The sequence below is a fragment of the Streptomyces sp. NPDC006487 genome, assembly GCF_042870555.1.
GTDB lineage: Bacteria > Actinomycetota > Actinomycetes > Streptomycetales > Streptomycetaceae > Streptomyces.
Genome location: NZ_JBIAHN010000006.1, coordinates 1 through 57,671, shown reverse-complemented (window position 1 = coordinate 57,671; position 57,671 = coordinate 1). Strand labels below are relative to the sequence as shown.

The following is a 57,671-nucleotide window of genomic DNA, read 5'->3' as shown; positions in this document are numbered from 1 at the left end:
AACACCTTGTCCGCGACGACGGTCTTCGTGCCGACGGTGTCGCCCGTGGTGTTGATCTGGTCGATGACGACCGTGTACCCGCCGCCGGAGGCGGGGGAGACCGAAGTCACCTTGTGCAGGGGCGAGATGGTGACCTTGCCGGTGGCCTTGGCCTGGGCGATGTAGGTCTGCTGGAGGGACTTCTTTCCGGCGTTGTTGCCGTAGAGGATCTCACCGGCGACGGCGGACTTGGGGACGGTCCCCGCCGCTTCCTGCTTCATGTAGTCCCAGTCGTATACGTCCGGGACGAAGACGAAGGGGAACCCGGCCCGCTGGGCGTGCTTGCGGCCCACGCGGGAGAACTGGTAGCAGTCGACGCTCTCGAACCAGGCCGGGTCGATCAGGCTGACCCCGAGGCCCGCGTTGGCGCGCGGGTAGTAGGTGTTGTACATCTCGTCCGCGTTCACGGTCGGCAGGACGGCGCCGAAGTTCGCGCGCTTCGGGGTGACCGCCATACCGCCGTTGACCAGCGAGCCGCCGCCGACGCCGCGGCCCTGGTAGACGATGATCCCGCCCATCTCCTCGGCGTCCAGGATGCCGGTGTAGCGCGGGACGGCCTTGTCGATGGGGAAGCCCAGGAAGTTGCTCAGCGGGGCCTTGGTCTTGGTGCGGAGCCAGTAGGCGCGGTAGTCCGGGGTGGTCGTGTTGCAGAAGATCTTGCCGTCCGAGCCGGGGGTGTCCCAGGCCATGCCCATTTCGATCATGTGGACGTCCACGCCGGCCTGGGCGAGCCGCAGGGCGGCGACGGAACCGCCGTACCCGGTACCGATCACGAGGGCCGGTACGTGCGCTCCGTTGTCGATGGGGCCGGCGGCGGCCGCGCCGGCCGGGGTGGCCTGGGCCTGGGACGGGGCGATCTGACCGGCGAGGGCCATTGCACCCAGGATGGAACCCGTTCTACCGAGAAATCCTCGACGGGAGACGCCGTTCTGGTTCGTTTTGTGCAGGCCTTTGTCGCTCATGTGAGCTTCCTCACTCTAGGCGGAATGAGAACGAGTTCTACTGCCGAGTGCTTGCGAAGTCACTAGATACGTCAACGCATCTTTCGGCGGCGATGGTCGTGGGGGGCTCCGATTCGCGGCCCGCGAAAGGGGGTTGAAGGTCCCATCGGACGCTGGGAACGACGACCCGCTGTGGATGGCCGCTGCTCCGGGAGTGACGGAAGTGCTCCGGGGAAGGCGGTCGCCGGGGAGGCGCGTCCGGGCGAATCCACCACGTCAGAAGTCGAACGCGTTACGGGAAGCCCCGCCGGCCCGCGGTGGCCGGACTCTCGGCTCACTCCGCCACTCCGCCGTGGCTGCATCCGGTCGGCCCCGAGGCCGAAAAGCGACAAACCGCAAGGTGGGCCCGGGGCCGGCGCCCGAATCTTTTTACCTTCGCCGTGCGCTGCTGTTCGGCGCCCGGGCCGGTGTTACAGGCCCGGCGCACCCCGGCCGGCGTCCTCGCGTACAGAAGGGGAACGCGCACGGTCGCCGGTCCAGACCAGGATCAGCGTCGAGGCGGCCGCCGCGAAGGCGCACCAGGTCGAAGCGAACTCCAGCCTCCACAGCGCGGCGCAGACCAGGGCGCCGGCCGCCAGGAGCAGGCCGAGCGGGCGGAGCCGGCGGTCCCCCGAGAGGAGCAGGGCGCCGAGCGTGGCGAACAGATAGCCCGCGAGGGCCAGGGGCATCCACGGAACGTTCACGCCGTATCCGAGGGTGTGGCCGCGGACCTCGGCGCTCACCGGGCGGGTGGTCAGGCAGTACGAGAGGTACGCGCCGGTGGCGAGTCCGGCGGCGGCCGGCAGGCGCAGCCGGGGCCTGAGCTCGGGCGGGGCGGCGAGCAGCACTCCGAGCGGCACCCACACGGGCAGCAGCGGGAGGGCGATCACCGCCCAGGCGGTGGTGGCCGGGCCGCAGCCGCCGCCGGAGTTCCAGACGGCGGCTTCGGTCAGCTGGTGGATGCCCAGGATCAGCGGGAGTGCGGCGACGGGAAGGTCGCGGGCGCGCCGGGTCCGGATCAGGCAGGTGATCCCCACGGCGGTGATGACCGTGCCCGCCGTCAGATCGGCCGTCGCGCTCCAGCACATGAGGCCCTCCTGCTCCCACGGTAGGCCGAGGCGTAAACGTCTGCCACACCACGGATTGCTGGAAAAACTCGACAAGATGCAGAAGAATCCTGCACAACTCTTGCCGTGTTTGCGCGCGGGGTCCTACTGTCCCGGCCATGCCCCCAAGAAGAGCCGCACGCCCCACCGCACGCCCCACCGCACGCCGCGCCGCGAGCACCGCCGCGAGCCGAGCCGCAGCCGGCGCCGCGAGCAGAAGAGCCGTACCCGCACGCGCCGCCGCCGTCCTGGCGGCCCTCACCGCGTCCGCGCTCGGCCTCGGCGCCCTGGGCGCGGGCCCGGCCGTGGCCCGCGCCGCCTCCGCGGACCCCGCGGCGCCCACGGCCGTCACCCGGGCCGCCCTCGACCCCGCACTGGCCGAGGGCCGTGGCGCCCGGGTGGACTTCGCCGAGCAGGAGGCGGAGAACGCCGTCACCACCGGCACGCTCATCGGCCCCGACCGCACCGCTTACTCGCTGCCCGCCGAAGCCTCCGGCCGCAAGGCGGTACGGCTGGTACCGGGCCAGTACGTGGAGTTCACCCTGCCCGCGGCGGCCGACGCGGTCACCGTCCGCTACAGCCTCCCCGACGCCCCGGCCGGCGGTGGCATCACCGCCCCGCTCGACGTCACCGTGAACGGCAAGAACCGCCGCTCCATGACGCTGACCTCCCAGTACTCCTGGCTGTACAACCAGTACCCCTTCAGCAACGATCCGCAGGCGGACCTCCTGCACCCCGACTGGTGGATCACCGAGTGCGGCTGCGTCCCGGCGGCCACCACCCCGGCCCCGGTCATCGCCAAGCCGTTCCGCCCCACCCACATGTACGACGAGCAACGCCTGCTCCTGGGCCGTACCCACCGGGCGGGCGACACGATCAGGCTCACGGTCCCGGCCGGAAGCCCGGCGGCCTGGACGGTCATCGACCTGCTCGACTCGCAGCGCGTCGGCGCCCCGCACGTGGAGGCGGCCGCCGCCAACGCCCTCCTCTTCGGCGCCGACCCGACGGGCCGCCGGGACTCGGCCGACGCCATCGACCGGGCCATCGCCTTCGCCAAGCGCCACCGGCTCCCGGTGTACCTGCCGCCCGGCACGTATCAGGTCAACCGCCACATCATCGTGGACGGGGTCACCATCACCGGCGCCGGCAGCTGGTACACCACCGTCAAGGGCAAGGGCGTCGGCTTCTACGGCAAGGAGGCCGCGGACGGCGGCAGTCGCGGCGTCCACCTCTCCCGCTTCGCCATCGAGGGCGATGTCCGCGAGCGCGTGGACACCGACCAGGTCAACGGGGTCGGCGGCGCGATGAGCGACTCCACCATCGACTCCCTCTACATCCACCACACCAAGGTCGGCCTCTGGTTCGACGGCCCGATGAGCAACGTGAAGGTCACCCGCAACGTCATCACCGACCAGATCGCCGACGGCCTGAACTTCCACACCGGAGTCACCGACTCCCTCGTCCAGGACAACTTCGTCCGCAACACGGGGGACGACGGCCTCGCGATGTGGGCCGAGAAGACCACGAACGCCCGCAACACCTTCGACCACAACACCGTGCAGAGCCCCACCCTGGCCAACGGCATCGCGATCTACGGCGGCGCCGACACCACCGTTTCCGCCAACCTCGTGGCCGACCCGGTCCGCGAGGGCAGCGCCCTGCACGTCGGCTCCCGCTTCGGAGCGGAACCCTTCACCGGCAGCCTGCACATCGACGGGAACACCACCGTCCGCGCCGGCACCCACGAACTGAACTGGAACATCGGGCTCGGCGCGATCTGGTTCTACGCCCTGGACCGCAGCATCGACCGGGCCGACATCCAGGTCACCGGCAACGCCTTCCTGGACAGCACCTACAACGCCGTCATGCTGGTCAGCGACTGGCCGGTGAAGGACAAGGTCCGCATCGAGAACGTCCACTTCAAGGACATCCGCGTCGACGGCACCGGCACCTCGGTGGTCAGCGCCCGGGTCGCCGGCTCGGCGAGCTTCGAGAACGTCGACGCACGCAATGTCGGGGCCGTCGGCGTCAACAACTGCGGCTCCTTCAACTTCCCCGCCACCGGCTCGGAGTTCACCCTCGCCGACCGCGGCGGCAACGACGGCGGCGGCACGACCGGCCCGTGGCTCGCGGGCTGGGAACTGCCCAACACCATCACCTGCGACGACCGCCCGCCGGTCGTCGCCCCGCCGGCGCCGAGCCCCTGGTAAGCGCCCGGTGATCACCGCTTCGCCGCTCCCGGGGGTTCGAGCGGCGGAGCGGTCACCGCGCAGTTGGTACGGCACTGCGGGTGACAGGCCCCGGGCGCGGGGGAGCGTACGGTGGCCCAGGCCAGGGCGGCTCCGGCCACCAGCACCCCCGCGCACCACAGCATCGCCCGCCCGAAGGACGCGTCGAAGGCCCCGGCCGATAGGTACGCGTCCGGCCCCATCCCGGCCAGCAGCGGCAGCGCGGCCACCGCGAGGAGTCCGGCGGCGCGCGCGGCCGCGTTGTTGATGCCGCTGGCCAGGCCGGCCCGGCCGGGGTCCACCGAGGACAGGACGGTCGCCGTCAGCGGAGCCACCAGGGCCGCCATGCCGCTGCCCATCACCAGCAGCGCCGGCAGCACGTCCCGTACGTACGAGGCGTCCGGGCCCACCCGCAGCATCAGCAGCATCCCCGCCGCGCACAGCAGCGGCCCGACGGTCAGCGGGATGCGCGGGCCGATCCGCTCCCCGAGCTGCGCCGACCGGGCCGACAGCAGCAGCATCAGCACCGTGGTGGGCAGCAGCGCGGCCCCGGCGCCGAGGGCGGAGTAGCCGGACACCACCTGGAGCTGGAGCACCACGAGGAAGAAGAAGCCGCCGAAGGCCGCGTACACGCACAGGGTGACCAGGTTGACGGCGGTGAACTGGCGGGAGGAGAAGATGTCGGGCGGCACCATCGGATCGGCCCGCCGCCGCTCCACCGCCACGAACGCTCCGGCCAGCAGTACGCCGCCGACGGCCGAAACCACCACGAGCGCGGTGCCGGAGCGGGCCTCGATGAGCGCGTAGGTCAGCAGGGCGAGCGAGGCCGCGCCGAGGACCGCCCCGGCCACGTCGAACCGCCCGTGCGCCGCCGGATCCCGTGATTCCGGTACGTGCCGCACTGCGATCGGGACGCACAGCGCGGCCACCGGCACGTTGAGCAGGAACACCCAGCGCCAGCCCGGCCCGTCCACCAGCCAGCCGCCCAGGAACGGCCCCACGGCGGCCCCCACCCCGCCGAACCCCGACCACAGCCCCACCGCGCGGGCCCGGTCGCCGGGATGGACGGAGCCCTGGATCAGCGCGAGGGAACCGGGTGTCAGCAGCGCCCCGCCGATGCCCTGCAAGGCGCGTGCGGCGATGAGGATCCCGGCGTTCGGCGCGATCCCGCACAACAGCGAGGCGGCCGCGAACCACACCACCCCGAGCACGAAGATCCGGCGTCGCCCGAACCGGTCCCCGAGCGCCCCGCCGACCAGGATCAGGCCCGCGAGGGTCAGCAGGTAGGCGTTGACCGTCCACTGGAGCACCGCCAGATCGGCGCCGAGATCCCGCCCGATGCTGGGCAGGGCCACGTTGACCACGGTCGAGTCGAGCAGCGCCATGGCGGAGCCGAGCACGGTGGTCAGCACGATCCACCGCCCCTGCGCGGTACCGAGCCGCACCCCGGGGGAGGGCGGCGGCGATGCGGGATCGGTCATCCCCCCAGGCTGGCCCGACCGGCCGGGAACAGCCACCCGGCGGCGGTCGGCTCATTAGGCACCCTTGTACGGAGCATGACACCTCCCGCACCATGGCCCGCGCACGTCACGCACACCCTTTCCGCACGACCTGCACACGGCGTACGAGGAGACCACACGTGGCACGAAGCGACACCCGACGAGCCTCCGGCTCACGGTTACGACCCCTGCGCGCAGGGTTCGCAGCCCTCACCGCGGCCCTGCTGCTGCCCCTGGGTGCGGGGGTGGCCGCCGCCGCGCCCGACCCCGGACCCGCCCCGGGCGCGGCCGAGCGCAAGATCGAACCCAGTCTCCGCGCCCAGCTCGACGGCTCCGCGAAGGCCGTCTTCTGGGTCTACCTCGACAGCGCCGCCGACCTCACCTCCGCAGGCGGGCAGCAGACCCGCACGGCGAAGGCGGAAACGGTTCTGCGTCTGAAGAAGGACCATGCCGCGCGCAGCCAGGCCGAGGTGATCAAGGCCCTGGACGGCGCGAAGGCGGAGTACACCTCGTACTGGATCGTCAACGCGGTCCGCGTCGTCGGCACCGAGAAGCTCGCCGGGGCCCTGGCCCAGCGCCCCGAGGTCTCCCGGATCGACGCCGACGACAAGGTCGACCTGCCGAAGCCCGCGGACGGCAAGCGGGAGAAGGCGGCGGCCGACGCCGTCGAGTGGAACATCGACCGGATCAAGGCACCGCAGGTCTGGGATCAGCTCGGCGTGCGCGGCGAGGGCATCGTCGTCGCCAACATCGACAGCGGCGTCGACCACACGCACCCGGCCGTGGCCAACCAGTACCGCGGCAGGAGCGCCGACGGCACCTACGACCACAACTACAACTGGTTCGACCCGGCCGGGGTCTGCCCCACCGCGGCCCCCTGCGACAACAACGACCACGGCACCCACACGATGGGCACCATGGTCGGCGACGACGGTGGCGCCAACAAGACCGGCGTCGCCCCGGGCGCGAAGTGGATCGCGGCCAAGGGCTGTGAGACCACCTCCTGCTCCGAGGCCTCCCTGCTCGCCGCCGGCCAGTGGATCGTCGCGCCGACCGACCTGAACGGCCAGAACCCGCGGCCCGACCTGGCCCCGCACATCGTCAACAACTCCTGGGGCGGCACGGGCGGCGACACCTGGTACCAGCAGATCGTCGACACCTGGCGCGCGGCCGGGATCTTCCCGGCCTTCTCCAACGGCAACTCCGGCCCCGGCTGCACCACCAGCGGCTCGCCCGGCGACTACCAGAGCTCCTACAGTTCCGGAGCCTTCGACATCAACGGCGCGATCGCCTCGTTCTCCTCGCGCGGCGCGGGCCCCGGCGGCATCGTCAAGCCGAACATCGCGGCCCCCGGCGTGAACGTGCGCTCCTCCGTCCCCGGCGGCGGATACGCGTCCTTCTCCGGCACCTCCATGGCCTCGCCGCACACGGCCGCGGCCGTGGCCCTGCTCTGGTCGGCGGCGCCCGCCCTCGAAGGCGACATCGCGCAGACCACAGCCCTGCTGGACGGCACCGCGCTGGACACCGACAGCAGCCAGTGCGGCGGCACCGCCGCCGACAACAACGTCTTCGGCGAAGGGAAGCTCGACGTCCTCGCCGCCGTCCTCGCCGCCCCGCGCGGCGCGATCGGCGCCCTCGGCGGCACCGTGCGCTCCGCCGGGCAGCCCGTCGCCGGCGTGAAGATCGTCGCCGACGGTCCGATCGACCGTACGACGACCACCGCGGCCGACGGCACCTACCGCTTCACCGCCCTGTCCGTGGGCGACTACGCGCTGACCGCCTCGAAGTTCGGCTACGGGCAGCAGGGCGCGACTGTGTCGGTGACCGAGAACGCCACCGCGACGGGCGACATCGACCTCGTCCAGGCGGACTCCGGGAAGCTCACGGGCACCGTCTCCTCGGCCGCGGGCCCCGTGGCCGGCGCCGCGGTGACCGTCGCGGACACCCCGGTGGCCGCGACCACCGACGCACAGGGCCGCTTCGAGGTCACCCTGCCGCACGGCACGTACGACGTGAACGCCACCCACTCCTCGCGCTGCCTCGCCGGCGGCACGGCCAAGGTCACCCTCGCCGGGGACACCACCGTCGCGGTGACCCTCCCCGAACGCACCGACACCTACGGTTACGCCTGCGCCACCTCGGGCACCGGCCCGTACCAGCCGGGGGACCGGCAGCTCGCACTGACCGGCGACAACACCACCGAGCGCGTCGACCTGCCCTTCCCGCTGCCGCTGTACGGCAAGACGTACGGGCAGGCCTGGATCGGCACGAACGGCACCGTCAGCTTCGGCGGCAACAACACCGGTGACATCAACGGGGACATCCCGAGCGCGGCCACGCCCAACGCGGCGCTGTACCCGTTCTGGGACGACCTGGTGGTCGGGGCCGCCGGCAGCGGGTCCGGGGTCTTCACGGCGGTCACCGGCACGGCGCCGCACCGGAGCTACGTGATCGAGTGGCGCGAGGTCTCGCACTGGTCGGCGCAGTCCGACAAGTTCTCCTTCTCGGCGGCGATCGGTGAGGACGGCAGCGTCCGGTACACCTACAAGGGGACCGGCGGCACCGGCATCAAGGGCGGTTCCACCGCCACCGTCGGCGTGGAGAACGCCACCGGCACCGACGCCTACCGGTACTCCTTCAACACGGCCGTCATCAGCGACGGCCTGTCCGTCTCCTTCCGCACCACCAAGAGCGGTGTGGTGGCGGGCCGGGTGCTCGACGCGAACGACGGCAACGGGGTCGCCGGAGCCACGGTGACCGTCGGCACGGGCGCCACCGCCGTCTCCGCCACCACCGCGTCCGACGGCGGGTACGTGGTCCAGAGTCCGTCCGGCGCCCGGGAACTCACCCTGACCGCCGCCCAGTACGAGGCGGTGACGGCCACCGTCGACGTCAAGCCGGCCGACGTCACGGCCGCCACCCGATCCCTGCGCACCGGCAAGGTGACCCCGGCGAAACCGGCCGTGGAGATCGTCCTGCCGCCCGGCCAGAAGCGGACACGGACCCTCGACCTCACCAACCCGGGTCTGGGCACGGCCTTCTCCGCGGCCGAAGACGCGGCCTGGCTCACGGTGACCCCGGGCTCGGGCGACCTCCCCACGGGCGGGAAGGCCCCGCTCACCCTGTCCGTGGACACCACGGGCCTGACACCGGGCACCGTCCTCACGGCCGACCTGAAGGTCACCTCGGCCAGCGGCCGGACCCCGGTGCTCACCGTCCCCGTCAAGCTCGTCGTCCCGCGCTACCAGGTCGCCCTGGACGCCGGCGCCACGGGCGCGAGCACGGACGCGCTGGGCGACGGCTGGTCCCCGGACCGCAAGTACACGGCGGGCTCCTACGGGTACCAGGGCAACGGTTCGACCCAGTCCACCAGCCGCACGATCGCGGGCACGGACGACCAGAAGCTCTTCCGCAACGCCCGCGAAGGCATGTACGAATACCGCTTCGACAACGTCCCGAACGGCACCTACACCGTGGAACTGGGCTTCGCGGAGCTCTCCTCCACCAAGCCGAACAAGCGCGTCTTCGACGTCCTGGCGGAGGGCACGCAGGTGCTCCCCTCCCTGGACATCTCCCTGGAGGCGGGCACGTACACGGCCCTGACCCGCAGTTACACGGTCACGGTCACGGACGGAGTCCTGAACGTCCGCTTCGTCACCCACGCGGGCTTCGGCAAACCCCTGCTGAACTCCCTGCGCGTGACGGACCGCCCCGACAAGAGCTGACCGGGGCGACAGCGCAACGGGCGGGGCACCTCCGGGGGCCCCGCCCTTCGCCGTTCCCGCGCCGGCGGTGATCCGGATCCCCGGCGGGCCGGGCCGTCAGCTCCGGCGGTACTGGTCCACCAGGATCGTGGCGGAACCGTCGGCCGGGGCCTCGACCAGTCTCACGATCGCGATCTCGCTCCGGTCCGGGCTGCGCACGCAGAACGGCCGGGCCTTCGCGAGTGCGGCGAAGGGCAGCGCGGCGGCCGGGCGGGTCTCGATGCCGTGGAGACAGGCGGCCACGGTCAGCTCCCCGGAGTCGGACACGAAGGAGTCCGACTCCTCGGAGGGGACCAGGGCCAGGCCGTCGCGGGCCAGGTACCACTCGGCCGTCTCCGCGGGCACCACCTTCCCCTCCTTCAGGTCGAACTCATAGGCGGAGTCGGGGGCGGTGAGCCTGGCCTTCGTGTAGCCGGGCAGGTAGGCGGCGGCCGGGTCGGGCGGGAGGGAACCGGGCGTGGCCCCGGCTGTGGCGGAGGCCGAGGCGGGGGCGGGGGCGGATGCGGATGCCGTGGGGCCGGTGACGGGGCTGCCGCCGGTGCCCGGGGCCCCGCCCGTGGGGACGTCCAGGTAGTACACGGCTCCGGCGGCGGCCAGCAGGGTGCCGGTCACGACGAGGGTCGGGAGCAGCGGAAGCCGCCGCCCGCGGCCCGGCCTGCCACGGCCCTGCCCGGGGAGGGACGCCGGTGCCGGTGCAAGTTCCGGTGCCGGGACGGGTACCGGTGCAGGTCCGCCGGGCCAGGCTCCGGAACCTCCGGAATCCGTGTCCGGTCCGGGGAAGGCCGGTCCGGGGACGGCCGGTCCGGGGACGGCCGGGGGGACGCCGGCCGGGCCGGGTGGTGCGGTGGCGGTCCTGGTGGCCTGGAACGGCGCGCGGTCGGGCAGGGCGGTGTCGCCGCCCCCGCCGCCGAGCTCCTCCCGGACGGGCCGGGGCAACCAGCCGTCGGTGAACTCCGGCCGCCCGCACACCAGGGGGTGCGCCCGCACGGAGGCGATCACTTCGGCCGGCTGCGGACGGTCCTCGGGCTGCTTCGCGAGGCACCACGAGACGAGGCCGTACAGCTCGTGCGGCACCCGGCTGAGGTCGGGATGCTCGTGGACGACCCGGTAGAGGGCGCTGGACTCCGGGCCGTTCCCGAAGGGCGCGATCCCGCACGCGACGTACGCGGCCAGCGTCCCGAGCGCGAAGACGTCCGTCGCCGGCGTCGCCGGATGGCCGAGCGCCTGCTCGGGCGCCATGAAGGCCGCCGTGCCGATCCGCAGGCCCGTACCGGTCAGCGCGGCCGCGTCGGCCGCGCGGGCGATGCCGAAGTCGATCACCCGGGGCCCGTCCTGCGCGAGCAGCACGTTGGCGGGCTTCAGGTCGCGGTGGACGACGCCCGCCCCGTGGATCGCCTGGAGCGCCTCGGCTATGCCCGCGAGGAGCAGCAGCACCGTACGGGCCGGCAGCGGCCCGTGGCGCCGTACGACCTCGTGCAGTGAGGGGCCGGACACGTACGCGGTGGCGAGCCACGGCGTGGGGTCCTCGACCCCGGAGTCGATCACCTGGGCGGTGAACAGGCCGTGGATCCGGCGGGCGCTGGACACCTCCTGGGCGAACCGGCGGCGGAACTCGGGATCGGAGGCGAGTTCCCTGCGGACGGCCTTGAGGGCGATGGGGCGGCCGCCGGGGGTGTGGGCCAGGTAGACCACGCCCATGCCGCCGGAGCCGAGCCGGGCGTGCAGGCGGTAGCCGCCGATCTCCTGGGGATCCTCTGCGGACAGTGCCGTACGGGCCGGCTGTGCGCCGGAGTGCTGCTCGGACATGCGGTGGCTCTTTCAACGATGCGGGGCGAGATGCCCTGCGGTGCGGCAGGGGCCTGCGCGCATCGTGCCATGAATTGACTGAATTTTCAGTCAGTGCCAGAGTGGGCGCCACGTGGCCGCACCACCCGCCCCGCGTCACGGCCCTTCGCGGACGGAGGGCGCACCCTTGAACCAGGGGCCCGGGAAGGCCGGCCCGTGCCGTGCCTGCCGCGCCCGTCCTGGCCGGACGAAGCCGTCCCGCCAGCTCACGATCGGAGCCCTCCCGTGTCCCACCTGCCCCCCACGCGCCGGACCGCCCTCCGCAGTTTCGCCGGGCTCGGCGCCCTCGCCTTCGGGGCCGCCGCCTGTGGCCCCTCGCAGAGCGCGCCGCGCTCCAACGCCCCCGAGGGCGCGACCCAGCCGTCCCCGGCCGGCGCCGAGCGCCGGCTCGGCGCCGAATGGGAGAGCCACACCCGCACCTTCATGGCCTGGCCCGCCCTGGACGCGGTCTGGATGGAGGACCTGCGCTACGTGCGCGAGGACATCGCGCGGATCGCCCGGGCCGTCGGCGGGTACGAGGAGGTCATCATGATGGCCCGGCCCGAGCAGGTGGCCGCCGCGCAGAAGGCCTGCGGCTCCGAGGTCGAGGTGATCCCGCTGGCCGTGGACGACCTGTGGGCCCGCGACACCGTCCCCGTCTTCGTCGAGGAGGGGGGCAAGGTCATCGGTGTCGACTTCAACTTCAACGGCTGGGGCAACAAGCAGGAGCACAAGAACGACGGCCAGGTCGGGCGCCTCCTGCTGCAGAAGTACGGGATCCCGCGGGTCAAGGCTCCGCTGGTGGCCGAGGGCGGCTCCTTCGAGGCCGACGGCGAGGGCACCCTGCTGATCACCGAGAGCTCGATCGTCAACGACAACCGCAACCGCGGCAAGAGCCGGGACACCATCGAGGCCGAGCTCAAGCAGACCCTGGGCGTCGAGACCGTGGTCTGGCTGGCCGGCGTGCGCGGCGAGGACATCACCGACGCCCACGTGGACAGCCTCGTACGGTTCGCCGCGCCCGGTGTCGTCCTGCTGGACCGCGCCCACCCGAACACCCCGAAGGACTCCTGGTCACGCTCCGCCGACCAGGCGAAGTCGGTCCTCTCGAAGGCGACCGACGCCCGCGGCCGGAAGTTCGAGGTCATCGACCTGCCGCAGCCGGACCTGGACAAGATCACGGGCGAGGGCGACGACTTCGTGTCGACCTACGCCAACTTCTACATCGCCAACGACTCCGTCTTCATGCCGAAGTTCGGGGACCGCCAGGCCGACGACCGGGCCCGCGGCATCCTGCAGGAGCACTTCCCCAAGCGGGACATCGTCCCCGTCGCGATCGACACGATCGCCTCGGGCGGCGGCGGCATCCACTGCTCGACCCACGACCAGCCCGGCAAGCCCGCCGCGTGAGCGCGGTGCGGCGCTTTCCGCTGCTCCCGGGTCTCCTCCTGCTGGCGATCGTGGCGGCGGTCGGCGTGGGGGCCTGGCTCCAGTTCGGCGAACGCCAGGACCAGGACACGGTCCACACCACGGGACGGGCCGATCCGGACCGGGTGGACGTCCAGGCGACGATCCAGCGCGTCGACGCCGCCGCGCGCGAACTGGTGCTGCGGGTCCTGGTCAGGCCCAGGGGAGCGCTGGCGGAGGCCGACGGGGTCGCACCCGTCGAGGACCTCACCCTCCAGACCTCGGCGGCCACCCGCGACGACCTGACCTTCAAGGCCCACCAGCGCATCGCGGGCCGGGACGTGGCGGTGGCCCTGGACGACGGCTCCATCACGGACTACCCGTTCGACACCTACGGGGCTGACATCGGGTTCGGGGCAGTGCTGGGCGACAAGACGGTTCCGGTCCGGGTCCTGTTCTCCAACAACGACGTGCTGTTCACGTCCACGGTGGAGGCTTCGGCGGCGAGCGGCGGCGAGGTCGTCCTCGACGTCGGACTGGCCCGTTCCAACAGCGTGCTCGTGTTCGCGGTGTTCATGATGATCGCGATGTGGGCGCTCGCCGTGTCGGTCCTGATCGGAGGGTGGTTCCTCGTCACCCGCCGCAAGGGGCTCACCTGGCCCGCCCTCGGCTGGATGGCCGCCACCCTGTTCGCCCTGGCGGCCTTCCGCAACACCGCCCCGGGCACACCGCCGATCGGCTGCCTCCTCGACTACCTCGCCTTCCTCTGGGCGGAGATCCTCATCGCGTTCTGCCTGATCACCGTCGTCGTCATGGGGATCAGGGCCGAGTCCCGCGCGGAGCCTCCGGTGGACGGGGCGGTCGGGGCGATCGGGACCTGAGACGCGGTACGGGCGCGGGCGGCCCCCGCGGGCCGGGGCCCCGCGCCGCCCCCGCACCCCCGCCGGCGGTACCGGGCGGGGCTGCGGGGGCATTCGGGTGGCCCGCCGCGGCCCGACCGCGTGACGCGCGGGGCGGGTATGCAGGGCGCCGTACCGTGGCTGACCATGACCCTCCAGAGCGACCGGGCCGGACAGGCCGACGAGACCGGGCACGCCGGGCGGCGCGGGTCGAACACGCGGCAGGTTCCGGCCGGGCACGTCGACCGGACCGCGGCGCTCGTACGGGACGCGGACCCCGGGGCCGGCTGGGCCGTCGGCGGTGCGGAGGGCCCGGACGCGGTGGTGGAGGCCGGGGACCCGGCCACCGCCCCCGATGCCGGCGGGCTGGTGGGCGTGCTGGCCGTCTGGCCCGTCATCGGGGTGCTCGTGGACGCGGGGGAGCTGGCCCTGCACACCCCGCTCACCGCCTACGGGGCGGGCGGCGGCCTGCCCGCCGGAACCACCGCGCACCAGCTGCTCACCCACGGCTCCGGGGTGTCGCCCGCCCTCTTCGGGCTCGCCGAGCGGCTGTGCGGCAGGCCCCTCGCCGGGTTCGCCGCCGACCGGATCTGGGGGCCGCTCGGCATGACCCGGACGGGCTTCACCGCCGACGGGACCCTGTGCGCGCCCGTCGCCGACCTCGGCCGGTTCCTGACCCACCTCCTCGCCCCGGCGGGCGGCCCCGTCAGCCCGGCCTGGACGGCGCAGTCGCTCCGCATCCGCACCGGCGAGCTGCTCCCCGCCCGCGGCCTCCTCTGGCACCCCGCCGCGCACGGATCCTGGTCCCACGGCGAAGGCCCGGTGCTGTGGATCTCCCCCCGTGGGCAGCGCTGGGCCGCCCTCCTCCCCACCACCCCGTCGGCCCCGCTCCGGACGGCCTTCCGCGAGGCGGCCTTCACCTGAACCCGGCTGCACCGCACCGTGGTCGTATCTTCGGAGTCCGATGAAGAAGACCCGGCAGAAGGACCGTGAGGTGCCCGGTCCGCAGAGTCCCTGGGACGAGATCACCCCCGGCCTGTGGATGGGCGGCCACTTCTGGACCGACCCGGCCGGAGAGCTGCGGCCGGTCGTCGTCGGAGTCGAGTTCGACCTCGTCATCAGCCTCTTCACCCGGCCGGGCCACGGCCCCGACCCGCGGGTGGAACACCTGGTCGGCGAGCTGCCCGATGCCCCGCTCACGGGCGCGCAGCTGCGCACCGTCCTCGGGCTCGCCGGAGCCGCCCGCACGGCTCTCGACTCCGGACGGCGGATCCTGGTGCGCTGCCATTCCGGGTACAACCGTTCCGGCCTGGTCGTCGCCCAGTGCCTCGTCGACGGAGGCCTCGAGCCGGCCGCCGCCATCGGCCTCGTCCGCCTCGGACGCTCACCCTGGGCCCTGCACAACGACACCTTCACGGCCTACCTCGCCGCCGGTCCGGAGGTCGCCGCACTGCTCGTCGACCTCGACCCGGGCCCCGACCGCGACCCCGATCCGGATCTCGAACCGGGAGCACCGCCCCACCGGTAGCCCGCCCATGGCCCCCGTACCCCCCTCGTGGTCCTCGGGGCGCGGACCCGGGGTGGTCGACGTACGGTGAGCGCGAGATCACCGACCGTCGAATCCAGGCTGCGCGGAGGTACACGGATGCGTACGGCCCAAGAGACCGCCCGCGGTGCGCGCACGCCACCGGCCCCGGCCGCGGCGGCCCCCGTATGACCGCCCGGGCGGGGCGCGGCGAGAGCGCACGGTTCGCCGCCGCGCACGCGCTGCCCGCCCTGGTACGGGACTTCGTGAGCGTCCGGCCCCGTGCGGTGCGCGGGCACGCGGGTCCCGGCCGGCCGCGCTGGTCCGCAGCCACCCTGCGGGCCCTGCGCGAGCGGCACGGCGGGGCGCCCGTGCTCGTCCGGGGGCTGACCGGCACCGTCCTGCTCATCCTCGATCCGCAGGACATCCGGCAGTTCTACGCCGAACCCGTCGGCTCCCTCGTCCAGCCCACCGGAGAGGCGGACGGCGGTTTCGCCCACGCCGGGTTCGGCGCCGGGCGGCGGGCGGTCGACGACTCCGTGCTCGCCGCCGGGCTGACCGTGCACCCCTCGTGCGGGGCGTTCCTCTCGGTCCTCACCGATGAGGCCCGGCGCCTGACGGCGGGGGGTTCCCTCGAACTCGCCCGCGTCCGGCACTCCGTGGCCCGCGCGGCCCGGCGCATCGTCCTCGGCGACGCGGCCGCCGAGGACGCGGAACTCGGCCGCAGGCTCGGGCGTTCCCACGACCGGGCGGGAGCGCGGATCGCCGCGTACGCCGACCTCGCCGAGCCGCACACCCTCATCGGGCGGGCCCGCCGCCATGCGGACCCCCTCGGCCGGCCGGACCGTCACGGGTCGGACGAGGCGTCGGCGGACCCGGTCGGGCAGGTCCGCCAGTGGCTGGCCGCCTTCGACCTCGTCCCCGGCGTGCTGCTGCGCACCCTGCTGCTCCTCGGCGCGCACCCGGCCGAACAGGACGCCGTCGCCGCCGAGGCCCGCGCCGCCGGATGGGTGCAGGGCGCCGCCCAGGGCGCGCTGCCCCGGCTGCGTGCCTGCGTCCGGGAATCGCTGCGGCTGTATCCGGCCGTCCCCGACCTCATACGGATCACCCGCGCCGAAACCGAATGGCGGGGCGTGCGGCATCCCGCCGGGACCTGTGTGGTGCTGCCCGTGCTGTTCCACCAGCGCGACCCCGATCACGTGCCCGCCGCGCACGTCTTCGTACCGGGCCGGTGGGCTTCCCGCGAAGCGGACCAAGACGTCCGGATGGCCCCGTTCAGTCATGCCGGCGGCCGCTGCCCCGGCGAACAGCTGGGGCTGCTGGTCACCGCGGCGCTCTGCGCGGAGGTGCTGCGCGGACACCGGGTCCGGCCCGTCCGCCCCGAGCTCGACCCCCTCGGCCCGCTCCCCGCGGCCCTCGACCCGCAGGGCATCCGCCTGCGCCTGACCCGCCGCTGACCCCGGCACCGGCCTCGCCCGCACCCCGGCGGCGCCGCGTCGTCCGGCCTGGCCGCCCCGACTGCCTGTCTGCCGACCGATTCTGTTCGTCCCGCCCCGTCCTGCCCGATGCTCATCCGACCCGACGAGGAATCCATGTCCGACGCCGCGCCCCCCGGGACCTCCGCGACCTCCGTGCCCACCGACCCGGACGCCGATCAACTGGGCGCCCTGTGCCGGGAACTGGCCGAGGCGGCCGACGCCGTCGGCGAAGCCGCCCGCTACGCCTCCCGGCTGGCCCTCGGCTCCCGGCTGCCGGTCACCGCACTGGGTCTCGGCAGCCGCCGCCGCGCGGCCTGGCGTACGCTGCTGCGCGCCCTCACCGACCCGCACGGACTCGGCTGGGCCGCCCGGGGCCGGGGCGTGGCGCGGGCCGGTTGGCTCGCCGGGGTCCTCACCGGCCGGGAGAGCCTCGCCGTCAGCCTCGCGGTGTGCGGCCTCAGGGGCCGGATCCGGGCCGAGAGCACCCGTAACCCTGCGAGGTCGAAGGACGCTGCCGCCGCCGAGGTGTTCCTCGCGGTGGAGGAGGGCCGGCAGGCGGACGCCGTCCGGGCGTTCCGCGCACTCGTGCGCCGACGCGGCGAGGGTCCCGCCTTCGCCCTGCTGAACCCCTCCTTCGCCGACATCCTGGCCTGGAACGCGCTGACCGACGACAACCCGTTCAACGACCACGCCGGCTGGCAGGTCGCCACCGGCAGGGCCGTGGCCGCCGAGCCGCTCCTCGGGATCGGCGCCGCCCTGCGGGCCTTCTTCGACCGGGGACCCGCCTGCTCCGAGCCGGGGACCCGCCTCCTGGCCGAGCTGGACACCAGCGGCACCCCGGCCGGGTACCGGGGCAATGCCGACCGGATCGGCGACGCCGCGGGCGCGGTCCTGCTCCAGCAGGTCGCCGGCCCGGACGGGGTGGAGCGGTGCGTGCTCCAACTCGCGGGACCACCGACGGAGTCCGGCCGCGCCGAAGCGCCGTACGAGGACCCGGCCGCGCACGTCCGCGAAGTGGCCGCGACCGTACGCCGCCTGGTGCCCTCCGGGACCGAACTCGCCCTCCTCGGCCACGGACCGGGCGCCCGGACGGCCGGACGGCTGGCCGCGAGCCGGGAGTTCACCACGGTCTACCGGGTCACCTGGGTGGGTTCCGGCTCCGAGCCGGGTCCGGCGGCGGCCCTCGCGGGCTTCGGGGGCCGGGTCACCGGAAGCCACCTCGTGCGACTGCCGGGACATCCCGACGTCTACGTTCCGGGGCGGACCCAGTGACGGACACCGCCGGGCCCGGGCCCCGGGCCGAGACCCTCGCGGCCCCGGCCGAGGGGCTGCGCGCCCATTCGGCCGCCCTGCGTTCGCACGCCGAACGGCTCCGCATCGCCGCCGGAGACCTGCGCTGGCAGGGCCCGGGGGGCGATGCCTTCCGCGCGGAGGTGGCGTCCCTGGCCGACCGCTGCGCCACCGCGGCGGGCGGCTTCGAGCTGGCGGCGGCCCAACTGGCCTGCCCCGGGTCCCGGGAGGGGACGCGGGGCAGGCACCGTCGGACCGGCTGACCGGAGGGTGGCAGCTGAGCGGAAGCCGGCGGGGAGTGGGGCCGCGAGCGGTCAGAGGGCCAGTGACAGCAGCAGGACGAAGCCCAGGCCGACCACCGAGATGATGGTCTCCATCACCGACCAGGTCTTGAGGGTCTGGCCGACCGTCATGCCGAAGTACTCCTTCACGAGCCAGAACCCGGCATCGTTGACGTGGCTGAAGAACAGCGACCCCGCCCCGATGGCGAGGACCAGCAGAGCGGTCTCCGTGGACGACATGCCCGCCGCCAGCGGGGCCACCAGTCCGGCCGCCGAGATGGTGGCGACCGTCGCCGAGCCCGTCGCCAGGCGGATGGCCACAGCGATGAGCCAGGCCAGCAGCAGGGTCGGTATCGCCCAGTTCTCGGACAGGTCCATGATCATCTGGCCGACGCCCACGTCGATCAGCGTCGTCTTGAAGCCGCCGCCCGCGCCCACGATCAGCAGGATGCCCGCGATCGGGGCCAGCGACTTCTCCACCGTCTCGGACAGCCGCGCCTTGGTGAAGCCGGCCGCGCGGCCGAGGGTGAACATGCCCACGAGCACCGCCGCGAGCAGCGCGATCAGGGGTGAGCCCGCCACGTCCGTGACCCGCTGGACCGCGTTGGCCGGGTCGTTGACCACGATGTCGACCAGGGCCTTCATCAGCATCAGGACCACCGGGAGCAGCACGGTGAAGACCGTCGCCCCGAAGCGCGGGCGGTGTTCCGGTTCCACCGGAGGCCGCTGCGGGACCATCCGCTCGGGCGCCGGGATGTCCACCCACCGTGCCGCGTAACGGGAGAACACCGGGCCCGCGATGACGACGGTCGGGACGGCGACGAGCACGCCGAGCGCGAGGGTGAGCCCGAGGTTGGCGTCGAGCGCGTCGATGGCGACCAGCGGACCGGGGTGCGGCGGGATCAGCCCGTGCATCACGGACAGGCCGGCCAGCGCGGGGATGCCGATCCGCATGAGCGAGTAGTTGCCCCGCTTGGCCACGAGCAGGACCACCGGGATCAGCAGCACGATGCCGACCTCGAAGAAGAGCGGGAGGCCGATCACCGAGGCGATCAGCACCATCGCCCACGGCATGGCCCGGCCCCTGGCGCGCGCCAGGATGGTGTCCACGATCTCGTCCGCGCCGCCCGAGTCGGCGAGCAGCTTCCCGAGGATGGCGCCGAGCGCGATGAGGACGCCGACGCCCGCGACGGTCGATCCGAGCCCGGCCGTGAAGCTGGAGATGGTCTTGGCGAGTGGAGCGCCGGCGAACACCCCGAGGGCGAGCGAGCCGAGCGTCAGCGCCAGGAAGGCGTGCAGCTTGAGGCGGGTGATGAGCAGGACGATGACGGCTATGCCCGCGATGACGGCCACACCCAGCTGGGTGTTGCCGGCCGAGGTGATCGGCTCGGTGGCGGCCGCTGCGAGAGTCTCGACGCTGAGACTGGTCACGGTGACGGGTTCCTTCGTTCTTGTTCCGGGGCAGGGCGGAGGGGCTGCGGGCAGGGGCTGCTGCGGGCAGGGGGCTGCGGCAGTGGGCGGGACGGGGTCGGGCGGGACGGGGTGGGAAGGGGCGGGACGCGGTCCGGTCCTGGTCCGGGCGGTTACGCGGCAGGTGCCGGGAGGCGGCGCAGGGCGGACAGCGCCCGCGCGGTGATCTCCTCCGGGCCTCCGGACACGTCGACGAGAACGCCGAGTTCATCCGGCTGGAGCGGCTCCAGCGTGGCGAACTGCGAATCCAGCAGTGTGGTGGGCATGAAATGCCCCTTGCGCGCGGCCATGCGCTCTTCGACCAGCGGCCGCTCGCCGGTGAGGTGGACGAAGACGGTGTCCGGTGCGACGGCCCGCAGCCGGTCGCGGTAGGCCCGCTTGAGGGAGGAGGCGGAGAGGACCCCGCCGCCGACCCCGGCCCGGTTGCGCATCCACTCGCCGATCGAGTCCAGCCAGGGCCATCGGTCCGCGTCGTCCAGGGGGATGCCGGCGGACATCTTGGCGACGTTGGCCGCCGGGTGGAAGGCGTCGCCCTCCGCGTAGGGGAGGACGAGCGCGTCGGCGAGCAGCCGGCCCACGGTCGTCTTTCCCGTCCCGGCCACACCCATCACCACAATGACGCGCGTCATCGCGCACCTCGTTTTCGTCGTCCGCGTCCTCGTTGACATCGGCCCCGGGGGCCTGGGCACCACTGAAGCCCATTACGTAGTACTTATTCAAGGGTTGCTCGGCAAAACATCACATCTTTTGTCCATCTGAGGGTCACCGTACGCTTACGCCATGACCACTGACGGGCCCGTCGGCCAGGGGCTCCACTCCCGCGTACTGGACACGATCGGCCTGGCGATCACGGCGGGGGAGCACCCGCCCGGCAGCGTGCTGCGCACCGACGCGATCGCCGAACGCTTCGACGCATCCCGGACCGTGGTCCGCGAGGTGGTCCGTGTGCTGGAGTCGATGCAGCTGGTCGAGTCCCGCCGCCGGGTCGGCGTCACCGTCCGCCCCACCGAGGAGTGGAACGTCTACGACCCGCGCGTCATCCGCTGGCGCCTCGCCGGCGCGGACCGCCCCCGGCAGCTGCGCTCCCTCACCGTGCTGCGCTCGGCCATCGAACCGGTCGCGGCCGGACTCGCGGCGGTACGGGCCACCCCCGAGCAGTGCGCCGAGCTCACCGAGGCGGCCCTCGGTATGGTCCGCACCTCACGCGGCCACCAGCTGGACGGGTACCTCCACCACGACATCGCCTTCCACCGGATCGTGCTCAACGCCTCCGGCAACGAGATGTTCGCGCGGCTCGGCGACGTCGTCGCCGAGGTCCTGACCGGGCGCACCCAGCACGCGGTGATGTTCCACGACCCCGACCCGGCCGCCGTCACCCTGCACGTGCGGGTGGCCGAGGCCGTACGGGAGGGCGACGCGGCGGGCGCCGAGGCGCTGACGCGGCAGATCGCGGTGGGCGCGCTCGAGGAACTGGACGTGCTCGCGCCGTAGGGCCCGCCCTTCGGGCCTTGCCGCAAGGACGTGCCGGCAGGTCAGTCGGTTGGCCGGACGGTCACCGGGGGACGCGCGTCGGCGCTGTCCGCGCCCAGGCCCGAGAGCAGCCGGAGCCCGTCCTCGGCGGGGCTGCCGGGGGCGGCGGACAGGATCAGCAGCTCCATGCCCGATTCGCCCGGCAGCGCGAAGTTCTCCTGGTGCAGTTCCAGCAGCCCGATCAGCGGATGGCGGTACGCTTTGCGGCCGTGTGTGCGGGCGCGCACGTCCGCACGGGCCCACAGGCGGCGGAATCGCTCGCTGCCCATCGCCAGTTCGCCGATGAGCGAGGCCAGCCTGGGGTCCTCGGGGTACTGGCCGGTGGCCAGGCGCAGGTGCCCGACCACGTCGAGCGTGCAGTGCTCCCAGTCCGCGTAGAGGCCGCGCTCGGCCTCCTCGAGGAAGAGGTGCCGGGCGATGTTCAGGCCCGGCATCGGCCGGCCGAAGAGGAGCCCGGCCAGGCGGTTCCCGGCGAGCACGTCCAGCCGGTGGTTCATGATCATCGCGGGGGCGCCGGTGACGAGGTCGAGGACGCGCAGCACCTCCGGGCGGATCCGCCCGCCGGGTGCCTTCGTGCGGCGGTGGCGCTGCCGGGCGAGCCGGTAGAGGTGCTCCCGCTCGGTCTCGTCCAGGCGCAGCACGCGGGCAAGCGCGTCGAGGACCTGCTCGGAGGGCTGGGTCGCGCGGCCCTGCTCCAGGCGCACGTAGTAGTCGACGCTGACACCGGACAGGTGCGCGACCTCTTCGCGGCGCAGTCCTTCGACCCGGCGGCGGCTGTCGGTGGGTATGCCGACGGCCGCCGGATCGACCCGTGCACGCCGGGTCCGCAGGAAGCCCGCAAGATCGTCCATGGGCCCCAGTATGGCCGCGGTGCCGCCCGCGAGGGTGGTCCTGCCGTTACCAGGAAGTCCGGTCCGACGGAAGGCGCACCCCTGAACAGCGGGCGCCGCGGGGCCCAGGATCAGGGCATCCGATCCCGAGGAGTTCCCGTGAAGACGCTGATCGTCTACGCCCACCCCGAGCCGAAGTCGCTCAACAGCTCGCTGAAGGACCTGGCGGTCTCCACGCTGGAGGGCGCCGGGCACGAGGTGCGGGTGAGCGATCTGTACGCCATGAACTGGAAGCCGGTCGTGGACGCCGCGGACTACGGCCCCCACGCGTCGAGTCCGCTGAAGGTCGCTCTGGACTCGGGCCGGGCCTTCGGCGCCGGGGCGCTCACCCCGGACGTGCTCGCCGAGCAGGAGAAACTGCTGTGGGCCGACACGATCATCTTCCAGTTCCCGCTGTGGTGGTACACGATGCCCGCGATCCTCAAGGGCTGGGTGGACCGGGTGTTCACCCACCGCTTCGCCTACGGCGTCGGCGAGCACAGTGAATCGAAGTACGGGGAGCGCTTCGGCGAAGGCACCCTCGCGGGCCGCAGGGCCCTGCTGTCGGTGACCGCGGGCGGCCCGGAGGCGCACTACGCCGCCCGCGGGATCAACGGCCCCATCGACGACCTGCTGTTCCCGATCCACCACGGGATCCTCTACCACCCCGGCATCGAGCCACTGCCGCCGTTCGTGCTGTACGGCGCCGACCGAATGAGCGGCGAGGACTACGCGGACGTGGCCAAGGCGTGGGTGGAGCGCCTGCTCACGCTGGAGACGACCGAGCCCATCGCCTTCCGGCGGCAGAACTTCGGGGACTACGAGATGCCCTCGCTGCACCTGAAGGAGGGTCTGGAGCCCGCGGGCCGGATGGGATTCGGGCTGCACGTGCGGTGACCGCTGGCCGCGGGGTGGACTGGCCGGGCGGACCTGGCAGGTCGGCTGGTTGGACAGGTTGGACAGGTTGGACAGGTTGGTCTGGCCGGTGGGCCGGTGGGCCGGTGGGGTCTGTGGGTCGGTTCGGCCGGGCAGGTCGGTCCGGTGTTCCGGATGGCCGGGGTGGCGCTGCGGGTGCCCCGCCGTCCGGCGTACCGGTACCGCGTGTCGTTGGACCAACCCGTTGACGCTGCCGCGGGATGAGCGTTTTTGATCTTCGTCGGGTCCTCTTCCGGGAGATGCTCCCCCTCGCTTCGGCCGGAGCATACGACCATTTCCGTGCGGCGAAGGGTTACTCGCATGTCTTCCACAGCAAGAACCGGACGAAGGGCCCGGCTGGCGGGCGGCCTCGTACTGCCGGTGGCCGTGGCACTGGGCGGCCTCGCGGTCCCGGCAGCGGCCTCCGGCGGTGGCGCGGTGGCCTCCGGCGGTGGCGTGGTGTCGGAGTCCGGGAAGAGGACGGTGCCTGAGTCCGGCGCTGGCCTGGTGCCGGAGTCCGGGAGCGGCGCGGTACGCGAGCCGGGGAAGGGCACGGTGCTCGAGTCCGGGAAGGGCACGGTGCTCGAGTCCGGCAGGGGTGTGGTGCCGGAGTCCGGGAGGGGCGGGGTGTCTGAGCCCGGCAGAGGGGCGGTGCCTGAGTCCAGTAGGGGTGTGGTGCCTGAGGCTGGGCGGGTCGGCGCCGGGCGGGGTGTGCCCGGATTCGGGGGGCGTGCGGGCGGAGAGGTCGGTGGGGCGGCGGGGGAGCCCGCCGGTGGGGCCGACTCCCGCGAGCCGAACGCCCCGCACCCGGCGTACGCGTCCCCGGGGGCCGGTGCGCCGAGCGCTCCGCAGCCGCTACGGGCCGTCCGCGCGGCGGAGCCGGACGGCGCCGGGCCCGCGGCCAACTGTTCGCGGCCGCGCGCCGAGGCGGTCCCGGAGAACGGTCACCAGTGTCCCAAGGGGCCGAAGGGGCCCGCCGGACCGCCGGGTGCGAAGGGCGAGAAGGGCGAGAAGGGCGAGAGGGGGGACAAGGGCGAGAAGGGCGGCTCCGGGCCCAAGGGCGACGCGGGCGAGAAGGGGAACGCCGGCGCCAAGGGGGATGCCGGGCCGCCCGGGGCCAGGGGCGAGCGGGGGATCGCCGGGCTCAAGGGGGACCGGGGGGCCGTCGGGCGCAAGGGGGACCCGGGGCCCAAGGGGGACATCGGGCGGACCGGAGACGTCGGGGCGGCCGGGCCGCAGGGCCAGCAGGGGCCCGCGGGTCCGGCCGGGCCGGCGGGCTCGCAGGGGCTGCCCGGCCTGCCCGGCACCGCGGGTCCGCAGGGCTTCGCCGGGCCGCCCGGGCGGCAGGGCGCCCCGGGCCCGACCGGTGCCACCGGGGCGCTCGGTCCGCTGGGTCCGGTGGGGCCGCGGGGAGTTCCCGGCCCGATCGGCCCCTGCGCCTCGGTGGACAACCAGATGCCCAACAACTCCGAGGAGTTCGCACTCGTCCTCAAGGACGGCAAGACCTACCTCGGCCGCCGTACCCGCGACATGGCGGGCCAGTGGGGCGACTTCGGCTGGACCGACCTCACCGTGGCACCCGTCACCGGCTACCCCGCCGACGTCTGCACCGTCGCCCTGGCCATCCACGGCAACGACGTGAAGATCAAGGCCATCACCAAGACGGGCACGCTCTACCACACCCACTGCGTGACCAACGGGCGCACCGTCACCTGCGACGCACCTTGGGCGCCCGTACATCCGCAGCCCGGAGCGGTGGCGCCCGCCGCCGCAGGCGCCCTGACCCGGGAGCCCGCCCGGGAGTGACCGCACGTGCGGCACCCGCCCCGTACGCCACACTGGGCGGGTGCTGGGACATGGTGACGGGTACGAGGCCGGGAACCGCGCCTCCTTCGTGGGGCGGACCGGAGAACTGGCCCTGCTCGAACGGGCTTTGCGCGAGCGGCGGCTGATCACCCTGACCGGGCCGGGCGGTGTCGGCAAGACCCGCCTGGCCCGCCGCGCGGGGAGGGATGCCGCCGCCCCGGCGGGCCCCTTCCCCGACGGGGTGCACTGGGCCGACCTCTCCCCGCTGCCCGACGAGCGGCTGCTCGTGGCCACGGTGGCAGGCGCCCTGGACCTCGCCGACCACACCGCCCGGACCCCGGCCGCAGCGGTGCGGCAATGGATCGGCGGGCGCCGGCTCCTCCTCGTACTGGACTGCTGCGAGCACCTGGTGACGGCCGTACGGGGCCTCGTGCGGGAGCTGCTCGACGCGGCCCCGCACCTCGTCCTGCTGGTCACCAGCAGGCAGCCGCTCGGACTCGCGGGCGAACACGTCCTGGACATCGGCCCGTTGCCGCACGCCATGGACCCGTCCGGAGCCGAAGAGGCCCTCTCCCTGTTCACCCGGCGGGCCGCCGCTGCCGCCCCAGGGCAAGCGCCGCCCTGGACCGAGGCCCGGCTCGCGGCCGCCCGCTCCGTGTGCGCCCGCCTCGAAGGGGTACCCCTCGCGCTGGAACTGGCCGCCGCGCAATTGACCGACCACACTATCGAGGAGCTGGCCGAGCGGCTCGCCCGCAGGATCGGCCCGCTGTCCGTCCCCGCCCCCGTCCAGCCACCGCGCCACCGCGCGCTGCGCACCGCCATCGGCTGGAGCCACGAGTGGTGCGCACCGCGCGAACGGCTGCTGTGGCTGCGGCTGTCCGTCTTCGGCGGCTCCTTCGACCTGGCGGCCGCACGCGCCGTCTGCGCCGCCGCCCCGCTCACCGAAGAGGACGTCCCGCCGCTGCTCGACGCGCTGGTCGCCAAATCCGTCGTACGCCGGGGCGCGGACGGCTCGTACCGGATGCTGGACACGATCCGGGAGTACGGCGCCATGTGGCGCGACGAGGCCGGGGAGCGCGACGTGCTCCGGGAGGCGCACGCCGCGTACTTCACCGAGCTCGTGCGCACCGCCGAGCGGGACTGGCTCGGCCCCGCCCAGCGGATCGGTTACCGCAGGGTCGAGGCGGTGCACGGAGACCTGTGCGCGGCCCTCGAACACCACCTGGCCACCGCCCCCGAGCGGGCCCTGGACCTGGCAGCCCGCTCCGGCTTCTACTGGGCCTGCTGCGGCCACCTGCACGCCGCCCGCGGCTACCTGGAGCGGGCGCTGGCCGCCGCGCGGCCCGAGGAGGTGTCCCCGCGGATCCGGGTGCGCGCCCTGTGGGCCCTCGGGGTGACCCTGCTGCTCCAAGGCGAACAGGAACAGGCCCACCGGATCGCCGTCGGCTGCGAGGCCCTGGCCGCCGGGCTCGACGAGGGCCCGGACGGGAACGGGGGCCCGGCGCTGGACGCCGCGTACCTGCTGGGCCTGAGCCACCTGCTGGCCGGGCGGCCGCTGGCCGCACGGATCGTCTCGGACAACGCGCTGGAGGCTTTTCCCGGGACGCCCTTCGACTCGGGTCCCCGGATCCGCTGCCACCTCGTACGGGTCTTCGCGCTCACCGGGACGGGCCTGTTCAGCGACGCCCGGGAAGAGGCCGAACTGCTGCGCGCCGGCTGCGCCGAGCGGGGCGAACACTGGACCCGGGCCTACGCCGACTACCAACTGGCCCTGATCTGCCTCTTCGAGGGGCGCCCCGCCGAGTCCGCCGTACACGCCCGCGCCATGCTGGAGGGCAAGCGGGAGCTGGGCGACAGCTTCGGCACGGCCCTGGGCCTCGACCTGCTCGCGGCGGCCCGTGCGGCGACCGGCGACGGGGTCGGCGCGGCCCGCGCGTACGGCACGGGCCACGCCTACTGGCAGGCCGTCGGTCACCCGCAGCGCGGGACGCCGGAACTGGCTTCCGTGCGGGCGGAGTTCGAGCGTACGGCGCGCGGAGCACTCGGCGACCAGGCGTACGAGGCGGCCTTCCGTGAGGGCCTGCGGCACGGCCACACCCTGCGCACCCGCCCCCACCCGTACGAGGGCTGAGCCCCTCCCACCGGGTCGGGGCCGTCCCTCAGGGCTGGTCGGGGAAGCCCGCGAAGTAGCCGGCAGCCATGTCCTCGTCGCCGTGGCCCAGGGCGTCGGCGCGGTGGAAACGGGCCCGCGCGGCGACGGCCAGGTCCACCGACACCCCGGCCGACTCCGCCGCCTCGGCGATCAGCCCGGTGTCCTTCTCCGCTCCGCGCACCGTGAAACTCGGCGTGAAGTCCCGGTCCAGCACGGCCCGCATCTTGGTCTGGAGGTACGGGCTGTCCATCGGCCCGCCGGTCACGACCTGCGCGAACAGGTCCGGGTCCACCCCCAGCCCCTCGGCGAGCGCCAAGGCCTCGCCGACCGCTGCCGTCACGGTGATCGCGTACCCGACGGTGGCCAGCTTCAGCCGGGTCGCGGACCCCGGCTCCTCCCCGACCCGCAGCACGCTGCTCCCGACGGCGGCGAAGACCGGGTCCAGCCGCGGGTCGGCCGGGCCGCCGACCAGCACGACCAGGGTCCCGGCCTCGGCGGGCTGCCGGGTGCCCTGTACCGGGGCGTCGACGAAGACCAGCCCGTGTTCTCCCGCGAAGGCGGCCAGCTCCTCGAGGGAGGCCAGGCCGACCGTGCCCATCTGCGCCCACACCTGACCGGCGCTCAGGCCGTCCACGGCGGCGGCCATGGCCCGGGCCACCGCCGCACCGTCGGCCAGCATGGTGATCACCACGTCCGCCCCGGCCACCGCCTCGGCCGGGCTGTCGGCGACCAGCGCACCGTCGGCGGCCAGTGCGGCCGCCTTCTCCCGGGTCCGGTTCCAGACCCGGACCTCCTGCCCGGACCGCAGCAGGTTCCGGGCCATCCCCGTTCCCATGATTCCGGTCCCCAGCAGCGCGACGGTGCTCATGGCGGTACTCCCATTCAGGTGATCCCTCGGGTACTCCCGGGAGACAGTCTCCACGGGCGCGGACCCCGGTCCCGCCAACGGAAGCTCAATCCACCGCCGGGGGAGCGGCCGAGAGGACGGCTTTGAGCAGCCCGGGGAACCGGCCGGCCGGGTCCTCGCGGCGCAGCGATGCGGCCTTGTGGCGGCCGATTATGTGCTCGTGGGTGATCCCGGACCCGCGCAGGACCCGCCAGTGGTGGGTGGCCCCTGCCGCCGCCCGACGCGGCGGCAGGTCGCTACTGGGGATCGCCGGCCGTGCGCGGCGTGGTCTGCTGGACCGCCCAGCCGTTGCCGTCGGGGTCGGAGAAGTAGACGAAGGAACCCCAGGGCATGTCCTCGATCTCCGTCACCTCGATGCCCCGGCCCTTGAGATCGGCGAAGGCCTCCTCGATGTCCGCGACCACGACCTGCATGTTGTCCAGCGAACCCGGTGTCATCCGGGTCAGGCCCTTGCCGATGGCGATCGAACAGGCCGAGCCCGGCGGGGTGAGCTGGACGAAGCGGATCTCCTCGCTGACCGTGATGTCGTGGTCGGCGTGGAAGCCGATGCGTTCGTAGAAGGCCTTGGCCCGGTCGATGTCGGTGACCGGTACGGCGACCAGTTCCAGTTTGATGTCCATCGGCTGCTCCTGACTCCGGTGATCCCGTGTTCCGGGGGGCCGGTTCCGGCCGCCCCGTTGGCCATCATCCGCCGGAGACCGCCGCCGCGCCGCCCGGAAGGGCCCGCTCCGCCGGCGTGTCCCCGTCCGGGCCGGCCGCCGCGAACTGGGTGCGGTACAGCTCCTCGTACCGTCCGCCCACCGCCAGCAGCTCGGTGTGGGTGCCGCGTTCGACGATCCTGCCGTCCTCCACCACCAGGATCAGGTCGGCCGCCTGCACCGTCGACAGCCGGTGCGCGATCACCACGGCCGTCCGGCCCGACAGGGCCTCGGCCAGGGCCTCCTGGACCGCCGCCTCCGAGGTGGAGTCCAGATGGGCCGTGGCCTCGTCGAGGATCACCACCCGCTGGCCGGCCAGCAGCAGCCGGGCGATGGTCAGCCGCTGCCGCTCTCCGCCCGAGAGCCGGTAGCCGCGCTCGCCGACGACCGTGTCCAGCCCGTCCGGGAGCGAGGCCACGAGCCCGTCCAGCCGGGAGCGGCGCAGGGCCTCCCAGATCTCCTCCTCCCCGGCCTCCGGGCGGGCGAGCAGCAGGTTGGCCCGTACCGATTCGTGGAAGAGGTGGCCGTCCTGCGTGACCATGCCCAGCGTCTCGCGGATCGAGTCCGCGGTGAGGTCCCGTACGTCGACCCCGCCGAGGCGGACCGCACCCGAGTCGGTGTCGTACAGCCGGGGCAGCAACTGCGCGATGGTCGACTTCCCGGCGCCCGAGGAACCGACCAGGGCGATCATCTGCCCGGGCTCGGCACGGAAGGACACCTCGTGCAGCACCTCGGTGCCGCCCCGCGCGTCGAGGGTCGCGACCTCCTCCAGGGAGGCGAGGGACACCTTGTCGGGGGAGGGGTAGCCGAAGGACACCTTGTCGAACTCCACCGCCACGGGCCCCTCCGGCACCCGGCGGGCATCCGGCTTCTGGGAGATCAGCGGCTTCAGGTCGAGGATCTCGAAGACCCGCTCGAAGCTGACCATCGCGCTCATCACCTCGACCCGCGCCCCGGCGAGCGCGGTCAGCGGCGCGTACAGCCGGGTCAGGAGCAGGGCGAGGGCGACCACCGAGCCCGCGTCCAGGGTGCCGGCGAGCGCGTAGTGGCCGCCGAGCCCGTACACGAGCGCCAGGGCCAGCGCGGAGACCAGGGTGAGGGCGGTGATGAAGGCCGACTGGGCCATCGCCGTGCGGATCCCGATGTCCCGCACCCGGGCGGCGCGCGCCGCGAACTCCGCCGACTCCTCGTCGGGCCGCCCGAACAGCTTCACGAGGGTGGCGCCCGGCGCGGAGAACCGCTCGGTCATCTGCGTGCCCATCGAGGCGTTGAGCGCGGACGCCTCCCGCTGCAGCGCCGCCATCCGCACCCCCATCCGGCGGGCGGGCAGCACGAACACCGGCAGGAGCACGAGGGCCAGCAGCGTGATCTGCCAGGAGATGCCCAGCATCACGGTCAAGGTCAGCAGCAGCGTCACGGTATTGGACACCACCCCCGACAGGGTGTTGCTGAAGGCCCGCTGCGCGCCGATCACGTCGTTGTTGAGCCGGCTGACCAGCGCCCCGGTCCGGGTCCGGGTGAAGAACGCCACCGGCATCCGCTGCACGTGGTCGAAGACCGCCGTCCGCAGATCCAGGATCAGCCCCTCGCCGAGGGTGGACGACAGCCGGCGCAGGACCAGCCCCAGCCCCGCCTCCGCGACCGCGATCAGCGCGATCAGCAGGGCGAGGCGGGTGACCGTACCGCCCTCACGGCCCTCCACGATCGCGGTGACCACGCGGCTCGCGAGCACCGGGGTGGCCACCGCGAGCAGCGCCGTCACCACACTGAGCAGGAGGAAGAAGGTGAGCCCGCGCCGGTGCGGGCGGGCGAAGGCGGCGATCCGGCGCAGCCCGGCCCGCGAGAGCGGCCGCCGGTCCTGCTGGGCGTTGATCGCGCTGTGGAGCGAGGTCCAGGCGGTGACTTCCATATCCATGCGCTGAACGTTAGGACCTCAACCGAACTTGAGGTCAAGGGGCAGATGGCCCTCGGGTGGCCAGGAACCCTGTTCGACAGGTAGATGACAGGTCGATGGGCAGGTCGGATGAGAGGTCGTTCGAGAGGTCAGTCGAGGCAGAAGATGTTCTCCTCGGGATCGGTCATCACGATGATGCCTTCGTTGACCTCATCGGATTCCAGGCGGTACAGCCGCTTCGCGCCCAGCGCCTCCAGCCTGGCGGCCTCCGCCTCCAGCACGGCCATCCTCTCGTCCCCCTTCAGACCGGGTGCCGACCGCACGTCCAGGTGCAGACGGTTCTTCGCCGCCGTCCTGGCTTCCGGGACCCTCTGGAAGTAGAGCCGCGGCCCCTTCCCGTCCGGATCCGAGGCGGCCGCCCAGTCGTCGGATCCCCCCGGCTGGACGCGATAGCCCAGCGCCTGCGCCCAGAACTCCGCCTGCGCGCCCGGATCGGCGCAGTCGTACGCCACCTGCAATTCCTTGGCCATGGGGCCTCCGACCATTCGAAACCTGTCCACCGGTACCGGTCGGCACCAGCGCAGGACGATAGTGGATCAACCCTCGCTCGTACGAGGGATTTTCGCAGCCCTCGTGGCTGTCGGTGCCCGGTGCCAGAATCGCTCCATGACGCTGGGATCAGAGCCCTTCACGCACTCAGGCCGCCGCGCCGGCGACACCGTTCTCTCCCGCTTCGAACGCTGGGCCCGCGACACCCCCGGAGCCCAGGCCCTCGCCGCGGGCACCGACAGCCTCACCTACGGTCAACTGGACGCACGCGCCAACCAGTCGGCGCGACACCTGCTCGACCGAGGACTGCCCGAAGGGGCCGTCGTCGCCGTGTGCTCCGCCCCGCGGGCCGAGCTCCTCGTCCTCCTCCTCGGCATCCTCAAGGCCGGCGCCGCCTACACCGTCATCGACGTCGAGAACCCGCGCACGGGGCAGCGTCAGCTCGCCGCCGCCCGGCCCTTCGCCCTGCTCGCCGACGCCGCGGACCAGGCCCGGCTCGACGACGGAGGCGACCTGCGGGTGATCCGCACCGGCGGTGACCACGCGGTCGCCACCGCCGGGCTGCCCACCGACCCGCCGGACCGGGCACCGCGAGGGGACACGGCTGCCGTGCTGTTCACCGCGGGTGCGGACCGGCGGGCCGTCCCGCTCTCCCACGAACGGTTCCTCGCCGCCCACGAGGGGTGGGTCCGGGTCGCGGGGCCGGTACCCGAGGACCGGCACCTGATCACCGCGGCCCCGGACCTCACCGGCTTCGCCGCCGGATGGACACGGGCCCTGTGCGAGGGTGGCGCCCTCGTCCTGCCCGAAGGCCCGCGCTGGACACCCGAGTCACTGCGCCGCGCCGTCGACGCCGAGCGGGTCACCGTCCTGCACACCGACCCGGGCACCGCCACCCAGCTCCTCGTCCGCGACCGGGAGGCCTCCCTGTCGCGGACCCTGCACCGCCCCGACGAGGGGCTGCGGTCGCTGCGCATGGTCACGGTCACCGGCGACCGCCTCTACCTCGACGAGCACGCCGCGCTGCTCGCCCGGCTGCGGCCCGGAGCCCGGCTGCTCAACGTCTACGGGCCCACCGAAGCGGCGGGCGTCGGCGCCCGCTTCGAACTCCCTCATCTCGCGGGCCCCTTGGACGGAGCCGAGGAGCTCTCGCTGATCGGTGCCGCCTTCCCCGGCTGCGAACTGGACGTGCGCGACGGGCAGATTCACCTCACCGTGCCCGGAGGCGGCGAACCGATCCCCACCGGCGACCTCGGAGCGCCGCGTGCCGACGGCCTGCTGGAGTTCCGGGGCCGGATCCGCGACCGGCTCACCGCGGACGGCAAGCCCCTCGACCCGCATCCCGTCGAGTCCGCGATCCGCAGCCACGAAGCGGTCGGCGCCGTGCTCCTGGCCGAGGTCAAGGGCGCCGGTACGGGCGTGAACGCGCGGCCGAGGCTCGTCGCCTTCCTCGCCCCGGCCGCGGAGAACGACGCCTGGCCCCCGGGCTCCGACCTCCCCGACGGCGGGGAACTCCGCCGCCACCTGGCGGGCAGGCTTCCGGGGGCCATGATGCCGAGTGCCGTGGTCCGGCTGCCCAGGATCCCCCGGGACAGGACCGGCCGCGAGCAGCGGGCCGCGCTCCCGATGCCACCGGGGCGGGCGGGGGACGACCGCGGCGGGGACGGGGGTGGGGGCGGCAAGTACGGCGGCAAGTACGTGAGGAGCGACTCGGGGCCCAATATCGCCGGATGGGCCGGCCTCATCTTCTTCATCGCGGTCGGGCTGACCCTGGTGGCGGGCTTCATCATGATCCTGACCATGGTCTTCTGGCCCGGTTCCACGAACCTCACCGGCGTCCCGAACCCGTACGCGACGCTCTTCTTCTTCCTCTACGTGTGCGAATGCTGGGCGTTCGCGGCCGGCCTGTGGTTCCTGTTCGCCGGCCGGTCCCGGATGCGCCGCCACGGGCGCCGCGGCCCCCGCATCACCGCGGCCGCCCATCTGGCGATCGTCTACCTGCTGGCCGCGTGGTGGCCGCAGGACAACTTCTACCGGCTGGCGGCCAAACAGGACTGGCCGCAGCAGGCCGCGCTCGTCTACGTCTTCAACATCCCGCTGATGATCGCCGCCGGGGTCGTGGCGGTCTACGCCTCCCGTCCGCCGCTCAGCGCCTTCGACGTGGAGCCGGACCCGGTGTCGGTTTCGGCGTCGGGGCCGGCCTCCGGTCCGGCCTCGGCCTCGGTTCCGGCGCAGACACCGGTCCGGGACGGGGTCCGGGCCGACGATCCGGCCGGCTGAGCCCCGGCCGGCCGCTCCCCGGCCGGCCCGTGCCCGGCCATGGGCTCGAACATCGCCCCGACGGACAGGGCTTCCGCCCGCACCAGCCGTTCGGCCGCGTCCAGCAGCTCCCTGCCGGTCGCGGCCACCAGGGCGCCCATCCAGGGCGCCGCTTCGAAGGCGCCGGTGGGGATGGCGGGGAGGAACACCGCGCCGATCCCGGCGCACCTGCGGGACAGCCGCTCGCACAGTTCGCCGAAGGCCGCCTCCGGCAACCGGGCGCCGAGATCCACCCGGTCGGCGATCCGTACGAAGTGTCCCGCGCCCCGCAGTTCGTCGAGCCGGGCCGCCACCACGAAGGCGACGGACGGACCGGTCAGGCGCAGGTTCGTCTCGGTCGGGGCGAGCCGTCCCGCGCCGTCGGAGACGAAGTCCACGTCGAACCAGCCCCGGTAGCCCGCGGCCGACAGCTCCCGGCCCACCGCGCGTCCGAAGGCGAGCAGCGGTTCCTCCGCCCATCCGGGGAGCACTCCCGGACCCACGGTCGCCCCGCGGTATCCGCCGTCCGCCACGTCCATCACCGCCCCGCCGACCTCGTGCACGCGGCCCCGCGCGTCCACGAACCCGTCGTACGTGAGGTCGCGCGGCTCGGCCGGATCCGCCGGACCGCGTACGTACTCCTCCACCAGCAGAGGTCCGCGCGGCAGCGCCCGCACCACCGCCCGGGCGCCGCCCGCCCCCCGGACCCGCTCGGGGGTCATCACCGTGGTGCCCGAACCGCCGACGCCGTGCTCCGATTTCAGAACGGTGCTCTCGCCCGCCTTGGTGCGGGACGCCAGCAGCCGGACCGCCGCCCGCCGGGTGTCCGCCCGCCACTGCGCGGGCAGCGTGATCGCGGGGTGCCCGCCCTCCGCGAGGATCCCGCCGAAGAGCCCGTGCGCCGCGGACTTCGACTCGTACCGCAGCTCGTCCGGCCGCCAGGGCCGCCGGGTCAGCCGGGCGAAGGGGGCGGTCAGGCCCCACGGCACGAGGGGCGCGGCCCCGGTCCCGGCCCCGGCTCCCGCCCCGGCCCCGGTCAGCCGTGCGGCCAGCGCCGGCCGGGACCGTACGGCGTCCGACAGGTCCCGGTCCCGCTCCGCCAGCCCGTCGTACACCTCCACCCCGGCGGGCCAGTCCAGTTGGCGCCCGAGCAGGGAGATCCAGCCCGGCGGGACCGGTCGCGGCAGCACCAGCGCGGCCGGCCGCGGGCTGTAGAAGGCGGCCAGACAGGCGTAGTGGTGGGCGGCCCGCTGTTCCCGGTCCAGGGAGGCGTCCGCGAACTGCGCGTTGTACTCGGCGACATTGCCCACGTGTACGGCCGCCCCGCCGCCCGTCCAGGCCCGGGCCCACTCGGCCAGGGGCACGGGCGCCACCTCGAACCGCACCAGTCCGCCGGGAGCGCCCGGCCCCGCGTCGGGCCCCGCGTCGGGTCCCGGTCCCGGTCCCGGTTCCGGACCCGAGGCCACCGCGCCCATCGCCCGGTAGAACCCGGCCGCGTGCGGATCGGCGTCGATCAGCAGCCGGCGGAAGCCGAGCCCCGCGGCGCGCCGCAGCACGTCCCGGTACAGCAGGCGTCCCACGCCCCCGCCGATGGCGGCCGGTTCGACGAAGAGCAGCCCCAGCCGCCCGAACGGCGGCTCCCCTTCCAGGGAGGCGAGCCCGAGCACGGCGTTCGGGCCGTCGCCGGACCGGGCCCCGGCGGCCCCGGCAGCCGCGGCCTCGGCGACCACGATCCGCCGCCGCACCTCGTCCCCGGCCCCGATGCGCAACTCCGGAGCGCACGCGGCGAGAAACTCGGCCCCGTACCCCCAGTGCGCCTTGGAGCGCATGACCAGCCCCGTCAGTGCGCCGGCCTCATCGGGCCGCGCGGCCCTGAGCTCTGCCATTTCCTGACCTCCCCATGGTCGGGTGCGGTGCCGTGCGATAGATTCGGCCACCGCGACGACAGGCACGCGACGTACTTCCTACCCCACCCCGGAGACGGCTTCCCAATGAGCGACATCATCAACGGACTTGGCCGCACCACCGCATTCGGCGGTGTCGGCCTGGTGCTGCTCATCCTCGGCATCGTCCTGGTGGACGTGCTGACCCCCGGCAAGCTGCCGAAGCAGATCTGGGAAGAGCGCAACCGGAACGCCTCCGTGATGCTCTCCTCGGCGCTGCTCGGCATCGGCGGCATCGTCTTCACCTCGATCTGGACCACGTACGACAGCTTCGGCAAGGGCCTGCTCTCCACGGCGGCGTTCGGACTCCTCGGCCTGGTCCTGATGGCCGTGGCCTTCCTGGTGCTGGACCTGGTGACCCCGGGCAAGCTCGGCGCCATCGTGGTCGACCCCGAGCCGCACCCCGCCGTGTGGGTGACCGCCTCCTGCAACCTCGCGGTCGCCGCGATCGTCGCCGCCTCCATCGCCTGACGGCCCGCGCACGCGTACGCGCACGCACCGTACGAGAGCGCCGCTCCCCGAGGGGAGCGGCGCTCTCGTTTCGTACGGGTGCTCCGGACGCCGTCCTACGCCAGCCCCAGGGCGAACACCGCGAACCCGGCCGCCAGCAGGCCCGCCACGGTGCGGCGCACCGCCGTGGACCGCGTCAGGCCCGTCGCAGGCCGCTCGAAGCGGCGGGCGTAGCGGGCGATGGCCACCAGCAGCCCGGCGAACACCGGCATCCACGCCAGCCGCGCCACGATCCACCCCACACTGTCCGGCGCCGTCGTCAGCCCGGCCAGGGGGCCCGCGAACGACCCCGGTACGGCGGCCGCCAGCATCGCGGTCTGGTGCCAGCACAGGATCGTCATCGCGCACAGGTTGATCACGACCACCGGGGCCCACAGCGCCGGCCGGGCCAGCAGCCGGGCCAGCCGGTCCCGCAGCAGGATCGCGGCCCCCGACTGGACCGAGGCCAGGGCCAGGACCAGCAGCGACGGCGGATGCGAATTGGTCCGGGCCTCGCCCGGCACACCGACCATCGACGCCGGGTAGTGGAAGACCATCAGCAGGGCCGCGAACAGCGCGCCCCCGCCCGCCAGCAGCAGCCACCCCCCGCGCCGCCCGATCCGGCCCTCGCCCCAGTCCACGCCGAGCTGGTACGCGAACAGCCAGCCCGGCAGGATGTTCACCAGCGCCACCCACCCGGGCACCGAGTCCGCGAAGGGCCCGTAGCGCAGGAAGTCCACGACGGCCACCGAGGCGAGCAGCGGGGCCGCCGCCCAGCCGCCGAACCGGTGCGCGGCGCGCACGCAGTACGGGGTCAGCGCGGTGACCACCACGTACACCCCGACGAACCACAGCGGCTGGATCACCAGCTTCGCCCCCGTCCGCAGGGTCGCCTCGGGCACTCCGGCCGCGTACAGCACGGGCGCGGCCAGCGCCCACACCGCCGTGACCCCGAGCACCGGCCGCCCCAGCCGGGCGATCCGGCCCTTCAGCCAGGCCCCGGCCGATCCGGTGTGCCGCCGGAAGGAGAGCGCCGCTGCGTAGCCGCCGACGAGGAAGAAGACGCCGAGCATCTGAAGCACCCAACTGGCCGGGGCCAGGCCGCCGAAGGCGGAGAGGGGGCTGGCGTTGTGCAGGGCCCCGTCGGCGTCGAGGGTGAACCCGCCGAGCAGCCAGTGCCCGGTCGGAACGGCCAGCAGGGCCAGCGCCCGCAGCCCGTCGATCGCCCGGTCCCGGTGGCCGGGGGTCTTCGCGTCGATCCGGCCGGCGGCCGCCCGGGCCTTGGTGAGGATGGACGGCGAGGTCGCCGGCCCGGTCTCCGCCGCGTTCATCGGGCCGCTCCCGTCGCGATCGCGGCGAAGGCCTTCAGGGACCGGGTGCCGGGAGTGAAGTAGCCGGTGTGGCCCGCCGCGTCGGCGGCGTCGATCCGGCGGGCGCCGAAGGCGGCCGAGGTGGGATCGGCGCCGTGGCCGAGCCCGGCGAACTCCACGTTGGGCACGTCGGAGATCCAGTCGGATGGCCCGCGCGCCGCCCATACGCGGGCGCCGGTGCGCAGGCCCTCCACGCTGTCCGCGCGCATCCCCGGTGAGCCGAAGGCGACGATGTCGGTGGCGTCCGTGTGCCGGGCCGCCAGCCCGCAGACCACCGAGCCGTAGCTGTGGCAGAACAGCACCGGATCGGGTGCGCCGACCGCGTCGAGCCCCTCGGTGAACCGGGCGAGGCGGACCGCGCCCGCCCGCGCCAGCCGCCCGCGGGCCGTGTCCAGCCCCACCCCGGCGGGCGTGGTGTAGCCGGTCCAGGCGATGACGGCGACGCTCTCCCCGGTCGTGGACCTCAGGGCGCGGGCCATGCCCGCCGGGCCGGTGTGGGCGGCCCGCGGGCGGTCGTAGGTGGTGGCGTCGTTGTCCGAGCCGGGCACGATCACCGAGACGTGCGCGGCCCGGCCCAAGGCACCGAAGACCTCGGCGACGGTGCCCCGTCCGCGCGGGTCGAAGGCCAGGATCTGCCGGCCGGGCGCGGCCAGCGAAGCGAAGCGGGGCTCGCCGGTCGCCGTCACGGCCAGCCGGTTGGCCTCGTACCTGAGGGGGAGCGGTGCCCCGTCCAGATTGCCCACCACCAGCGGGTGGGCCCGTACGAGGTCCCGTGCCCGGGACCCGTCCAGCCCGGCGAAGAACCGCGCGACCTCAACAGGTGTGGCCCGCGCCGGATCCGGCGGCGGCTGCCCGGACACCGTGTCGGCCCGCCAGGCGGCGGCGCCCGGCGGCGGGCCGGTGACCGCGGCCTGGGCGTCCGCGGAGGCCCATCCCGCGGTGCCGGCGACGACGGTCGCCGCCAGTGCGGCCGTGACCAGTGTCCTTGCGAAGCGGCGCATGCCCCTTCTCCTCTCCTCGTGACGAGGAGGAAGGTAAGAAGGAGGCGGCAAAGCGCGCGTCGCACCGTGGAGCCAAATGCGATGTCATACCCGGGTAGGGGGTGGAGGAGAAGATCCTCCCGGCGGTCCGCGGTCAGGCCGTCGTGTCGCCCGGCCGCACCAGCCCCGCCTCGTAGGCGAAGATCACGGCCTGGGCCCGGTCGCGAAGGTCCAGTTTGCCCAGCACCCGCCCGATGTGCGTCTTGACCGTCTGCTCGGCGACCACCAGATGACCGGCGATCTCCTGGTTCGACAGCCCGCGCGCGATCAGCTCCAGGACCTCGGTCTCCCGCGGGGTCAGCCCGTTCAGCCGCAGCGCGGGATCGCGGCGCGGCACGGGCCGCCGCTCGACGAAGTCCGCGATCAGCCGCCGGGTCACCGAAGGAGCCAGCAGCGCCTCGCCCGAGGCGACCACCCGTACCGCCGCGATCAGATCCGCCGGCGGGGCGTCCTTCAGCAGGAAGCCGGAGGCCCCCGCGCGCAGGGCCTCGTACACGTAGTCGTCGATGTCGAAGGTGGTGAGCATCAGCACCTTCGGCCGGTGCACCACCCCCGGCGGGGGATCGAGGAGCTCGCGGGCGGCGCTGAGCCCGTCCATCTCCGGCATCCGGACGTCCATCAGCACCACGTCGGGGTGGACGGTGCGGGAGACCTGGATCCCCTGGCGTCCGTCGGGCGCCTCGCCCACCACGTCGATGTCGGCCTGCGCCGACAACAGCGCGGCGAAACCCGCCCGCACCATGGCCTGGTCGTCGACGATGATCACGCGGATGGTCAACTTGGTTCCTCGGGAGCGGTGTTGATGGGCATGCGGGCGGCGACCCGGAAACCGCCGTCGGGCAGCGGACCGGTGTCCAGCGTCCCGCCCGTCAACCGTACGCGCTCCCGCATCCCCACCAGACCGTGCCCGGTGCCCGAGGTCTCCACCGCCACCACCGCGTCCCGCGCCGGTCCGTTGACCACCAGCACGAGGAGCTCCTCCTCGTCGAAGGTCACCGAGACCCGCGTCGAAGCACCCGGCGCGTGCCGCACCACATTGGCCAGCGCCTCCTGGACGATCCGGTACGCCGACAGGTCAACGGCCGGCGCCGCCGCCGTGGCCGCGCCCGCGGCCAGCGCCAACTCCACCGGCTGTCCGGCCCGTACGGTCGCCTCCACCAGCTGCTGCAACCGGCCGAGCCCCGGCTGCGGGGTCCGGTCGGCGCCGCCGTTCGCCTCGTCGCCGCGCAGCACCGTCAGCAGCCGCCGCATCTCGCCCAGCGATTCCCGCGCGCTCGACGCGATCGCCGCGAACTCCTCCCGCACCGGCTCCGCCATGCCGGGCAGCCGGTACGGCGCCGAATCCGCCTGGACCGTGATCACCGACATGTGGTGGGCCACCACGTCGTGCAACTCCCTCGCGATCCGGGCCCGTTCCTCCAGCAGGGTGCGCCGGGACCGCTCGGCCTCGCTGATGCTCTCCTGCTCGGCGATCTTCTGGCGCGCGTCGCCCAGCCCGCGCAGTGCTCCCGTCAGCGCGAGCACCACTCCGGACAGGACGAACAGCAGGGCGACGGTGTTGGTCACCCCGTCCGGCTTGAAGGCGCTCAGCAGCGCCCCGGTCACCCCGGTCGCCAGCCACACCCAGACCAGGGTCCGGATGGACTCGCGCAGGCCCAGGCAGGCCATCAGGACCAGGTAGCCGATGATCACCATCGGGGTCCAGGGCCAGGCGTGGCCCGCCACCCGGTCGGCCTGGGTCAGCACGGCGGCCCCGGCCGTGTCCGCGAGCAGCACCATCCCCCACGCGGGCAGCGGGCGGGTCACGGCGAGCAGCAGGGGCAGGGTCTGGGCCACACCCAGCGCTCCGGCCCAGCCGCCGCCCGCCTTGTAGTCGTTGGTCAGCACCGCGATGGTCACCGGCAGCAGCGTCATCACGCACACGGCGGTCACGGCGTACGGCAGCATTCGCTGCCAGGCCTCGGGCGCCTGCGCGAGCAGCGGTTCGGCGGCCCGCGCGGGGGTACGCAGCGCCACCGCGAACTGCCCTGGCCGGGCGTGGGGGGCGTCCGGGGCCACCGGCGCGGACCGGCGCGGCGATCCGGGCGGGGACCCGGAGGGGGATCCGGACGGGGACCCATGCGGCGATCCGGGCCGGGACCCGGAGGGGGATCCGGACGCGGATCCCTGCGGCGGTCCGGACGGTGACCGGGATCCGGGCCGGGCTCGGAAGAGGGATCGGAATCGGGATCGGGCTCGCTCGCTCATGATCGGTCCAGCGTATGCGTCCACGGCCCGCCGCCGGCGCTCACCGGCCGACCGGGCCTCCCCGTCCGGCCCCGGCCGCCCGGGAGGGTGTCCGGCACCGAGTCCGGCGCCACCATCGGGTCGGGGTCCGGGATGGTGCCCGCCACGGGGAAGGCCACCTGGTCCGGGTCTGGCATGGGGTCCCTCACAGGGTCGGGGACCGCCATTGGCTCCGGCCCCGCCGTAGGGGCGGCCGGGGCGTCGAGACCCGCCCGCCGGGCGAGGGCCTCGCGCAGGCGCGTGAGCCGCTCGATCTCCGCGTCGAGCACGGAGAGCCGGTGCCCGACGACCCCGCCGCCGGATCCGCAGCGCGGCGGCGGATCCGCCGCGAGCAGGTGGAGCCGGTCGGCCACACCGCGCAGGTCCTCGACGGTGAACCCGTGGGCCAGCAGATCGCGGATGATCCGGATCCTGGCCACGTCCCCGGGCCCGTACTCCCGCTGCCCGGAGGGGCTGCGGCCCTGCGGGGCGAGGAGTCCGCGCTGCTCGTAGAACCGCAGCGCCCTGGGCGTGGTCCCCGCTGCCGCCGCCGCGTCACCGATCCGCATTCCGCGCCACCCCGTCTCCCGGGCCGCCCCCGGCCCGGATCATTGCGGCAACTCCACCACCACGGCGCCGAAGTGCCGTCCTTGCGCCAACTCACGCAACGCCTGCGGGGCGCGATCGATGCCCGGGATCCGCACATGGGGGAAGCGGATCTCGCCTGACCGCAGCCAGGCCCCGAAGCGCCCGGTCCACTCCTCCTCCACGCCGGGATGCTCCGTACCGAGGTACCCGCGCACCGAGACGCCCTTGACGACCAGGCGGAACGAGTCGACCTCCACCGGGGCGCCGCCCCCGCCACCCGCCGGCGCCAACTGGCCCGAGAGCGCGCCGACCAGCGCGAAGCGGGCACCCTGCCGGGCCGCGCCGAGGGCGGCGGACAACTGCTCGCCGCCGACCGTGTCCACGAGTACGTCGATCCCCCCGGGCGCCGCCCCGGCCAGCTGCTCGGCGAAGGGCCGCGCGGCGCCCCGCAGCAGGACCGCGTCGTAGCCCAGTTCCCGCACCAGACGCCCGGCCTTCTCCGGCGAGCCGGTGGTGCCGATCACCCGGCCCGCGCCCAGCAGCCGCGCCGTCTGGCCGGCGAGGGTCCCGACCGCGCCGGCCGCGCCGGTGACCAGAACCGTGTCCCCGGGCCGGACTCCGGCGAGCCGGGTCAGCGCGCCGTACGGGGCCGAGCCCTGGGCGAGGTACGCCACCGGGTCGGGCAGGGCGTCGTCCAGTGGGGTGCAGCCGGCCGCGTCCACCAGGGCGTACTCCCGCCAGCCGAGCAGGTGCGAGACGAGCGTGCCCGGCCGCAGCGGGCTGCCGGCCGGGGCGGCCACCACCTCGCCGACGGCCGGCCCGAACACCGTGTCACCGGCGCGGAGCGGGGGCAGCGGCAGTCCCTCGACCGCGCCCCCGATCAGGGTGAGCAGCCCGGGGAACACCAGGAAGTGGCGGTTGCGGACGAGCACCTGTCCGGGCCCGGGCTCCGGCAGCGGTGCCTCCACGACGGTGAAGTGCGCCCGCTCGGGCAGTCCTTCGGGGCGGGCGGCGAGCCGGATCTCGCGTGCGGTACGGGGCAGGGCGGCCGTGACCATCGGGGCTCCTCGAAGCGGCGCGGCCGGCGACGGCGCGGACGGCCGCCGCCGGGCACGGGCGGGTGGGTGCGCCGAAGCTAAACCCTGACCCGCACGTCAGGGGCAAGCCCCTGCCGGCCGCCGCAGCCGCTCGGCATAGACTGCGGCCGTCGTGGACGATCACTGAAGGGTGATCGCCGAACGGCGATCACCGAACGGCGGGGAGCGGGTACGCATGGGCGGGGCGGCCGCGCTCGAGAAACTGATACCGGTGGCGCTCGCCTTCGGCGCGGGCGTGCTCCTCGCCCGCCGCAAGGTGGTCCCCGCGGAGGCCTCCAAGGCCTTCGCCGACTACGCCTTCCTCTTCGCGGTCCCGTGCTACCTGTTCGGCAACATCTACGCCGCGGACCTTTCCGCCCTCTTCGACTGGCGGGCCATCGGCGGCTACGCGGCGGCCGCCGCCCTCGCGGTCGCGGCCGTCGCCGCCGCCTCGGCGGCAGCCGGACTGCGCGACCCCCGGGCGGTGGCGCTGCGCGTGATGGCCGGGGTCCAGGTCAACACCGCCTATTTCGCCGTCCCCGTGTTCATCACCTTCTTCGGCACGGCGGCGCCGATCTTCCCGGTGCTGCTCTTCCAGGTCTGCGTGCTGTCCCTCGTCGTCATCGCCATCATGGAACTGGGCCGCACCGGCCCCGGCTCGGGCGGCGGCCCCGGCTCGGGCGGCGGCCCCGCCCGGCGGCTGGGCCGCGCCGTCAGCGCCTCCCTCGTCACGCCGCTGGTCCTCGCCTGCAACGCGGGGATCCTGCTCAACCTGCTTTCCGTGCCCGTCCCGGAGGTGGTCCTCGACGGTGCCGGCTTCGTCGGCGACAGCGCGTCCCCGGTGGCCCTGTTCGCCCTCGGACTGCACCTCGGCGGCATCGGCCTCGACGTCCGGGGGACGACCCGCGAGGAGCTGGCGCTCATCGGCTTCAAGTGCGTGGCCTTCCCGCTCCTGGCCTGGGCGGTGTGCGGGGCGCTGTTCGGGGTCCGGGGCGAGTGGCTCACGTACCTCGTGCTGATCGCCGCGATGCCGACGCCCCAGAACCTGTTCATCTTCGCCCAGCGCTACGACGTGGGCGTGGACCTCTCCGCCGCCGTCGTGATCAAGAGTTCCCTGGTCGCCCTCCTGCTGTTGCCGCTCTGGCTGCAGGCGCTCTCCCCGTGACCTGGGCGGTCTTCGTTCCCCGGGCGGGCTCCGCTCGTTGAGCGGGTATGGAGCTCCCGACGATCGCGGCGCCCGGCGTCGGTGAACAGGCCGACGCCGTGGCAGATGCCGCCTGCCACCTCTACGACACCCTCGCGCCCTGGGGGCGGACCGCCCCCGGCGGGTGGAGCCGGGGCGCCGCCGAGGACGCCGCCGAGGCCATCGAGACGGCCGCGCACGCCCTCGCGCACGCCCACCCGCGGGCCGAGGTCATCCTCGGCCCCGTGCACACCGCCCTCGCGGACCTGCGCCGCCAGCTCGGCCTCGCGCCCGCCGAACCGCTGAGCGCGGAGGGACTGCCGGCGACCCCCCGTACGGTGGGCAACCCGCGCCGCACCCGCTGGGTGCGGGTGCTCACGCCACCCGCGCCCCGGCGAGAGCCTTCTCGTACAACTTCCTGATGTCGGCGCCGAAGTAGGAGCTGTAGGAGGTGTCGGGGGTGTCCCCGCCCGTCTTCCAGCCGCCGATCACCCCGACCACGTCGCCGGTTTCGGTCCGCTCGTCGAAGCCTGTCAGGAACGGGCCGCCGCTGGTGCCGCCCGGGTAGCCGGTGCAGTCGATCCGCAGGAACGATCCGGGGATCCCCGGATCGGTGCTCGTGAACTTCGTCGTCCGGTTCACGCACAGCCGGGGCCGGGCGGCGGAGGCCGGATAGCCGATCAGCGAGACCTTGGGGTGCGCGTAGGTGGCGCCGGTGACCAGGCGGTTGCCGCCCACCACGTCCTCCACGGGGAAGCCGTCGGCGTCCGGGCCGACCTGGGCGAAGGCCACGTCGAGGGCGGCGCCCTTGTCCGCGCCGAGCTGCCGGTAGCGCGGGTCGATCCAGACCTTGGAGCGGCCGGCCGCGTCGCGCAGGACCGGGAACATCCCGTACGGCTGGGGGTTCTGAGCCGTGTACTGCGGTACGAAGGCCACCTGCCGGGCGTCCGTCCCGAGGAGGCAGTGCGCCGCGCTGAGCACCAGGTCGCGGCCGGGGGAGGCGACCACGCTCGCGGTGCAGAAGTACGCCCCGCCGCCCTTCATGACGAACATCCGGCCGACGACCGGGATGCCGTCGAAGTCCCGGCCGGTCCCGTCCACCGCCGCCGGGGCGCCGCCCCGGCTGATGGGGACCGCGGACGCCATCCGGTCGGGGGTCCAGAACGACTCCGCCTCCCGGGCCGACCACCGGTCGGTGGCGGGGGCCTGCGCCGGGGCCTGCGCCGGGGCGGTGCCGGCCTCGGCCTCGGGCAGGGGCCCGCCGGGCAGCAGCAGGGCGGCCGTGGCCGCCGCCACCGTCAACGTGCGTCGCATGTCCGTCTCCTTCTTCGGGGATGGGCAGGGAGGGTCAAACGGCTTGGGGGAAGCGCAGCAGCCGGTCCGGGTCGTAGCGGCTGCGGACCTCTTCGAGGCGGGCCAGGTTCGGCCCGTAGTAGGCCTCGCGCCAGCCGGTCAGCTTGGGGTCGGCGTAGTTCTGGTACGCGGCACCGCCCGCCCAGGGCCGCAGGTCCCGCCAGAGCCCGTCCAGCCAGTCCTGGTGCCGGCCGATGACCGCGGCCGGAGCCGATCCGGGCCAGTAGACGAGGTACTGGCCGAGGAACCCCGCCGAACGGTGCGCGAAGGCGGTGGCCCGCGCCGGGATCCGGTTGAGGGCTCCGCCGCAGACCCCGTCGAGCTGCACCACGCCGAACCCGCCGCGCGGCACGCTCCCGGCGTAGCGCCGCAGGGCGGCCAGTACCGCCGAGACGGCCGGTCCGGTCAGCCCGTCCGGGGCCCAGAAATCGGACCGGGCGGCGTAGGAGTCGCGGCCGAGCCGCCCCAGCGGATCGTGTCCCGGCAAGGTGCCCGGCAGGCGGCATTCGGCGGGGCTCCGGTCCAGGCAGCCGGCCATAGCCCGGACGGTGTCCCCGTAGCCGCGCACGACGGTCCACACGTCCCGGGGCGGACCGCCCACCAGGTCGGACAGCCGGGTCAGTTGCCGCTCCAGTTCCGTCGGCCCGCCGTCCAGGCAGAGCACCCGCAGGGCCGGGGCGCCCACCGGCCCGCCGTCCACGGTGAACTCCACCTGGCTCCAGAACGGATCGGGCAGCGCCCGGAGCCAGCGCTGCCACCCGCGCAGGACGGCGGGGGAGTCGGCGGCGGACCAGCGCAGTTCCGCGAAGGCGCAGTCGGAGACCGGGTGGGTGCGGAAGCGGAACCCGGTGACCACCCCGAAGTTGCCGCCCCCACCGCCGCGCAGGGCCCAGAACAGATCGGGCTCGCGGTCGGCGCCGACCTCGCGGACCGTCCCGTCGGGGGTCACCACGGTCACCCCGGTGAGCCGGTCGGAGGCGGCGCCCCAGGAGCGGGAGGAGAGGCCCAGCCCGCCGCCGAGGGTGAGACCGGCGATGCCGACGGAAGGGCACAGCCCCGTCGGGACGGCCACGCCCCGCGCGGCGAGGACGGAGTTCACCTCCCCGAGCCGGGCGCCCGCACCGATCCGGACCCCGGTCCCGGACTCCGCGGCCACCTCCGCCATGGCGCCCGTGTCGATGACGAGACCGGCCTCACGGGTGGACCAGCCCGCGTAGCCGTGGCCGCCGCCGCGCGGCACCACGGGGACGGCCGAGCGCCGGGCGAAGTCCAGACAGGCGGCCACGTCCCCCGGATGCGCGGGGTAGGCCACCGCGCCCGGCCGGACCGTGTCGTAGCGGGGCTGGAACAGCTGCCGGGCCTCGTCGTAGTCCCGGTCGCCCGCCGTCACCACCCGGCCGTCGAGGGCCCGGGCCAGCGCCCCGTAATCCGGGTCCGTGCGGCGGGCCGTCGCCAGGGTCGCCGTACGGGCCGTCGTGCGGGCCGCCGCAGGGGCCGTCGAGCCGATCGGGGCGAGGACGCCCGCGGCGGCTCCCGCGAGCACCTGGCGGCGGTGGAGGGTCATCCCTCCTTCCTGCCACCGCCCGGCCCGTTCGGGGCGAAGGCGGGCCCGCGGGGGCGGGCTTGCCCCCCGAACGGCCCATGCCGGGGCGGCCGCGGGTGCTTCGCGCCGGCCCGCCGGCCGCGCCCGGACGGGTGCGGCTCCGCTCCGCCCGCGGTCAGCCCGTCCGGCGGGCCAGCAGGAAGCCCTGCGGGGAGTTCTCCGCGGCGTCCGGTTCCCGGATCAGGCGGGCCGTCTCGGCCAGGCCCGCTCCGGCCAGCAGCTCGCTGATCCGCTCGGGCGGGGTCCAGTACACGTCGAGGTCGACCGGATGCCCGTACGCGTGGTCCAGCCGGAGCTGCCGGTCGCCCGCCTTGAACGCGATCAGCAGGTAACCGCCCGGGGCCAGGACCCGGGCGAACTCGGCGAACAGCGCGGGCAGCCCGGAGGGCGGGGTGTGGACCGTGGAGTACCAGGCCAGCACCCCGCCGAGGACCCCGTCCGCGATGTCCAGCGCGGCCATCGAGCCGACCTCGAACCGCAGCCCCGGGTACGTCCGGCGGGCCACCGCCACCATCGCGGGGGACAGATCGACCCCGAAGGCCCGTACCCCCAGGCCGTCCAGGTGCGCGGTCACCCGGCCCGGGCCGCAGCCCAGGTCCGCGACCGCCCGGCCCGCGCCGGGCCCCTCTCCGCGCACGCACTCGGCGAAGGCGGCCAGCATGGCCCGGTCCAGCGGTTTGCCCTCCAGCTCTCCGGTCAGCAGCGCGGCGTAGTCGGCGGCGACGGCGTCGTAGGACGACCGGACGGAGTTCAAGCGCGAAGTCGATGCCATGCCCCCGGACAGTAGCCCGCCGGAGCCCGAACTCAGCCCCCGGTCAGCGGATTGTCCAGCTCGGCCCACTGATCGCCCGGGACCCCCGGGCTCAGCCGCATCAGGGTCAGCGCCTTGGTCGGCAGCGGCCCGGTCAGCAGCGCCCGGGTGTCCGCGGTGCAGGGCAGGCCGGGCGCTGCCGCCGCCAGATCCGCCGCGAGAGCGGCGGCCGAACCGGCCGTGGAGCCGAGCGCCCCCGCCACCAGCGACCCGAAGAGCTTGCGGCGCAGCAGGGTCACGTCGTCGGTGATCAGCCGGCCCGACAGCGGCGGCGCCGAGAGGCCGTGGCGGGCGAGGCGGGCCGGGCTGATCCGGATGTCGGCGAGGTCGCGGTACACGAGCCGCAGCGGGGCGCCGTCGGCGGACAGCACGACCAGCAGGTTCTGGCCGTGCGCCTCGAGGGCCACCCCGAGGTCCAGGACCCGCAGGCACACCGACAGCGCGAGCCGGGCGAAACCGGCCCGCCAGGCGTCGGAGCGCGCGTACGGGGTCAGCGCCAGGGCGGCCACGGGCAGGACGCGCTCGCCCGCGCCCCGGTCCGCGTACGCCTCGGGCGGCTCGCGGAGCACGGCGGCCAGGTCCGGGGTGCCGGCGGTGACGGCGCCCAGGGTGCGGGTGACGTGCAGCCGGCCGTCGAGCCGCTCGGACAGGCTCTGAGCGAAGGCGGAGACCGCGGCGGCCGTCTCGATGGAGTACACGGAGATGTCCCGCACGGAGGAGGTGAGGCGGGTGCTGAGCGCGGTCTTGACGTGGGGTCCGCCGTCGGCGGGGGACAGGGTCCGCAGGGCCATCAACGGGTGCGCGGCGGGCCCGGGCCGCAGCTCGTGCCCGTACCCGTGCCCGGGACCGTTCTGCTTCGTTCCCCCCTGTTTCACCACGTGCTCGGCCTGCCAGGGGTGGACCGGTACGAGGATCCGCCCGGCCTCCCGCCACCGGTCCGGCCACGCACCGGTCACTTGGCACTCCGCCTCCCGTACGGCGGCCAGCCCGAGGGTGACCACCGGCCGGTGCTCGGGTCCGTACGCGAGCTGCTCGGCCACGGTGAAACCGGGGCGGGAGCGGCAGTTGGGGTGGTACGGATGGCCGTCCACCACCCGCTGCTCCCATTCCCAGGCGGTGAGGTCCCAGGCGGCGAGATCCCCGGCGTCCGGGCCGGGCGGCTGGCCGGCCCGGGACAGGGCGAGGGAGGCCGTGCTCTCGTCGAGCTCGGCGGCGAACTCCTCCCCGTACGGCAGCCCGAGCGCCGCCATCAGCGGGGCGGCCCGCCGGTGGGGGCGGCCGTCGAGCAGCAGCTCGGTCACCGGGGGCGCGGACGCGCGGGCCGCCGAGAAGGTCGTCGCGTACGGGTCGGGGAGGGGCCCCTCCAGCCGGGAACCCGAGGCGAGCCGCAGCGCGAGCGACCCGGAACCCCGCTCCCGGTGGGTGATCCACGGCAGCGGCTCGAAGGCGAACGCCCGCCACAGCCGGGTCAGTACGGCGCCCCGCGCGCCGGGGAGCGCGGCCTCGTAGGCGGACCCGAGGCTGCCGGGGGGCGTGCCGGCGGGGCCGGTTTCGGACAGCCCGGCCAGTTCGGCGGCGACGGCCTCTTCGGCCGCGGTGGCGGGGAGGTGCATGCTGGGATCCAGGGCCCCGGTCCTCTCGGATGACGTGATGATCACTTCATCATCGCGGATACTGAAGATCACGGCCGGTGGTACGCCCCGCGCACCTCCGGCGCTCTGGACGTACCGAATGGAATCCGTGGACCTCAACGCCACCGACAGCGCCGCCGCCGACACCTACGCGGCCACCCCGCTCCTGAACTGTCTCCTGCGGGAGGCCGCCGAACCGGTCCCGCTCGCCGGGTCAGGGGATTCCCAGGGGGACGGCTGGTGCGCGTACCGGCTGTCAGGCAGCGGGCGGTCACTGCGGGTGCGCGCGGGGCGCAGGCCCGAGCGGCCCGAGCTGGGGACCGGGGCCGGGTGGCATCCGCTCACCCATACCGAACTGGTCAAACTCGTCTCCGACGAACTGCGCCAGTACACCGGGGTGTCCAACGACGAGCTCCCGGTCGAGATCGCCGACAGCCGCGAGACCCTCGCCGCGCTGCTGGCCGCCCGCGCGACCACACCGCCGCCGGCGGACCCGTACGTCCGGTCCGAACAGTCCCTGGTCATGGGCCACCCCCACCACCCGGCGCCCAAGGCCCGGGGCGGCGGACCGGCCAACGGCTGGCTGCCGTACGCCCCCGAGGCCCACGCCCGTTTCCCGCTGGCCTTCCTGGGAGTGCGTGAGGACCAGACGGCCGAGGAAGGCGGGCCGGCCGCGGCCGACGCGGTCGATTCGCTCGCGGAGACGCTGGGCGGGCCGCGCGCGCCGGCCGGCTACCGGCTGCTGCCCGCCCACCCCTGGCAGCTCGACCTGGTCGCGGGCAGGCCCGCCGTCCGCGATGCCCTCGCGGACGGGAGGCTGCTGTCGCTGGGAACCGGGCGGGTGCCCGTCTGGCCGACCGCCTCGATCAGGACGCTGTACGTTCCCGGCGGCGGCGATGCGGGTGGCACAGGCGCCGCCGGTGACCTGTTCGTGAAGTTCAGCCTCGACGTGCGGATCACCAACGACGTGCGCCGGCTGTGGCGGCACGACCTGCTGAAACTGCGCCGCACGGACGCGGCGGTCGAGGCGGGCTTCGCGGAGCTGCGCCGGTCCGGGTCCGGTGCGGCCTGGCTGCCCGACCGGGGGTACCGGACGGCAGCCTTCGCCTTCGAGGAGCTCGCCGTACTGGTCCGCGACGGCCTGGCGGCGCACGCGGAGCCCGGGGTCACGCCCCTGCTGGCGGCCGCACTGGCGGAGGGGTATCCGGGCAGCCCGCTGGCGGGGACCGCCGACCCGGCCGGATGGTGGCGGGCGTACCTGCGCCAGGTGGTGCCGCCCGTGCTGCACCTCTTCGCCCGGCACGGAGTGGTCCTGGAAGCGCACCTCCAGAACACCCTGGTGGCCGTCGACGCCCAGGGCGTGCCCGCGCAGGCCCTCTTCCGGGACGCGGAGGGCGTGAAGCTCCTCCCGGACCTGGACCGGGAGGCCGCCTGGCAGCGCCTCGTCTACTGCCTGGTGGTCAACCACCTGACCGAGGTGGCGGGCGCGCTCGCGCAGAGCCACCCGGAGGCGGCCGGCGACCTGTGGCCCGCCGCGCGCGCCGAGTTCCGGCGCTTCGGCGCGGACCACGACCTCCCCGAGGTCGCCGCCCTGCTGGCCGCCCCGGTCCTCCCGGCCAAGACCAACCTGCTGCTGCGCTGGACCCGTGCGGACGGTGCCGACGCCCGCTACCTGCCGCTTCCCAACCCGCTGCGGCCCTGAGGGAGCGTGTGGTTCCGGCCAAACAGGGTCCGGATACCGGATCCCCCCTCACCCACAGGTATAGACCAATGCTACGTTGGTCGAGCAGACCGCGCAGTCCTTGACCTCCCGTCAGAGGAGAAGCCATGCCCTCCCCTTCGCGGGGCGGCGGCCCGGCCGCCATGCCCAAGTACCAGCGGATCGCCGCAGCGTTGCGGCGCGAGCTCGACCTCACCGCACTCACCCCCGGCGCCCGGCTGCCCTCCGAGCGCACCCTCGCCGCCCGCTACGAGGTCAACCGGCAGACCATCCGGGCCGCCCTCCAGCACCTGAGGGAGGACGGCCTCGTCGTCACCGGCCGGCGCGGCACCCGCCCGGCGTTCCCGACGGCGGAGCAGCGGCCCCCGGTGGCCTTCCCGGCCGGCCATCCGGCCCCGGGCGCGGGAGCGGCTCCCGCCTCCGAACCGGCCGCCTCGGCCGCCCCCGTACCGGTGGCCGCACCCGCGCATTCCGGGGGCTCTGCCCAGGCGTGGCTCACCCTCGTCACCCTGGCTCCGGCGCTCGCCGAGCAGCTCGGCATGCGCGGCGGGGAGCAGACCCTGGTCCACCACCACCGCGAGAGCGGCCCGGCGGGCGAGACCCGGCGGCACGCGGTGACGTACCTCTGTCCCCGCACCGTCGTCCGGACCCCCGAACTGGCCCGCTACCGGGACCGCCTGGTGGCGGGCGTCCGCGACGAGGACCTGGGCCCCCTGCACCACTGGCTGGAAGGGGCCGCGCAGGCCGGCCGGGTGGCGGAGACCATCACCATGACCCGGACCAACTCGCCGCAGGCCGCCACCGCGGCCGGCGGGCTCTCCGTACGCCGCACCCTGCACGACGCCTCCGGCCGGCTGCTCGCCGTCACCGATCTCGCCTTCCCCAGCTGGGACCGCCTGACCTTCGACCGCTCCCCGGCCGCCATCGGCTTCCGGGTGACGTAGCGGGCGCGGTCCACCGGGCCGGGTCGGGTCGGGCCAGGTCGGGTCGGGCAGGGCCAGGCGGAGCCAGGCGGGGTCGAGCCGGGTCGGGTCGAGCCGGACCGGCCGGGACCGTCAGGGTGAGGCCGGGCGGGGTGGCCGGGTGACGCGGTGGCGGGAGCGGGTGTCGGCGTGGACCGGGCCGGTGCGGACCTGCGTTCGTACGCGCATGATCATCTCTCGTCTCGGTCTGGTCACCGGCCTGCTCTCCGCCCTGTCCGCCACCGCCCTCGGCCTGCCGCCCGCCCTGGCCGCCGCGCCCGCGCACCCAACGGCCGGACCCCCGCCGCCCGGCCACGTCCTGCGCAGCCGCACCATCGACCTCGACCTGGCCGACTACCGCTGGCTCTGCACGGACCAGCCCTTCGGCACCCCGCGCAGGCACACCTTCAGGCCGTTCTCCGACACCTCCCTCGAGGTGGTGGAGTCCGGCGTGGAACGGGATCCGGCGGGGGGCGCCGTCAAATGGAGCGGCGAGGTCGTCAAGGTCGACGGACGCCCGGTCGAGCCCGGGGTGCACCGACGGGTGGTGCTGTCGACCACCGGAGTCTGCGACCCCGGAGCCGCACCGGACACCGTCGGCGTGGACGCCCTCTTCGACCTGGGCGCACGGGCGTACCGCATCGCACAGCCCCGCAACGAACCGGGCCGGCTGCTGATCACGGAGGAGGACCCCGACCTCCACGTCAAGCCCCCGCAGGACGACGCGGACCCGCAGTACGAGAACCCCGACCCCGCGGTCATCGCGGAGGCGCGCAGGCGGTTGATGACCCGCGCCGCCACCACGGAGCCCGTCGTCATCGACATGGTCGTCGGCTACACCCCGCGCGCCGAGTGGGGAATGGGCGGCGAGGAGGCGATGCTGGCGCGGATCGCCTTCGCCGAGACGAGCATCAACCACGCCTTCGCCGACAGCAACATCAAGGCGAGCGTGGACATCGTGGCCACCTACAAGGCCAACTACTACGCCCCGGCGGACCAGGAGACCGCACCGGTCGTCCACGGCCTGCTCTCCAACCCGAGGGAGCCCCGGCTGGGCGCCCCGGCCGCCGCGCTGCGCGAGCAGTACGGCGCCGACCTGGTCTCCCTGATGATCGAGGTCCCGAACGGGACGAGCAGCGGGCAGGGCAACCTCCCGCAGCCGCCGAGCGAGAAGACCGACGACCAGGCCTACTCGGTCGTCGACTACCGGACCGTGGCGCTCTGGTACAACTTCGGCCACGAGGTGGGCCACAACCTGGGGCTGTGGCACGACCGCGCCACCCTGGACGAACAGGCGGGCGGCGCGGACTACCGCCCCTACCTGACCACCCCCTACAGCACCGGCTACGTCACGCCCGACCGCAGGTTCCACACGCTGATGGCCTACTCCTCGGCCTGCGGCGGGCCCTGCACGGCCGTCAACCAGTACTCGAACACGGAGAACACCTGGGACGGCCAGCCGCTCGGCGACGCCTACAACAACAACGCGGCCGTCGCCCGGATCACCACCCCTCTCATCGCCGGCTACCGTGCCCCCGCGCAGCTCCGCCGGCGCCACGCCCTGACCCTGGGCGAGGGGCTGCGCCCCGACACCTGGGGACCGTATCGGCCGGGGACCTCGATCAAGGTGACCGCCACCCCGCCGCGGGGGTACCGGATCGCCGCGTGGGAGCTGGACGGGCAGCGCTACGCGATCACCGCGAGCCAGGTCAACGTCACGATGGACAAGGCCCACGACCTCAAGGCGGTCTTCGTCCGCGTCTGACGGAGCCGTCCGTGGCCGACCGGGTCGTCCGCGTCCGACCGGGTCGTCCGTGGCCGACCGAGCCGTCCGGGACCGTCACGTGCTCGTGTGGACGTCTCCCGTGGTGGTGGAGGTGATGACCGCCCGGCGTCCGAGGTCGCCCGGCGGGATCCCCGGGTGGTGGCCGCCCGGCCGGCCGGCCGCCGGGGACATCCCGAGGGCCAGGCGCGAGACGATCCGGTAGCGGTCGCCCCGGTACACGGAGTGCACGTACTCCACGGGCCGGCCGGTGGAGTCGGTGGTGAGCCGCTCGATGAGCAGGGCGGGGGAGAGCAGCGGGACGTCCAGCAGCCCCGCCTCCCCCTCGTTCACCACCGTCGGCTCGATGGACTGCTGCGCCTCGTGCACGTACACGCCGTGGTGGTCGCGCAGGTGCTCGTAGAGATCCCCGGCCTCCAGCTCCGCCGGGGTCAGGGCCGGTACCAGATCGGCCGGGATGTGCAGGTGCTCGATCGCCATCGGAGCCCCGTCCACCAGCCGGAGCCGGGCGATGTAGAGCAGGCTCGCGCCGGGGGAGATGCGCAGGCGGCGGCCGATCCGGGCGCCCGCCTGGACGGTGGAGTGTTCCAGGATCCGGCTGGACCAGTGCCCGGCCGCCTGCCGCATCGCGAAGGCCGCCTCGTCGGCGGCCAGTTCCTGGGTGATCTTGGCGGGGGCCACGAACATCCCCCGCCCGTGCTCGCGCACGAGCAGCCCCGTGGCCACGAGCTCGTCCACCGCCGCGCGCAGGGTGGGGCGGGAGACCTCCAGGGTGGCGCACAGGGTGCGTTCGGAGGGGATCGCGTCACCGGGCCGCCGGATGTCGATGAGCCCCAACAGGTGCTCGCGGACCCGTTCCCGCTTGAGTACGGATCCTGACGAGTCGGTTGCGTCCTTCGTCATGGCCCGCCCCCACCTCTCTCTGTGCACCTGTCCAACTGGTCATGTGCATCTAACCACTCGGGGAGGCCGGGGCGCGAGGAGTCCATCGAAACTATTCGGTCCGTACGGGGTTGACGCCGCCCTCGGGCCGTGTCACCTTCTAGCCACTCAACTAACCAATTGGTCAGTTGGTCAACTCCTGGCTCCGCCGGATGAGTTGGCGGAACAGCCAGGTGAGGAACTTCCGAGACCGTGACCGAAGCCGTGACCGAAGCCGTGACCGACGCCGTGACCGAGACCGTGACCGAAACCGGTCCCCGCACCGCGACCGATGCCGTGGCCGGCCCCGCCGCCGCTTCCCTCCGCCCCGACCTCGCGCTCGTCCCGCGCCCCGACTCGGTCACCGCCCTGCCCGGCCGCTTCGCCCTGGACCACCGCACCGGACTGCGCGCCGGACCCGGCGCCGAGGCGGCGGCCGGCCTGCTGCGCGAACTTCTCGCCCCCGCCACCGGGTTGCCGCTGGCACCGGACCCCGACGGGCGGATCGCCTTCCTCCTGACCCCCGGGGACACGGCTCCCGGGGAGGAGCCCCTCGGCCCCGAGGGGTACGTCCTCATCGTCCGCCCCGACTCCGTCCTGCTGCGCGCCGCCCACCCCGAGGGGCTGCTCCACGGGGTGCAGACCCTGCGCCAGCTGCTGCCGCCCGAGGCGCTGGCCGCCGGGGGCGCGCGGCAGCGTACCCCCGCCGCCGGCTGGTGGCTGCCCTGCGTGCGGATCACCGACCGCCCGCGGTTCGCCTGGCGCGGAGCCCTGCTGGACGTGGCCCGCCACTTCCAGCCCGTGGCCTACGTACGCCGCTTCGTGGACCTGCTCGCGCTGCACAAGCTCAACGTCCTGCACCTCCACCTCACCGACGACCAGGGCTGGCGGATGCCCGTCGCGGCCTACCCCCGGCTCACCGAGATCGGCGGCCGGCGCGCCCAGACCGCAGGTGACGGGATCCCGCACGAGGGTGCCTACACCCGCGCGGAGCTGGCCGGGCTCGTCGCCTACGCTGCCCGGCGCGGGGTGAGCGTCGTGCCCGAGATCGAGATGCCCGGCCACGCCCGCGCCGCCCTCGCCGCCTATCCCGAGCTCGGCAACCGGCCCGGCGTCCGGCTGGACACGTGGACCCGCTGGGGGGTCTGCGAGAACGTCTTCGGGGTCCACGACGCCGTGCTCGACTTCTGCCGGGGCGTGCTGGACGAGGTCGCGGACGTGTTCCCCGGGCCCTACGTCCACCTCGGCGGCGACGAATGCCCCCGCGTGGAGTGGGAAGGCTCCCCGGCCGCCCGCGCCCGGGTCGCCGCGGAAGGGCTCGCCGGCCCCGGCGCGCTCCACGGCTGGTTCCTCGGCGAGGTCGCGGAGCACCTGGCCGGGCTCGGCCGCCGCCCGCTCGGCTGGACCGGAACAGGCACCGAACTGCCCGCCTCCTTCACGGCCCTGGCCTGGCTCGACGCGGAGCACGGGCGTGCCGCCGCCCTGCGCGGCCACGACGTGATCATGACCCCCTACCGCTCCACCTACCTCGACTACCCGCAGTCCGCCGACCCCGGCGAACCCCGCGGCCAGGACGGCGGCGTGCTCGACCTGCGCGGCGTCTACGACAACGACCCCGCCCCCGCGCACTGGGAACCCGAGGCCGTGCGCCGCGTCCTCGGCACCCAGGCCCAGCTGTGGACCGAGTACGCGCGCACCCCGGCCGAGCTCGAATACCTGGCCTTCCCCCGGCTGAGCGCCCTCGCCGACACCGCCTGGTCGGCGCACCGCGACTGGCCGGACTTCCTGCGCCGCCAAGGCCACCACCAGACCCGGCTCGCCGCCCTCGGTGTGCGAGGCCGATCCCTCCCCTCCCCCCACCCCGAGAGGAACACCGCATGAGCACCCCGACCCGCGCCCCGAGCCACACGCCCCTGCGCAAGCGCCGTACGGCCCTGGCCCTGGCCATCGCCCTGACCGCCGGTCTCGGCTCGGCCGCCCTGACGGCCCTGCCCGCCAACGCCGCGGCCGATTCCGTCAAGGTCCAGTACCGCACCAGCGCGACCGGAGCCACCGCCGACCAGGCGGAGCCTTGGTTCAAGGTGGTCAACAACGGCACCGGCGCCGTCTCCCTGAACCAGGTCAGCTTCCGCTACTACTTCAAGGCGGACGGCCCCAGCACCCAGTACCGGTACGCCTGTTCCTGGGCGGTCAAGGGCTGCGCCAACATCACCGGCACCTTCGGCACCCTCGCCACCCCGACGGCCACCGCCGACCGTTACCTGGAGATCACCTTCACCGGCGGCGCCGGCAGCCTCGCCCCGGGCGCCGACACCGGCGACATGCAGCTGCGCTTCTACCGCGCCGACTGGCAGACGCTGCGCCAGTCCGACGACTACTCCTTCGACGGGTCCCGCACCGCGTACGGCGACTGGGACAGGGTGACCGCCAAGCTGGGCACCGGCACCGTCTGGGGCACCGCGCCCGGAGGCAACACCCCCGACCCGACGCCGACTCCGACGCCGACCGACCCCACCCCCACGCCCACCCCGACCGACCCGGGGCCGGCCGGAGCCACCCTCTTCGACGATTTCACGTACACCTCCTCCACGGACCCCGCGATAGGGGCCCACGGCTGGAGCGTGCGCTCCAACGCGGGCGGCCCCGGCGTCCCGGGCGCCACCTGGGCACCGGAGAACGTGACTTTCGCGGCCGAGGGCGGCAACACGATCATGAACCTCGAGACCTCGACGGCCGGTACCGGCGAGAGCACCAAGCACACCGAGATCCTCACCAAGACCATGAAGTTCAAGAACGGGACGTACGCGGCGCGGGTGAAGTTCTCCGACGCCCCGAAGTACGGCCCGGACGGGGACCACCTCGTGCAGACCTTCTTCCCCATCAACGACCTCAAGGCCCCGCTGGCCGACGACTACTCGGAGTACGACTTCGAGTACCTCCCCAACGGCGGCTGGGGCGAGCCCTCGAACATCCTCTACACCACGTCCTGGGAGACGTACCAGGCCGACCCGTGGGTGGCCGTCAACCAGCACACCGAGTCCCGGCAGAGCTACGCCGGCTGGCACGACCTGGTGCTCACCATCGACAACAACGCCATCACCTACTACATCGACGGCCAGGTCTTCGGCACGCACGACGCCAAGTACCTGCCCGAGCGCGGCATGTCGATCAACTTCAACCAGTGGCTGATCGACCTCAACGGGCAGCCGGGCTCGACGCCCCGCGCCTACGACCAGAAGGTGGACTACGTCCTCCACGTCAAGGACCAGGTCCTCACCCCGGCCCAGGTCGCGGCCAAGGTCGGCGGCTACCGGACCGCGGGAACGGCGTTCGTGGACAACGTCCCCAACAGCTGATCCCGCCACCGCGAACGGCGGCGGGGGGGGGGGGGGGGGCCCCCCCCCCCCCCCCCCCCCCCCCCCCGGGGGCCCCACACCCCCCCCCCCCCCCCACCCACCCACCCCCCCCCCCCCCCGGCCCGCTGGAGTCTCCTCCCCGGCGGCCCGGGCCGCTTTGTGTCGGTTG

Annotated in this window: 43 protein-coding genes and 2 pseudogenes (1 of these 45 running past the window's edge); 22 read left to right on the top strand and 23 right to left on the bottom strand. The window is 74.2% G+C overall.

Annotation, left to right across the window (positions count from 1 at the left end; translation table 11 throughout):
• Both ACFYM0_RS11500 and ACFYM0_RS11495 read right to left on the bottom strand, forming a co-directional pair.
• On the bottom strand, nt 1-1,001 hold the 5' portion of the coding sequence (locus ACFYM0_RS11500; RefSeq protein ID WP_388499476.1) for a GMC oxidoreductase. 655 nt of this gene lie to the left of the window's left edge; only the first 1,001 of its 1,656 coding nucleotides appear in the window; the start codon lies at nt 999-1,001; its stop codon lies off the left edge, out of view.
• A 449-nt stretch (nt 1,002-1,450) separates the two neighbouring features.
• Nucleotides 1,451-2,107 (bottom strand): DUF6629 family protein, encoded by a 657-nt coding sequence (locus ACFYM0_RS11495; RefSeq protein ID WP_388499473.1) that lies wholly within the window; start codon nt 2,105-2,107, stop codon nt 1,451-1,453.
• A gap of 137 nt (nt 2,108-2,244) precedes the next feature.
• On the opposite strand from ACFYM0_RS11495, the gene ACFYM0_RS11490 reads away from it, so the two are divergent.
• Complete coding sequence (locus tag ACFYM0_RS11490; protein WP_388499471.1) at nt 2,245-4,335, top strand: glycosyl hydrolase family 28-related protein; 2,091 nt, start codon at nt 2,245-2,247, stop codon at nt 4,333-4,335.
• A gap of 11 nt (nt 4,336-4,346) precedes the next feature.
• On the opposite strand, the gene ACFYM0_RS11485 is transcribed toward ACFYM0_RS11490, so the two are convergent.
• Nucleotides 4,347-5,834: an MFS transporter gene (locus ACFYM0_RS11485; RefSeq protein WP_388499468.1), complete on the bottom strand. Its 1,488-nt coding sequence runs from the start codon at nt 5,832-5,834 to the stop codon at nt 4,347-4,349.
• Nucleotides 5,835-5,992: 158 nt separating this feature from the next.
• Here ACFYM0_RS11485 and ACFYM0_RS11480 point away from each other — a divergent pair, with 158 nt between their 5' ends.
• On the top strand, nt 5,993-9,577 hold the full coding sequence (locus ACFYM0_RS11480) for a S8 family serine peptidase (protein WP_388499465.1): 3,585 nt from the start codon (nt 5,993-5,995) through the stop codon (nt 9,575-9,577).
• Nucleotides 9,578-9,673: 96 nt separating this feature from the next.
• On the opposite strand, the gene ACFYM0_RS11475 is transcribed toward ACFYM0_RS11480, so the two are convergent.
• Nucleotides 9,674-11,422, bottom strand: coding sequence for a serine/threonine-protein kinase (locus tag ACFYM0_RS11475; RefSeq protein WP_388499463.1), 1,749 nt, complete (start codon nt 11,420-11,422; stop codon nt 9,674-9,676).
• A 264-nt stretch (nt 11,423-11,686) separates the two neighbouring features.
• On the opposite strand from ACFYM0_RS11475, the gene ACFYM0_RS11470 reads away from it, so the two are divergent.
• The 7 genes from ACFYM0_RS11470 (at nt 11,687) to ACFYM0_RS11440 (ending at nt 18,302) form a co-directional block, all read left to right on the top strand.
• Nucleotides 11,687-12,850 (top strand): agmatine deiminase family protein, encoded by a 1,164-nt coding sequence (locus ACFYM0_RS11470; RefSeq protein WP_388499460.1) that lies wholly within the window; start codon nt 11,687-11,689, stop codon nt 12,848-12,850.
• Entirely contained in the window at nt 12,847-13,728 is an 882-nt protein-coding gene (locus ACFYM0_RS11465; protein ID WP_388499457.1) for a DUF4436 family protein, read from the top strand. The genes ACFYM0_RS11470 and ACFYM0_RS11465 overlap by 4 nt, the downstream gene beginning before the upstream one ends.
• Before the next feature lie 165 nt (nt 13,729-13,893).
• Nucleotides 13,894-14,670, top strand: a complete 777-nt coding sequence (locus ACFYM0_RS11460; protein WP_388499454.1) for a hypothetical protein — start codon at nt 13,894-13,896, stop codon at nt 14,668-14,670.
• Between the two features lie 40 nt (nt 14,671-14,710).
• The gene (locus ACFYM0_RS11455; RefSeq protein WP_388499451.1) at nt 14,711-15,274 is read left to right on the top strand and encodes a protein phosphatase; all 564 of its coding nucleotides are present in this window, start codon (nt 14,711-14,713) and stop codon (nt 15,272-15,274) included.
• Nucleotides 15,275-15,459: 185 nt separating this feature from the next.
• Nucleotides 15,460-16,728 (top strand): cytochrome P450, encoded by a 1,269-nt coding sequence (locus ACFYM0_RS11450; protein ID WP_388499449.1) that lies wholly within the window; start codon nt 15,460-15,462, stop codon nt 16,726-16,728.
• A gap of 135 nt (nt 16,729-16,863) precedes the next feature.
• Nucleotides 16,864-18,021 (top strand): hypothetical protein, encoded by a 1,158-nt coding sequence (locus tag ACFYM0_RS11445; protein ID WP_388499447.1) that lies wholly within the window; start codon nt 16,864-16,866, stop codon nt 18,019-18,021.
• Nucleotides 18,018-18,302, top strand: a complete 285-nt coding sequence (locus tag ACFYM0_RS11440; RefSeq protein ID WP_388499445.1) for a hypothetical protein — start codon at nt 18,018-18,020, stop codon at nt 18,300-18,302. Before ACFYM0_RS11445 ends, ACFYM0_RS11440 begins: the two co-directional genes overlap by 4 nt.
• Nucleotides 18,303-18,353: 51 nt before the next feature.
• Here the strand turns inward: ACFYM0_RS11440 and ACFYM0_RS11435 are convergent, their stop codons facing one another.
• Together ACFYM0_RS11435 and ACFYM0_RS11430 are read right to left on the bottom strand one after the other, a co-directional pair.
• Nucleotides 18,354-19,751 carry a gluconate:H+ symporter gene (locus tag ACFYM0_RS11435; RefSeq protein ID WP_388499442.1) on the bottom strand — a complete coding sequence of 466 codons (1,398 nt, stop codon included), beginning with the start codon at nt 19,749-19,751 and terminating at the stop codon, nt 18,354-18,356.
• Between the two features lie 152 nt (nt 19,752-19,903).
• Nucleotides 19,904-20,419 (bottom strand): gluconokinase, encoded by a 516-nt coding sequence (locus ACFYM0_RS11430; RefSeq protein ID WP_388499439.1) that lies wholly within the window; start codon nt 20,417-20,419, stop codon nt 19,904-19,906.
• Between the two features lie 151 nt (nt 20,420-20,570).
• Between ACFYM0_RS11430 and ACFYM0_RS11425 the strand changes: the two genes are divergently transcribed.
• Nucleotides 20,571-21,281 (top strand): FadR/GntR family transcriptional regulator, encoded by a 711-nt coding sequence (locus tag ACFYM0_RS11425; protein ID WP_388499437.1) that lies wholly within the window; start codon nt 20,571-20,573, stop codon nt 21,279-21,281.
• Nucleotides 21,282-21,322: 41 nt separating this feature from the next.
• Here the strand turns inward: ACFYM0_RS11425 and ACFYM0_RS11420 are convergent, their stop codons facing one another.
• A complete protein-coding gene (locus ACFYM0_RS11420; protein WP_388499435.1) occupies nt 21,323-22,171 on the bottom strand; it encodes a helix-turn-helix transcriptional regulator in 849 nt (282 codons plus the stop codon).
• A 138-nt stretch (nt 22,172-22,309) separates the two neighbouring features.
• Here ACFYM0_RS11420 and ACFYM0_RS11415 point away from each other — a divergent pair, with 138 nt between their 5' ends.
• The 3 genes from ACFYM0_RS11415 (at nt 22,310) to ACFYM0_RS11405 (ending at nt 27,041) form a co-directional block, all read left to right on the top strand.
• A complete protein-coding gene (locus ACFYM0_RS11415) occupies nt 22,310-23,086 on the top strand; it encodes an NAD(P)H-dependent oxidoreductase (RefSeq protein WP_388499432.1) in 777 nt (258 codons plus the stop codon).
• A 729-nt stretch (nt 23,087-23,815) separates the two neighbouring features.
• Nucleotides 23,816-24,910: a hypothetical protein gene (locus ACFYM0_RS11410; RefSeq protein WP_388499429.1), complete on the top strand. Its 1,095-nt coding sequence runs from the start codon at nt 23,816-23,818 to the stop codon at nt 24,908-24,910.
• A 40-nt stretch (nt 24,911-24,950) separates the two neighbouring features.
• The gene (locus ACFYM0_RS11405; protein ID WP_388499426.1) at nt 24,951-27,041 is read left to right on the top strand and encodes an ATP-binding protein; all 2,091 of its coding nucleotides are present in this window, start codon (nt 24,951-24,953) and stop codon (nt 27,039-27,041) included.
• Between the two features lie 28 nt (nt 27,042-27,069).
• On the opposite strand, the gene ACFYM0_RS11400 is transcribed toward ACFYM0_RS11405, so the two are convergent.
• The 4 genes from ACFYM0_RS11400 to ACFYM0_RS11385 form a co-directional block, all read right to left on the bottom strand.
• Entirely contained in the window at nt 27,070-27,930 is an 861-nt protein-coding gene (locus tag ACFYM0_RS11400) for an NAD(P)-dependent oxidoreductase (protein WP_388499423.1), read from the bottom strand.
• 275 nt (nt 27,931-28,205) lie between these two features.
• Entirely contained in the window at nt 28,206-28,589 is a 384-nt protein-coding gene (locus ACFYM0_RS11395) for a VOC family protein (protein ID WP_388499420.1), read from the bottom strand.
• Nucleotides 28,590-28,653: 64 nt separating this feature from the next.
• The gene (locus ACFYM0_RS11390; RefSeq protein WP_388499417.1) at nt 28,654-30,582 is read right to left on the bottom strand and encodes an ABC transporter ATP-binding protein; all 1,929 of its coding nucleotides are present in this window, start codon (nt 30,580-30,582) and stop codon (nt 28,654-28,656) included.
• A gap of 128 nt (nt 30,583-30,710) precedes the next feature.
• Nucleotides 30,711-31,091, bottom strand: coding sequence for a VOC family protein (locus ACFYM0_RS11385; protein WP_388499414.1), 381 nt, complete (start codon nt 31,089-31,091; stop codon nt 30,711-30,713).
• On the opposite strand from ACFYM0_RS11385, the pseudogene ACFYM0_RS11380 reads away from it, so the two are divergent.
• Nucleotides 31,090-32,304 (top strand): annotated as a pseudogene (locus ACFYM0_RS11380) (AMP-binding protein); the annotation flags it as partial. The gene ACFYM0_RS11385 and the pseudogene ACFYM0_RS11380 sit on opposite strands and share 2 nt — an antisense overlap.
• 932 nt (nt 32,305-33,236) lie before the next feature.
• Here the strand turns inward: ACFYM0_RS11380 and ACFYM0_RS11375 are convergent.
• A complete protein-coding gene (locus tag ACFYM0_RS11375) occupies nt 33,237-35,294 on the bottom strand; it encodes a GNAT family N-acetyltransferase (protein ID WP_388499412.1) in 2,058 nt (685 codons plus the stop codon).
• 105 nt (nt 35,295-35,399) lie between these two features.
• Between ACFYM0_RS11375 and ACFYM0_RS11370 the strand changes: the two genes are divergently transcribed.
• A complete protein-coding gene (locus tag ACFYM0_RS11370; RefSeq protein ID WP_274551086.1) occupies nt 35,400-35,822 on the top strand; it encodes a DUF350 domain-containing protein in 423 nt (140 codons plus the stop codon).
• Between the two features lie 95 nt (nt 35,823-35,917).
• On the opposite strand, the gene ACFYM0_RS11365 is transcribed toward ACFYM0_RS11370, so the two are convergent.
• The 6 genes and pseudogenes from ACFYM0_RS11365 to ACFYM0_RS11340 form a co-directional block, all read right to left on the bottom strand.
• Nucleotides 35,918-37,171: an acyltransferase gene (locus tag ACFYM0_RS11365; RefSeq protein ID WP_388499409.1), complete on the bottom strand. Its 1,254-nt coding sequence runs from the start codon at nt 37,169-37,171 to the stop codon at nt 35,918-35,920.
• Nucleotides 37,168-38,211, bottom strand: a complete 1,044-nt coding sequence (locus ACFYM0_RS11360; protein WP_388499406.1) for an alpha/beta hydrolase — start codon at nt 38,209-38,211, stop codon at nt 37,168-37,170. Before ACFYM0_RS11360 ends, ACFYM0_RS11365 begins: the two co-directional genes overlap by 4 nt.
• Before the next feature lie 133 nt (nt 38,212-38,344).
• Nucleotides 38,345-39,028, bottom strand: a complete 684-nt coding sequence (locus ACFYM0_RS11355; protein WP_327256789.1) for a response regulator transcription factor — start codon at nt 39,026-39,028, stop codon at nt 38,345-38,347.
• Entirely contained in the window at nt 39,025-40,308 is a 1,284-nt protein-coding gene (locus tag ACFYM0_RS11350) for a sensor histidine kinase (RefSeq protein WP_388499402.1), read from the bottom strand. The genes ACFYM0_RS11355 and ACFYM0_RS11350 overlap by 4 nt, the downstream gene beginning before the upstream one ends.
• 440 nt (nt 40,309-40,748) lie before the next feature.
• Nucleotides 40,749-41,084: pseudogene (locus ACFYM0_RS11345) on the bottom strand (MerR family transcriptional regulator); the annotation flags it as partial.
• 39 nt (nt 41,085-41,123) lie between these two features.
• The gene (locus ACFYM0_RS11340) at nt 41,124-42,161 is read right to left on the bottom strand and encodes an MDR family NADP-dependent oxidoreductase (protein ID WP_388499399.1); all 1,038 of its coding nucleotides are present in this window, start codon (nt 42,159-42,161) and stop codon (nt 41,124-41,126) included.
• A 214-nt stretch (nt 42,162-42,375) separates the two neighbouring features.
• Here ACFYM0_RS11340 and ACFYM0_RS11335 point away from each other — a divergent pair, with 214 nt between their 5' ends.
• Together ACFYM0_RS11335 and ACFYM0_RS11330 are read left to right on the top strand one after the other, a co-directional pair.
• The gene (locus ACFYM0_RS11335) at nt 42,376-43,344 is read left to right on the top strand and encodes an AEC family transporter (protein ID WP_388499397.1); all 969 of its coding nucleotides are present in this window, start codon (nt 42,376-42,378) and stop codon (nt 43,342-43,344) included.
• Nucleotides 43,345-43,391: 47 nt separating this feature from the next.
• The gene (locus ACFYM0_RS11330; RefSeq protein WP_388499394.1) at nt 43,392-43,784 is read left to right on the top strand and encodes a hypothetical protein; all 393 of its coding nucleotides are present in this window, start codon (nt 43,392-43,394) and stop codon (nt 43,782-43,784) included.
• On the opposite strand, the gene ACFYM0_RS11325 is transcribed toward ACFYM0_RS11330, so the two are convergent.
• The 4 genes from ACFYM0_RS11325 to ACFYM0_RS11310 all read right to left on the bottom strand — a co-directional run bounded on the left by ACFYM0_RS11325 (nt 43,738) and on the right by ACFYM0_RS11310 (nt 48,742).
• Nucleotides 43,738-44,676: a trypsin-like peptidase domain-containing protein gene (locus ACFYM0_RS11325; protein WP_388499392.1), complete on the bottom strand. Its 939-nt coding sequence runs from the start codon at nt 44,674-44,676 to the stop codon at nt 43,738-43,740. The genes ACFYM0_RS11330 and ACFYM0_RS11325 overlap by 47 nt on opposite strands.
• Nucleotides 44,677-44,710: 34 nt before the next feature.
• Nucleotides 44,711-46,279: an FAD-binding oxidoreductase gene (locus ACFYM0_RS11320; RefSeq protein WP_388499390.1), complete on the bottom strand. Its 1,569-nt coding sequence runs from the start codon at nt 46,277-46,279 to the stop codon at nt 44,711-44,713.
• Nucleotides 46,280-46,433: 154 nt separating this feature from the next.
• Nucleotides 46,434-47,090 carry a class I SAM-dependent methyltransferase gene (locus tag ACFYM0_RS11315; RefSeq protein WP_388499387.1) on the bottom strand — a complete coding sequence of 219 codons (657 nt, stop codon included), beginning with the start codon at nt 47,088-47,090 and terminating at the stop codon, nt 46,434-46,436.
• 32 nt (nt 47,091-47,122) lie between these two features.
• Complete coding sequence (locus ACFYM0_RS11310) at nt 47,123-48,742, bottom strand: IucA/IucC family protein (RefSeq protein ID WP_388499384.1); 1,620 nt, start codon at nt 48,740-48,742, stop codon at nt 47,123-47,125.
• Nucleotides 48,743-48,860: 118 nt separating this feature from the next.
• Between ACFYM0_RS11310 and ACFYM0_RS11305 the strand changes: the two genes are divergently transcribed.
• From ACFYM0_RS11305 to ACFYM0_RS11295, 3 genes are all read left to right on the top strand, one after another.
• The gene (locus ACFYM0_RS11305; RefSeq protein ID WP_388499381.1) at nt 48,861-50,462 is read left to right on the top strand and encodes an IucA/IucC family protein; all 1,602 of its coding nucleotides are present in this window, start codon (nt 48,861-48,863) and stop codon (nt 50,460-50,462) included.
• Between the two features lie 125 nt (nt 50,463-50,587).
• Nucleotides 50,588-51,424: a GntR family transcriptional regulator gene (locus ACFYM0_RS11300; protein WP_388499378.1), complete on the top strand. Its 837-nt coding sequence runs from the start codon at nt 50,588-50,590 to the stop codon at nt 51,422-51,424.
• Between the two features lie 205 nt (nt 51,425-51,629).
• Nucleotides 51,630-53,207, top strand: coding sequence for a M12 family metallo-peptidase (locus ACFYM0_RS11295; protein WP_388499376.1), 1,578 nt, complete (start codon nt 51,630-51,632; stop codon nt 53,205-53,207).
• 75 nt (nt 53,208-53,282) lie between these two features.
• On the opposite strand, the gene ACFYM0_RS11290 is transcribed toward ACFYM0_RS11295, so the two are convergent.
• A complete protein-coding gene (locus ACFYM0_RS11290; RefSeq protein ID WP_388499373.1) occupies nt 53,283-54,128 on the bottom strand; it encodes a GntR family transcriptional regulator in 846 nt (281 codons plus the stop codon).
• 315 nt (nt 54,129-54,443) lie between these two features.
• Here ACFYM0_RS11290 and ACFYM0_RS11285 point away from each other — a divergent pair, with 315 nt between their 5' ends.
• Nucleotides 54,444-56,027 (top strand): beta-N-acetylhexosaminidase, encoded by a 1,584-nt coding sequence (locus ACFYM0_RS11285; RefSeq protein ID WP_388500202.1) that lies wholly within the window; start codon nt 54,444-54,446, stop codon nt 56,025-56,027.
• A complete protein-coding gene (locus ACFYM0_RS11280) occupies nt 56,024-57,502 on the top strand; it encodes a cellulose binding domain-containing protein (protein ID WP_388499371.1) in 1,479 nt (492 codons plus the stop codon). Before ACFYM0_RS11285 ends, ACFYM0_RS11280 begins: the two co-directional genes overlap by 4 nt.
• The last annotated feature ends 169 nt before the right edge of the window (nt 57,503-57,671 follow it).

Excerpts from the sequence above, each read along its gene's own strand:
- ACFYM0_RS11495 (WP_388499473.1), bottom strand. The coding sequence starts at position 2,107 with ATGTGCTGGAGCGCGACGGCCGATCTGACGGCGGGCACGGTCATCACC.
- ACFYM0_RS11490 (WP_388499471.1), top strand. The coding sequence starts at position 2,245 with ATGCCCCCAAGAAGAGCCGCACGCCCCACCGCACGCCCCACCGCACGC.
- ACFYM0_RS11485 (WP_388499468.1), bottom strand. The coding sequence starts at position 5,834 with ATGACCGATCCCGCATCGCCGCCGCCCTCCCCCGGGGTGCGGCTCGGT.
- ACFYM0_RS11475 (WP_388499463.1), bottom strand. The coding sequence starts at position 11,422 with ATGTCCGAGCAGCACTCCGGCGCACAGCCGGCCCGTACGGCACTGTCC.
- ACFYM0_RS11460 (WP_388499454.1), top strand. The coding sequence starts at position 13,894 with ATGACCCTCCAGAGCGACCGGGCCGGACAGGCCGACGAGACCGGGCAC.
- ACFYM0_RS11455 (WP_388499451.1), top strand. The coding sequence starts at position 14,711 with ATGAAGAAGACCCGGCAGAAGGACCGTGAGGTGCCCGGTCCGCAGAGT.
- ACFYM0_RS11450 (WP_388499449.1), top strand. The coding sequence starts at position 15,460 with ATGACCGCCCGGGCGGGGCGCGGCGAGAGCGCACGGTTCGCCGCCGCG.
- ACFYM0_RS11445 (WP_388499447.1), top strand. The coding sequence starts at position 16,864 with ATGTCCGACGCCGCGCCCCCCGGGACCTCCGCGACCTCCGTGCCCACC.
- ACFYM0_RS11430 (WP_388499439.1), bottom strand. The coding sequence starts at position 20,419 with ATGACGCGCGTCATTGTGGTGATGGGTGTGGCCGGGACGGGAAAGACG.
- ACFYM0_RS11425 (WP_388499437.1), top strand. The coding sequence starts at position 20,571 with ATGACCACTGACGGGCCCGTCGGCCAGGGGCTCCACTCCCGCGTACTG.
- ACFYM0_RS11420 (WP_388499435.1), bottom strand. The coding sequence starts at position 22,171 with ATGGACGATCTTGCGGGCTTCCTGCGGACCCGGCGTGCACGGGTCGAT.
- ACFYM0_RS11400 (WP_388499423.1), bottom strand. The coding sequence starts at position 27,930 with ATGAGCACCGTCGCGCTGCTGGGGACCGGAATCATGGGAACGGGGATG.
- ACFYM0_RS11395 (WP_388499420.1), bottom strand. The coding sequence starts at position 28,589 with ATGGACATCAAACTGGAACTGGTCGCCGTACCGGTCACCGACATCGAC.
- ACFYM0_RS11390 (WP_388499417.1), bottom strand. The coding sequence starts at position 30,582 with ATGGATATGGAAGTCACCGCCTGGACCTCGCTCCACAGCGCGATCAAC.
- ACFYM0_RS11385 (WP_388499414.1), bottom strand. The coding sequence starts at position 31,091 with ATGGCCAAGGAATTGCAGGTGGCGTACGACTGCGCCGATCCGGGCGCG.
- ACFYM0_RS11375 (WP_388499412.1), bottom strand. The coding sequence starts at position 35,294 with ATGGCAGAGCTCAGGGCCGCGCGGCCCGATGAGGCCGGCGCACTGACG.
- ACFYM0_RS11370 (WP_274551086.1), top strand. The coding sequence starts at position 35,400 with ATGAGCGACATCATCAACGGACTTGGCCGCACCACCGCATTCGGCGGT.
- ACFYM0_RS11365 (WP_388499409.1), bottom strand. The coding sequence starts at position 37,171 with ATGAACGCGGCGGAGACCGGGCCGGCGACCTCGCCGTCCATCCTCACC.
- ACFYM0_RS11360 (WP_388499406.1), bottom strand. The coding sequence starts at position 38,211 with ATGCGCCGCTTCGCAAGGACACTGGTCACGGCCGCACTGGCGGCGACC.
- ACFYM0_RS11340 (WP_388499399.1), bottom strand. The coding sequence starts at position 42,161 with ATGGTCACGGCCGCCCTGCCCCGTACCGCACGCGAGATCCGGCTCGCC.
- ACFYM0_RS11335 (WP_388499397.1), top strand. The coding sequence starts at position 42,376 with ATGGGCGGGGCGGCCGCGCTCGAGAAACTGATACCGGTGGCGCTCGCC.
- ACFYM0_RS11330 (WP_388499394.1), top strand. The coding sequence starts at position 43,392 with ATGGAGCTCCCGACGATCGCGGCGCCCGGCGTCGGTGAACAGGCCGAC.
- ACFYM0_RS11325 (WP_388499392.1), bottom strand. The coding sequence starts at position 44,676 with ATGCGACGCACGTTGACGGTGGCGGCGGCCACGGCCGCCCTGCTGCTG.
- ACFYM0_RS11320 (WP_388499390.1), bottom strand. The coding sequence starts at position 46,279 with ATGACCCTCCACCGCCGCCAGGTGCTCGCGGGAGCCGCCGCGGGCGTC.
- ACFYM0_RS11315 (WP_388499387.1), bottom strand. The coding sequence starts at position 47,090 with ATGGCATCGACTTCGCGCTTGAACTCCGTCCGGTCGTCCTACGACGCC.
- ACFYM0_RS11310 (WP_388499384.1), bottom strand. The coding sequence starts at position 48,742 with ATGCACCTCCCCGCCACCGCGGCCGAAGAGGCCGTCGCCGCCGAACTG.
- ACFYM0_RS11305 (WP_388499381.1), top strand. The coding sequence starts at position 48,861 with ATGGAATCCGTGGACCTCAACGCCACCGACAGCGCCGCCGCCGACACC.
- ACFYM0_RS11300 (WP_388499378.1), top strand. The coding sequence starts at position 50,588 with ATGCCCTCCCCTTCGCGGGGCGGCGGCCCGGCCGCCATGCCCAAGTAC.
- ACFYM0_RS11295 (WP_388499376.1), top strand. The coding sequence starts at position 51,630 with ATGATCATCTCTCGTCTCGGTCTGGTCACCGGCCTGCTCTCCGCCCTG.
- ACFYM0_RS11290 (WP_388499373.1), bottom strand. The coding sequence starts at position 54,128 with ATGACGAAGGACGCAACCGACTCGTCAGGATCCGTACTCAAGCGGGAA.
- ACFYM0_RS11280 (WP_388499371.1), top strand. The coding sequence starts at position 56,024 with ATGAGCACCCCGACCCGCGCCCCGAGCCACACGCCCCTGCGCAAGCGC.